We start from the raw sequence: 56,719 nt of genomic DNA on the forward strand, positions 1-56,719 counted from the left end.
AATATATTAGTTTAAAATTTTTTATGGAAGTTTACACGAAATTATTGACAGACTCGTCTATATCAAATATATATTAATACATTTGATACAGACCCTATCAGTAATAAATAATTTACTTAAAATTATTTATTACTGATATTGTTTTCATATTGTTGAACTATTTTTTTTACCATTTGACCACCAACGGATCCATTTTGTCTTGAAGTAAGATTTCCATTATATCCGTCAGTTAAGGGAGTTCCAACCTCTCTTGCTGATTCTAATTTAAATTTATTTAAACCTTCTTTTGCTTCTGGTACTACTAGTCTATTACTACTTCTACTAGCCATTTATATGACCTCCTTTATATTTGATGTTATTATATTGTGCAGAGAAGGAAAATATATGTTAGGGAAACAGCGGATATAAAGGAATTTATGTTATGCTATTCTATTTTTATTGAAAACTAACCTAATTAATGTAATAATATTTTTAATTAACAATAAGGCACATTCAAATAAATAACTAGTCAGTATGCTAGTCTATTTTGAATCCTACTGCGTCAACAGAACCTTTAGATAGCTCACTATCTGCGGAACCTGTTTCCTTGTTGGATTCAAAATATCCGTCGCATCTTTGACCTATTATTTATTTTCATATGCCTAAATAATTTTGTAGGTGAATACTGTGAATAGAATTATATGCTTAGTAGGTGAATCTGGTGCTGGAAAATCAGTTACAGCAGAATGTTTAGAAAGAGAAGGATACAATTATATAAAAAGTTATACTACAAGACCTAAAAGAAGTGAAAATGAAAATGGTCATATATTTGTAGATGAAAATTATTTTAAAAATAAATATGAAGGTACAAACTACTCGGAGGAGCTGATTGCCTATACAGAATTCCATGGGTACCGTTACTGGAGTACCAGGGAACAATATAAGGAAAAAGAGTTTTCGGTTTATGTAGTAGAACCTGTGGGAGCACAAGAATTAAAAAATATTATTAGGGATTGTGAAATCATAATTGTATATCTAAAAGTGGATAGGGATGAGCGTTTTAGAAGGATGTACAAGGATAGAGGAAAAAAACAAGCATTAGAAAGGTTATCCTATGACAGTAAGTCGGGTATATTTGATTTAATTCAATGTGATTATGTAGTAGATGCAAATAGAAATATAGATAATGTAGTTTGTGATGTTAAGAAAATAGTACAAATGAATTAATTATTCCACTTTGAAAGGACTTTATTTATGTTATTGTATATTTTTAATATGTTAACTATGCTCATGGAAAGAGCTATGTGGCTTTTGTTAATTTTATTTATAGTCACTAGAATAAAGAGTTTTAGAAAAATATTTCAAAAGGACAATTATGAAAAAAAAGATATAGCAATTATATGTGCTATATTTTCAGCTTTTGCCATTTTGGAAACTTATTCAGGTATTAGGGTAGATGGATCTTTAGTAAATATAAGAATAATAACTATAGTATCTGCTGGTATATTATTTGGACCTGAGGTTGGAATAATAACTGGGCTAGTTGCAGGAACCCATAGATTTTTAATAGATATTCATGGAGTAACATCTATTCCATGTCTTATAACAAGTATAGTGGCAGGAATATCATCTGGATATGTAAATAAAAGAGTTGAAAGAAAGTATTTATATATAGCAGGAATTTCGCTGGGTATGGTTTGTGAAATATTAACTATGGTACTTATATTAATAATGACAAAGCCATATGAACTTGGATTAAATATAGTTTCCAAAATATCAATTCCAATGATACTAGGAGAAATAAGTGTTGGATTTATTATACTTCTAATGCAGTTTGTAGAGGATGAAAAGGAAATGATAGCAGGACAGCAATCCAAGCTTGCACTGGATATTGCCAATGAAACTCTTCCTTATTTTAGAAGCATAAATAAGGAATCTTTAAGAAAGATATGTATCATTATTAAAGAACATATGCATGCAGATGCAGTATCTATAACTGATAAAGTTAATGTGCTTGCTTATGTTGGCGTTGATGAGGAAATATATAACGTAGAAAATAAAATAGTAAATGAGACAACCAAGACAGCAATTTTAAAAAATCAAATACTTATAAATAATGATAGTTTAAAAAATGGTCATAGTAATTTAAAATCTGCAATAATAATTCCCTTTGAGGATAAGAATGAAGTAAATGGTACCTTAAAAATATATTACAAAGACTCTAATAAAATAACCTATTCCATTAAAGCTCTTGCTATTGGCTTATCACAGATAATATCAACTTTAATGGAAGTATCAAAGGTTGAACAAATAAAGGAAACTGCAAATAGAGCTGAAATAAGAGCACTTCAAAGGCAAATTAATCCCCATTTTTTATTTAATGCATTAAATGCAATAACATCATTTATAAGAATAAATCCTGACAAAGCAAGAGAACTCATAATAAATTTATCAAGTTATTTAAGATATAATCTTGAAATTAATGATGAGTTAATTGATATAAAAAAGGAACTGAAACAGGTTAAGGATTTTGTAGAAATAGAAAAGGCAAGATTTGGGGACAAGCTTAATCTTATATATGATATTGATGATGTAAATATAAAAGTGCCAAGTCTTATTATACAGCCATTAGTAGAAAATGCAATAATTCACGGTATACTTCCGAAGAAGGGCAAAGGAACAATAAAGTTAAGGGTTAAAAATTGTGAAGATGAAAGTATTAAAATAACTGTTGAAGACAGTGGTATAGGCATAAGTGAAGATATCATAAAAAATGTTTATAGCGGAAATATGCCTGAAAATAAAATTGGCCTTTATAACGTTCATTTAAGGCTTAAACTTATTTATGGTGAAGGTATTAAAATTAAAAGATTAGAAAAGGGTACAAGAATGGAATTTTTAATTAGGAGATGATACTGTGAAGTGCATAATAGTTGAGGACGAATTCTTAGCAAGAGAGGAACTAAAGTATTTTATCAAAAATTTCAGTAATATTGAGATAACAGGTGAGTTTGAAGATGGAATAGAAGTTCTAAAATTTTTACAGAATAATAAGGTGGATGTTATATTTTTAGATATTAATATAAGTGGGATAGATGGAGTTGTCATTGCAAAAAATATAAGTAAATTTTCTGAAAAACCATATATAGTATTTATAACAGCCTATAAGGAACATGCAGTAGAAGCTTTTGAAATAGAAGCCTTTGACTATATACTAAAGCCTTATGATGAAACTAGAATTAAATCTATGTTAAAAAAGCTTGAACTTAGCTATAATTCTCAAAAGGGAGAATTACACACAATTTCAAATAGAATAAATCTATTCAAAAACGACAAGATAATAGTTACAAATATAGATGACATATACTATTGTGAGGCGAAAGAGAGAGAAACTTGTGTACTGACTAAAAATGAGGAATACTTTGTAAAAATGTCCATATCAGAATTTTATGATACTCTACCTAAAGAAATGTTTTTTAGATGTCATAGATCCTACATTGTAAATCTTACAAAAATAAAGGAAATAATACCCTGGTTTAATAATACTTATAATTTAAGACTTAAGAATGTTACAAAAGAAATACCTGTTAGCAGAAGCAATGTAAAAAAATTCAAGCAGATTATGAATATATAAATGCATTTTATGTAATTATAATGGCATCTCATTCATGAAAGAACCCTAATCCTTATATAGAGATATATAATAAAGTTAAGGAAAATGAAAGACAGTATTTAAGCTATAACTTTTATATAAGGAGTGGGGGATAATGTCAAAGACTGAAAAGGAATACAAAAGCAAACTTTTAATATTAGCAGGAACTGTGATTGCTCAAGTGGGTCTTGGAACGATTTATACTTGGAGCTTGTTTAATCAGCCTATTGCAGATAAGTTTGGTTGGCAGCTTAGCAAAGTAGCAGTGGCTTTTTCAATTACTAGTTTTGCATTAGCATTTTCAACTTTATTTGCAGGAAAAATTCAAGATAAAATTGGAATAAGAAAACTTGTTACTTTTGCTGGAATAATACTGGGACTTGGGCTTATATTAACTTCTAAGGCAAACTCACTGGGGATGCTTTACTTGACAGCAGGAGTAATTGTGGGGGCAGCAGATGGAATAGCATATATTACTGTACTTTCAAATTGTATAAAATGGTTTCCAGAGAAAAAAGGTGTTATATCAGGAATTTCTGTAGGAGCTTATGGAGCTGGAAGTTTAATCTTTAAGTACATAAATTCCTATGTTATAGGTTCTAAAGGTTTTACATTTGCGTTTCTATGTTGGGGTATTATAGCCTTTATACTGATATCAGGTGGTGCACAGTTGTTAAAGGATGCACCAGATGCAAAGCCAGTATCAGATGCCAAATCTGAAGTTAGGAATTATACACCAGCACAGATGCTGAAGAAAAAAGAAGCATATTTATTGTTCATTATAATGTTTACAGCATGTATGAGTGGGCTCTATCTTATAGGTATTGTTAAAGACATTGGTGTTCAATTAGCAGGACTTAATCCTGCAGTAGCAGCAAATGCTGTTGCTATGGTTGCTATTTTTAATACATCAGGAAGAATTATTTTGGGAGCTCTATCAGATAAAGTTGGAAGACTTAAAGTTGTATTGTTTGGTTTAATAGTAACAGCTGTAAGTATGTTTATTATGGATACGGTGCACATGAATTTTGGAATATTCTTTGCCTGTGTAGCTGCAGTTGCATTTTGTTTTGGTGGAAACATTACGGTATTCCCAGCAATTGTAGGAGATTTTTTCGGACTTAAGAATCACAGCAAGAACTATGGAATAATATACCAAGGCTTTGGTATAGGAGCACTTTCAGGATCCATTATAGCCGGTATTGCAGGAAGTTTTAAAGCAACCTTTGTTGTTATAGGGATAATGTGTTTAATTTCAATTGTTATTGCACTTACTATAAAAATGCCGCAAGAAGAAATAGCAAAAGAAAGAACAAGCAGAATTACAGAGTTTACAGAAAAAACTGTATAAATAAAAAAAGCTGTATCAAATAGTCTTAGAACTAAGTGATACAGCTTTTTCTTTAAATTTTTTGGTGCCGATGGTGGGATTTGAACCCACATGGTTTCCCGCACGATTTTGAGTCGTGTGCGTCTGCCGTTCCGCCACATCGGCAAAGCTGACATGTAATAATATAGCATAGAGTAAAGCTATAGTCAAGTTTCTTTTAAGCATTTTTATAATTGTTTTTTCTATAATTAGCAAATTGTAAGTATAGATATTAAAAATATGAATGAAATTAATCTAATTTTTAAGTTTATTTAGCCTAAAAGAAATAAAACGTGTAAGAAAAATATTTTTATAATTAGAATATTAATATTACAGTTGCTAAAAATGTTACAAATAAAACATATATACAGTAACAGGAACAAATAGAAGATGATATATTAATAAATCATAAAATTTCTACCATAAAGCTATGTTTTTTCAAAAAAATATTGTTACTTTTTAAACAATTTGCTACAATGAAATAGGTTAAAAGTAATTACAAGTACATAGGCCAAATATGGCTATGTATATCCTTTTCATAAATGAAGGGGAAAATGTAAATTATTTGTACAGGAAGGAGATATAAATATGATTTACTCAACAGAAGTATCAAGTATGATGTGTGTTGCTAAAGGACCTAACCACGGACCAGCACCAATACCAGAAGAAGGAAAATGGGTACAAGCTAAAGAAATTAAAGATATATCAGGATTAACACATGGAATAGGTTGGTGTGCTCCACAACAGGGTGCATGTAAACTAACTCTTAATGTTAAAGATGGTATAATCGAAGAAGCATTAGTAGAAACAATTGGATGTTCAGGAATGACTCATTCAGCTGCAATGGCTTCAGAAATACTTCCAGGAAAAACTATACTTGAAGCATTAAACACTGACTTAGTTTGTGATGCTATAAATACTGCAATGAGAGAATTATTCTTACAAATAGTATACGGAAGATCTCAAACTGCTTTCTCAGAAGGTGGACTACCTATCGGAGCAGGTCTTGAAGATTTAGGAAAAGGACTTAGAAGCCAAGTTGGTACTATGTATGGTACTAAAGCTAAAGGTACTAGATACCTAGAAATGGCTGAAGGATATGTTAAACACTTAGCATTAGATGCTAATAACGAAGTTATAGGGTACGAATTCGTAAACCTTGGTAAAGTTATGGATATGATTAAAAAAGGTATGGACGCTAACGAAGCAATGGAAAAAGCTACTTCAAGTTATGGTAGATTTGCAGAAGCTGTAAAAGTTATCGATCCAAGACATGAATAATAGGTAAGGAGGAGAAACGTAATGGCATTATTTGAAAGTTATGAAAGAAGAATTGACCAAATTATACCTGTATTAAAAGAATACGGCATAAACACAATAGAAGAAGCTAAGGCTGTTTGTGATGAAAAGGGAATAAACGTTTATGATATAGTTAAAGGCATTCAACCAATTTGTTTTGAAAATGCGTGTTGGGCTTACACTGTAGGTGCTGCAATCGCTATTAAAAAAGGATGTACTAAGGCTGCTGAAGCTGCTGAAGCAATAGGATTAGGCTTACAAGCTTTCTGTATTCCTGGATCAGTTGCAGATGACAGAAAAGTTGGTTTAGGCCATGGAAACTTAGCAGCAATGCTTTTAAGAGAAGAAACTAAATGCTTTGCTTTCCTTGCTGGACACGAATCATTTGCAGCTGCTGAAGGTGCAATAGGACTCGCTAGATCAGCAAATAAAGTAAGAAAAGAGCCTTTAAAAGTTATACTTAATGGTCTTGGAAAAGACGCTGCATTTATAATCTCAAGAATAAACGGATTTACATATGTGCAGACTAAATTTGATTACTATACTGGAAAATTAGATGTAGTTAAAGAAACAGCTTACTCAGACGGAGAAAGAGCTAAAGTTCGATGTTATGGCGCTGATGACGTAAGAGAAGGTGTTGCTATAATGCACAGTGAAGGCGTTGACGTTTCAATAACAGGAAACTCAACTAACCCAACAAGATTCCAACATCCAGTTGCTGGAACATACAAAAAAGAATGTGTTGATCAAGGAAAGAAATACTTCTCAGTTGCATCAGGTGGTGGTACTGGAAGAACTCTTCACCCAGATAACATGGCAGCAGGTCCTGCTTCATACGGTATGACTGATACTATGGGAAGAATGCATTCAGATGCACAATTCGCAGGTTCATCATCAGTTCCAGCTCACGTTGAAATGATGGGTCTTATCGGAATGGGTAACAACCCAATGGTTGGAGCTACAGTTGCAGTAGCAGTTGCTATTGAAGAAACTTCAAGATAAGAGGGTTTCAATACTTAGTTAATTAAAAATTAGAGAAGACACGTTAATGTATATAAATTACGTTAACGTGTCTTTTTATTTTTTTTGAAAGGTGTTGATATAGGCTAGATGAGAAGAAAAACTAAGATAATTACAGAAGACAACGTGACGTTTAAACAAGGCTTTTTAATGTTTTTAGACAATTGTAAAGCTAAAAATTTAAGACCAGCAACTATAGAACATTATAAGCAAGGTTATAAATCTATTGTTAGATTTTTTGATGAAGATACTTTAATTAAGGACATCACACAAGAAACTGTAGATAATTATGTGATTGCTTGTAAGGATAATTTAAATCTTGCTTCACAGACTCTTCATACTTATGTTAGAGATTTTAAAACTATATTGTACTATTTTATGAAGTTAGAATATATGCAACCATTTAAAATTCAATTACCTAGAGTAGATAAAAAAGCAATAGAGACGTATTCAGATAAAGAATTAGAAATATTGCTTAAAAAACCTAATACCAAAAAGTGCCATTTTGCTGAATATAGAGATTATGTAATTATAAATTTTATTTTATCTACAGCAGTAAGAATTAATAGCTTAATTAATATAAAAGAAAAAGATGTAGACTTTGAAAATAATGTTGTTTATGTAAATACAACAAAGAACAGGAAACCATTGATTATACCTCTTAATAAGACGATTGTTAAAATTTTAAGAGAGTATATAAGAATAAGGGAAGCAGATAGTGAAGATGATTATTTATTTTGTACTGTATACAACAACAAGATGGATAGAAGAACAGTAAATGGAAGTCTTAATATATATAACAGAAAAAGAAATGTTAATAAAATTGGAGTCCATAGGCTGAGACATACAGCAGCTAAAAAATGGATACTGGCAGGAAAGTCACCTAGTATTCTACAACATTTGCTTGGTCATAGTAGCCTAGTTATTACTCAAAATTATATAAATATTTTAGTTTCGGATTTGAAAAAAGAAGTTGATAACTTTGATATTTTAGAAGAATTCAACAGCAGTAATCATATAAAAATGAAATCTAAAAAATAAGCCAATGCCTCGAACGCACTGACTTATCACAACTTAATATTGTTAAATGAAACTTCTATAATCCATTTAAACACCCTATAATACTATTATAAATTCAAAAAAATGGATTGTCAAGAGGCTTAGTTTGTCGCACTCTTTTTTAGAGTATGATTCGGTTATTTTGCACTAGAGTAACTAAAAAAAATATCTAGTGGTGTAGCAAAGCCAATGCATAAAATTTGCTCGGACATATAGTATTATTGCTATTGTGTTATATGCCCGTCAGTTGGCTGTATCTATTCCAACACAAATATTAGATAGGTAGGTTTACTGATCGCAAGATAGCTATAAGTACAAGCCATAGGCGTATACAAGGGCAGTAATTTGTATATTAAAGTATTTATAACAATAGCAATACTTAAAGCAACTTCAACATATACAAAATATTAAACTAAAAAAGAGTTATTATTAATTGATGACTCTTTTTATTTATGCTCTTTCTTAGGGCAAACTACGTTCAATTGCTTAACATGCCAAAATATTAAATAGCTTAGTTCGAAAAGTCAAGTAATTTAATCACAAAAAGTTGACTATTTAAAGGAATTTAATACCATATGTAGAATTAATACATAAGCTAAAGATGTGAGGTGGTATACATGGGATTAGGTAATCATTTAAAAGAGATTAGGATGAAGGAATATATGATGAGTCAAATGGAATTTGCTAAATTAATAGGTGTTAATTATAGACAATATAATAGATGGGAGAATGGAACTGCACCTTCAGGAGAAACGATGCTCAATATAGCAAAAAAGCTTAATAAAAAAGTAGAAGATATATTTTACATAGTTGAATAGAGACTATGTATTTTTTTATAGATTATTTACACTAGGACAAGCAACAAATATACTTATAAGACATATATTGTACTATAAAGTAAATGGTATGGGGGAAAGTACAATGTTAAGTATAGTTTTATATTTATTAGGAATATCAATTATAACAATAGCAACTAATAAATTAGTAAGTATGTTAAGAGGTGTTAGAAAATGAGTACACTAGATTTGCTTATAATAAATACTATTAAAAATTTTTTAACACCATTCATATTTATTCAAGGTTTACCTATAGGAGGTTTTCTAATAGGTGGAGAAATAATAATAGCAGTAATAAAGATCATAGACATTAGAACTGGTCAGAAGGTGAGTAAATGATTACTGAATTTGTTGTCGCAGGGATAACTACTTATGCTTATCAAAAGATTCATTACAATATTAAACATAAAGATGAAAAACAGATTATAAAAAAATGGAATAAGATTATGTTTGCAGCAGGGATTAAAAATAAAGAAGATATTTCAGATACATTTAAAATTATTAATATAAATAAAACTAAATATGGATTTAATTGTAAGGTAAATATTCCTGATGGTTTTGATGCAGATAAATTAGAAGGCTTAAAGACAATAATCCAAGATAATTTTAAATGTTTATGTGAATTCGATAAACAAAGATTTACAAATTATACTACTGTTAAAATAATTACAAATCCATTAAATAACCTAACATTCAAACCAGAAAAAACAAAACCATATGAAATTTTATTAGGATATGACTATACTGGAAAACCAGTTATTTTAAATATGAACCGATTTAGTCACTTACTTATTGCAGGAGTAGTCGGAACTGGAAAATCAAGGCTTGGCTTTACAATACTCACAAATCTTATCCATAATCATTCGGAAAAAGAGATAGAGATATATCTTACTCAATTAAAAAAGAAAGATTATAAACATTTTAAATTTTGTAAACAAGTCAAACAATTTTCTGAAAGATTAGATGAAACAAGAGATATGTTTGCTAGACTAGATAAAATTATTGATAAAAGAACAGAAACTATAGATAAAGCAGATGCGGAAAACATTGAAGAATATAATCAAAAATCTAAAATTAAAATGAAATATATCTATTTATTTGCAGAAGAATTTTCATTCTATATGGAAGATAAATCAGATGATGAAGATACAGAGAAACTAAAAGCTTCTGCACTACAACATCTTAAAAATATTATTGTAGCAGGACGTAGTGTTGGAATAAATGTTATATGTACTGTTCAACGTACTACAGTAGATAATATTCCCAGTACAATAAAATCACAAATGAGTAGGATTACATTCAGACAAATGAGTGTCCTTAATTCTACTAATATAATAGAAAGTTCTGATGCAGTAGGACTAGAAGAAAAAGAATGTATACTATTTACTAATCAATATGTACGCATTAAAACACCGTATATAGATAAAGAGATTATACAGGACAACATAAAGGATAGCCTTTTAAATATACCAGTACAGTCAAAAGTTCAAAACGAAATGCATTACGAAAGGCACAAACCAACTCCAGAAGAGTTTGCAAAAATGAAAGATTGTACTGTGAGGGTAAAGCAAACTATAACCAACACTAAAGTAAATATAAAGGTAAAAAAAAGAAAAAATGGTGTAATTAATCTTGATGAGGTGAAAAAAGATGCTCACAAAGAGGGATAAAGATATATTAATTTACCTGGAAAAGCATAAGGCAATAACTATTATGCAATCTTATAGAATATTTTTTAATGATTGTAAATTTGGATATGATGTTGCAAGAAAAAGACTTAAAAAATTAGAAGATATGGAAGTTTTAAAGTCTTATAAGAATCAATTGACCGATGAAAAAATATATTATACAGAGCAAAAGATATCTGCACATGATTTATATGTATTAGATTTTTACTCATTATTAGTATTTAATAATTGTAAAAATATTGAATTTAAGATACAGCCACGATACCTTAAAGATATGATAAGACCCGATGCATTTTTCAAGTTTGAATTTAATGGTAATCTATACTTTATATTATTAGAAGTAGATTTAACACATTCTAGTATGCCAAAGATGCAAACTTATGAGAGATTATATAGATCACAGGAACTACAGGAGCAATGTTATGGTACTTTCCCATTAATAGTGATTATGGGTACTCATAACATTAAATATGAATCTACTAATTTTGATATTATATACAGTGATTTCAAATTATCCAATTTTACCCACAATGTATTGGGTTTTAATTAATATTATTCTTATATAACTAATCTAATTACTTATTACTAACAAAATCCTTATTACTCATTCCTTATTTATCGTGGTTATAAAACCTAATAATACCAATACCTATAGATATATAAATTGGACTGTACAAAAAACTAAACAGTATATTTAATAGTTGTATTAATAGTATATTTTATAGTCCAATTTATAGTACATATTTTTTAAATATGATGCTAATGAGAGATAAATAAACAAAAGCTAGATTTAGCAACCTTATTGAAAAAATATGAATAAACCTTTAGGAGGAAATGTTATGGAGTACAATTTTACTTTAAGTACACAAATTTATGTGTTAGCAGGATACTTTTTAGCCGTATGTGCAGCAGTCAAACTTTTAGACTTCTACATCAAAGCTAAGATAAGGAACTGGAGACCAAAACCACAAAAAAATAGTTTTGATGAACGACAGGAGCAAGAGTTACAAGATCTACTTAATTACGATGAAGTTAAACCTTATGCAACAAAAGCAAAAAATCTGTTCAATTCAAGTATGAAGTCAGGCACACTTTCAAGAGAACAGATTTTTTACATCATCAGATTTATTAATCGTTGTTTAGGTATATATGCTCAGGATTACAAAAATATTAAGTTTACTAATGAATCTCACGAGATATATACTAAATTATCTAGTACACATTTAAGCATATCCAATCTGGTAGATACTATACATGTGCTAGAAACATTCAGAAAAAATAATGTAATAGAATTGAGAAAAGCTAAATAAATTATTTAATTTACTGGAAGATTTTAATATTATTCTTCCAGTCTTTTTATATGTAAATACCTTTAATTTCTCTAAAAATTGAATTTGCAAAATCCCCTTGAAATTCATCATTATCTTTAAAAAATAGCCATGGAGCAAAATTTATTCTTACACTATTAAAATTAATATGAAAATACACTTCTATATCACTATCACCTTTTTTTAAAAGACCAAAAAAATTATATAATTTATATTGTAATTCGGATGTTATATCATTAATGTAATGTAAATAATTTTCTTCTCTCAATTTTATAATATTTTTATCTGTTATTATTAATGTAATATACATAAGATTGTGTTTATTTACATGTATATGTATTTCTATAATTACACCTGTAAGCTTAGTTTTTACATTAAAAACTAAAGAATCAGAAGTATGGAATGCTAAATCAAAATTAATATCATTTATCATATTTTTTCACCTTTATTTTCATCTTCTACAAAATCTATAATATCAGTTAATTTACATTTAAACAACTTACATAAAGCATTTAAAGTATTAAAACTTATAGATGTAGTATTATTACTATTTAATTTATGTAATGTGGAATAAGATATCCCAGTTTTTGTTGCCACCCAGTTTAAGGATCTTTCTTCTCTATCTAATATATCTTGTAGTTTGATTTTTATCATGTACAGTTTCACCTTCTATTTATTATTTATTATTTATTATAGCATGTAGAGAATATTTTATAAAGTGTATCAAATATTATAATTATAGTGTTGACAATATAATTAATAGAGTGTATTATAATAATTGTACCAAGCAAATTAATCCAAGGGAGGTAATGATTATGAGTATAAGAGTGTTACAAGATTTTATATCAGTAGCAAAAACATTTGGTATAGAAATTAATCCAGACAACCTAAAAAAATATAAAAATTCCATATATAATTAAATTTAATAAAAATTATAAAATAAATGTTGACAAGCTATGTAATTGATGATAGAATAAATTTCGTAGCCAAGATATGGCACTTAAAGAAAATTGCATAAAAATGTTATAAATTAAACCAAGAGGAGTCGGTGATACAAGAAGGTATTTAACAAATGCAGTTAGATTTAAGAATTTAAGTTAATATTTTACATTATTGTTAAGATTTTATTTTATAATAGGATTACATACATTTATAATACTTAATAACTTTAATAGAATAATATTTAATTTACATCTATAAGCTTTTATATTGTATTTATATATATACAATATTGTATAAGGTTTATTTGAGTACAATTAAAATATTTATAAGTATTATTGTATATAGCCAATAATGTTAAATAATATATTGAATTTTTAAACCTAATTAGTATTGTTAGATAATTCTTAATCACAGGCTCTTTTTATTTTGTTTTTAATTAAAATGTTACATAGTAACGAATTAATTAATATAAATATTAAATTTTTAGGAGGAGAAAATGATGAATAAAAGAAGTTTAGATTTTAATAGTATGGTAGAATTTGCAGACATGGAGGAAAAATTAACTGGACAAGATGTTAACTTAACAGTTGATGGTGGAATGAGTTTTATGCAATGCTTAGATGGTTTTGAAGTTGGTATTGTTCATGGAGCAAAAGAAGATTTTATTTCATTAGGTGGAGAAGAATATGAGGATAATTTCATGATAATTCCATTTAGCAAAATAAAATATATATCCAGTGAAACACCAACGCCAATATCTGAATTTGATACTTATTACATTCAATTAACAAATAAAATTGAAATAACATTATTAGTGTAGGGGGATAATAGGATGAATCAATTATTTAGAAGATTAGTATATAAGCTATTTAAGAGAATTATATGTGAAGAATTACAAAAGGAAATGCATAATAAGTTCCAATTAGAACAAATAAAAGTTGCTGAAGAGTATGCGGCAGTCGATTGGGACGAAGTAACACGAGAATATGATAGAGCAAATAGAGAAGAAGATTATACAGAAGAATTAAAAGCACATGGAATAATGCCATAAAATCGTGATTTTATGCAAATACAAATAAAGCATAGAAAATTTAAGCTACACTAATAAAAATAGAGTATGAGTAATTTAATTTTTACAGACAATGGAATATAACGAAAAACAAACCAATATAAAAGTTTTAAAATATTGCTTACGCTAGTATAATGATTATTGGACGGTAAGAAAGGGTCTGACACACCCTTGACTGTTCAATTTATCTTATATCTAAATTTTAACCATTTAATTTATTTTTATTCACCAAAAGGTGACTTGTAATTGAAAACGTAATTTAAGTACTTTTATGATACAACATATTTGATTGCAAGTCAATAGCTTTAAAAAAATTATGTAAGAAAGGAGGTCACGAAATAAATATGAAGATTAAAAAAATATTCAGTAGAAACATAGCATTGAAATTGATGGCAAGTGACAACAAGCTTCTGTATACAGAGCAAAACAGGAATAAGCCTTGGTTAGTAGTATTCTGTTTTGAAGAAACTAATACTTTATTACATGAATTAAGTGCATTAACTCAACATAGTGCTTAATTAAAATCTAAAAAATCTAAAATACCAAAAGGAGGAATTTTTATTAATGAAAGAAGAGAATACATATATTAAAAACTTAGAAGGTGCATATTTATTAAAAGCTGTAAATATTAAAACAAAAAATAAGAAAGATGAGATTAAATTATTTAGTGCAACAATGCCTTATAGTATAGAAATAAAAAGACTAAACGAATACTTTCCAAAAGAAATATATTTAAGAGAAAATAAACAATATACTGATGCATTTATTAATGTAAAGTTTTCGGAAGATTACTTTATAATGCAGAATAATAGAAATGAGGATGCTGTTAAATACATAGTAAATAAAGTTCATAAAAAAGTGATTTTTAAAGTTTCAGATTGTAAAAAGATAAAAAGACTCAAGAAAAAGAAGAACATTATCATGCATAAGAAAAGAATCCGAGACTACATATACATAAATGGTTTTTACATAGGAGAGCAGCATTATAGATTTTATAAGCGTGGATCATCCAAAGCTAAAACTGGAACAGATATATTTTGCAAGGGTGAATTATATGACAAATTAATTAATCGTAGTAGGTTAGGGATTAAATTTAGTGAAAGTACCGATAAAAAAGATAGAGAAGAATGTGATATTACAAGTCTTCATGCATACCAAGCATTAATTATGAGTAGTTTGACTACCACGATAAAATTATATCCTAATGAAATATTAATGTTGGATGATATTTATGGTAAAAAATTTGAATCTATTGCTAGTGTTACAAGATGGAATGAAAAAACTAAAAAATTAGAAACTAAAACTGAAGAACATTTTTGGCAGCAAAATTGTCTTACGGATGGACAAGGGCTTATGGAAGAGTCGGTGTTTCAAGAATATAAAAAATTGCAAAATAAAGGAATGGCTTTATTGAGATCAGATTTCTTTAAATGTTGTGCATTTAATACAAAACTTCATGAGTATTGGAAGAATCAAGAACAAGAAGTTACTGAAATAGTTGAAAAACTAGATGGAGTACCTACAGGTAGGATATTAAAAACTAGCGAAATAAAATTAGTGATTACACCTAATAGCTTAAAATGGCTTAAATTTGCCTATAAGGAACAATTTAATGGTGATAGAATTAAGTGCTATTTACACTGGTTAAATAATATAGATGAAATATTCGGGGTCGTTAAATATGATAAACAGGGCAATTATGGAAATTACAATAGAACCACATACCAGTTATTAAATTCAATGCCTTTATCAAAGCCAGATATAAAGGAACTTATACAACCTGAAATTGATTATGTAATGAATCTTAAAAACAATATAGCTTATCTTAAAAATTACATAAATTATGAAGAAAAAGATAGTATCCAGCTAAGCAATTATGTACAACATAACAGTGTTTTGAAATCTATAGAAGATAAATATTCTACTAAGGATATGCTAAGCAATTTATTACTAATTAATGAGAATATTAGATATACTCAGCAATTTAAGGACTTCAAAAAAGAACAAATTAATTACTATGAAGAGAATTTGCGTCATGGAAAAATTAGATTAAAAGATACCATATATGTAACAATCGTTTCAAATCCATATGAGATGTTACAAGCTACTATAGGAAAATATAAGCAAGGTGAATGTATTGCTGAAGGTAGAGAAATATGGTGCTCATATTATAAAGATAAAGATATACAAGAGTTTTGTTTATCAAGAAATCCTCATATAAATGGTGGTAATGTAATTTTTGCAGTTAGTAAATTTCATGATGAATATGATTGGTTTAATTTAACAGATAATATTATGATATGTAATTTCAACGACAATGACTTTCCACAAAGAGCCCAGGGATGCGATACTGATAGTGATACAATATTAATTTTACCTGCATTAGCATCTAAAGCAAAGGATTGTGAAGAAGATTATCCTACACCAATAAATGAAGTTAATGGTGAGAAAAAAATAAGATACAATACTATGAAGGATTTAGCTAAATTAGATAATGTACTGGCAAATGGATATACGGGTAAGATTGTAAATAAATCACAGATAATGAATTCCTATATGCATAAAGCTATTGCAGAAGGTGCAAGTAGAAAAGTAATAGATAAATTATATGAAGCATCAAGTCTATTATCAAGCTTGTCACAAATTGAATTAGATAAAAGTAAAAAAAGTTTTGATAATATATCTATGTCGAAAGAACTAGCTAAAATAAATCATATTAAAGATGAAAATGACAGGGAAATATTAAAGTTTAAAAAGTACACTGTAGTTAAGTGGAAAAATGGAAAGAGAATAACGAAAAAAAGAAAATTAATGATAGTTCCTAATTTCTTTGATGTAGTTGCAGAAGATAATACATATAGAACTATGCAAAGTTTTGATACCCCAATGGACTATTTGCAAGAAATTTTAGATAAAGAAATACATAAACCTAAACCAATGCCAAAATTAACATTTAAAGATTTACTAGTTAAAAAGGCTAAAAATTTAGGTGGTAAATCTAATTCAGACCAAGTCAATGATCTATGGGAAATTGTTGGTGCAGCCTGTAAGAAATTAAATGGATTAGAGATGAATAAATCTCTTGATGATAAATCAAAAAAGAATATAAGGATTAGTATTAAGAAAAAAGCCATTGAAGAGTTAAGAAAGAAGAAAATTAATAGTAATACTATCCTAGTAATTCTAAAAAAAGCTTTTGGAGTAATCTCAGAAAAAGGTACTAATTACAAAAAATATGGCTTAAAGGTCTTGAACCTTCTATATTATGCAAAACAATTTGAAACATTAGCATGTTTTCTTAATACAGATACATCAAGTGAAGAAGTATTAGTTCCTGATGAAAATGGGGAAATTAACATATTTGGGACAAGATATAGTGGAAAAGTTAGGAAAGAAATCTCAGAATCAGCTTAGTAGGGATAATGTTAATCAAAATAAATAGGGTGTGCCCTGAATGGGGCATACCTTACAATAAGGGAGGTAACAACTATGATTAAAGATTTTAGATACATATACAATATGGAACAGGCAAATTTTTATTTAAAAAATGGATTGGTTCCAGTAGGTTTTGGCACAGGAGTAAAACAAGATGTTTATATAAAATTTAAAGATTGTGAAAGATTACAGGAAATATTTAAGAATTGGATGGATAGAAAAGATAAATAAGATTGTGGAAGGAAGTTTTGATTGATGAAAAAATTAAATTTAAAGTGGGTTACTGATAGCATAGGTGAAGATTATAAAGAATGGGATGAAGGAGATATTATTATCCTTCAAGCACAAACAGGAACAGGAAAAACATATTTCATTAAAAATAAATTAATTAATTACATAAACCCTTACGAAAGATTACTTCTAGTCTGTAATAGAATTAATTTAAAAAGACAATTAAAAATAGATTTATTAAAAAAATATCATTTGGATGTTCCTCATATTAAAGATAAAGATGGTAATGATACTAAAAAAATAGATTTAAAAGCTTTAGATAGAATATATCAAATTGAAAATATAACAATTAAAAGTTATCAAAGTATTGGACAAATGGCAATTAACCATGAGTATGATGGTAAAGAAATGGATTTAACATATGATTATATAGTTATGGATGAAGCACACTATATTCTTGCAGATGGAGGTTTTAATAACAAATGTCGTTTAGCCTACAAATATCTTGTTAAGCAACATATGCCTAATACAGTTAAAATATTTATATCTGCAACAATGGAAGAAGTAGAAGTACCTATAATTCACAAAGTTCAAAATACTAAAACTTTAGGTTATAAACCAAAATTAAAACAATATTATACTGGAACAGATTATAGTTATGTAAATCCAATATATTTTCAAAATAATTTAAGTATAATAATTAATTCAATTAAAAATGATAAATCTGATGAAAAATGGCTTATATTTGTAACATCTAAAGACAATGGTAGAAAGATACAAAAAGAATTAGGTGATGAAATATCTTCATGTATATTTAAAGATACTAAAAATGAAGAATTAGAGAGCATAATACAAGATAGTAAATTTAATAAAAAAGTTCTTATAGCAACAAAAGTAATTGATAATGGAATTAATATAGTAGATGATAAATTAACTAATATAGTTATTATGGCATGGGATAGAATAACATTTATACAGGAATTAGGTAGAAAAAGAATAGACATAGAAAATCCACAACAAATAAATTTGTACATACCAACTAAATTTATGAAAAGTTTTATGATGAAATCAAATGAATGTGAATATCAATTAGGTGAAATAAAGTTATTAGAAGAAGATCCAAATGCTTTTAACAAAAAATATGATAATGATATGGTAGAAATATCAAAAATGAATCATCTATTTTTTCATGAAAATATGAAAACTGGCACTGGTAAATGGATGATAAATCTAATGGGTAAAGCAAGAACTAATATAGATTTAAAGTTCTATAAACAAATGATGATGTTATTTAAAAAAGATAGAAAATTTGCATTTATACATACACAATTAAGTTGGCTTGGATTAGATGATACATTTAATGAAAGCAAATTAGTGGAGGAAGTTGCCTTGGAAGATGAAGTAGAATCATTAGAAGAATATTTAAATAATGCATATAATAATGATATTAGATATGATAAAAAAACATTTATTAATGAAATAGAAAAAATTATTGAACATTGTATTGGTAGTAATTTAGATGAATTACTTAATAAATTAGATGGTGGTAATAATAGAAATAGAGGTCTAAAACAATATAATAAATTATTTAGTTTGTTAGAATTTGATTATATTGTTACAAGTAAAAAATTTAAAATTAATGGAAAATTAAAAACTAAATGGATAATTGTTAAAGAAGATAAATAATTAATAATTGAATAATAGTATAGCAGACAACCCCCCGTACCTTGGGGGTTTTCCGCACCTTTCCCGAAGCTATCTTTCATAATTTCTCGCTATCGCTTCGAAAGTTATTCAAGATGTACATTATTTTTATTTTTAATTAGTAGATAATATATTTAAAGTATCCTAAATTAGTCAGGTATACAAAATTGTGAGTAAATTATAATAATATAATATGGTCACAAAAAAGTATACCTAAAGTTTAGTTTAAATTTAAAATATATTGTAAAATTATTAGAAGTTTATATTTAACAGAAAAATAATCCAAAAAAATATATTATTGACACAAAATCTTAAAAATATTGTGTAGTGCAACGGAACAATTTTTTAAGTTTTGGGCAAAGGCTGATAAATTTGCAAGTGAAACGTAGCAATATTTATTAGACTAACGCCATGTGCACAGGATAATTTATGATATAATTTACATTAATATGTAATATTGAGGAGGAGATTATATGCCACTATTAAAAAATGCATTATTAAAGAAAATGCCAGTTGGTGTTGATGAAAGGATTGATCCTAAAATAAAATTATATGCAACCACTGAAATAGATGAAAGAATAGGAAAATTGTTTTGCTTTGCTTCTATGAAATTATCAGATCAATTAGAATATGAAAAAATGAAAGATGTTCCAACGTGTTGCTGTGTATTTACTGATGGAGAAGAAATAACTTTTACATTAAAAGAAAATCAATTTGGAGCTCATTTGCATTTTTGTTGGTATCCTGTTGAGAAATGGTTAAAAAACGATTATTCTAATACCGAAATAATAAAGTGTATATTAGAAGAATTTTGTCATTTTTATTGGAATATAGAAGATGAAGTAGAAGTGTGCTATAAAGTATTAGAAATTATGAAAAGAATAGATGATAGACTTAAACTTGAAGACTTATATGATGATAACAATATAGAGTACCGAAAACAAATAAAGGAATGAAATTATTGACTTGAATTTATTCAGGTCTTTTTTAATGCTCAAAAAAAAGATGCGGCAATGTGTAAATGAAGGTTAGTTCATATTTTGAAAAAAATAAAAACGGCTGAAAAAGTTTACAACACACTTCAAACGTAGTTATATCAATGATTTTAGGACATGCCTCAATGGAACTATATGGTATAGTATAATAATATATACATATCTAAATTATAGCATATATGATTGCATAAAATCAATATGTTTTTAAAAATAATCTCGGGAAAATCTAAATTATTTTTGGGGTTTGGGTGTTTTCTCTTCAATTAAATGCCCAAATAATTTGCTAGTAGGACAACTTATATACAGATAGGTTGTTTTATTATATATTTTCTTCTTTCTTTTCTTTCATAATATATATATTTATACTGGCTAGGGATTGTCCTCACTTTCACCTGACCAGTATAAATATATATCAAATTTTAAAATGAGTTTACTATTAATATATAGTAGATTGATTCTAAAGTTTGATACGCTTTAGGCATTTTTGAGAAAATATGATAAATTATGGTAAGCGTTATGGTGATTCCGTAGTTCAGTTCGAATCTGACCGCCTCCAAAAATCGTGAGAATCACTCTTGGGAGGTTATTTCCTTAAAAAGAAGTAACCTCAATATTTTATCTTAAAATGAGTTTACTTATAAAGTAGATTGATTCTAAGATAAATATTATATCTTAGAATAAGAATTTATTATTTTTTACGTATAAGTACTCTTAAATGTTTTTTAAACGAAATCCACATTTTAGGCTTTTATTTTTAATTTATTTTTTATATATTTATATATAAAATTTAATATAGTTCCGATGCTTAACGGGGTTAAAAAATGAAAGCAATGAGACTGCTGAAATGTAGTCTCTATTTTTTATTAAAATATCTTAAAATGTTTTATACATTGTTATGGGACTCCACATCCCTTTTTTTGAGTATATATAGAGAGCATCTAGTTATTAGGTGCTTTTTATTATGTATTCAAAGTGGAGTTTGATAAGAGTGTATAAGAGATTTATATACTCAAAAATAAAACGTGGAAAGGATGTGAATGGCATGTTGCTATTTAATAAAGGTATGAGGAAGAGTAGGTGGAGCTGTCAGAGGACACTAAAAGTATAAATATATACAATCTAAGATACGATCAAATAGGAATCAATAAATGCTAAAAAGAAATGGAACAATTAACAACAAAAAAACAAAATAAATTAAATGAGGTAAGTTATGACAATAGACTTGTAAAAAAGGCATACCAAACATGGAGTAATATGATGACTAGATGTTACAATAAAAAATGGCAGGAGAAATTTCCAACTTATATTGGTTGTAGTGTGTGTGACGAATGGCATGATTATCAAGTTTTTGCTAAATGGTTTTATGATAATTATTATATTATCAATGGGCATAGGATGGATCTAGATAAGGATATATTAATTAAAGGTAATAAAATTTATAGTCCTAATACTTGTGTATTTGTACCACATTTCATTAATGCATTATTTATTAAAAAAGATGCTAATAGGGGTGATTTACCTCTAGGCGTTGCAATAACAGAATGTGGATATTATTTAGCACAATGTAGTGTACCAGATGTAGGATTAAAACATTTAGGTAATTATAAAACACCAAAAGAAGCATTTAATGCATATAAGGAATTTAAGGAGCAATTAATCAAAGATATTGCAGATACATATAAGGATAAGATTTCTAAAAGGTTATATGATGCTTTATATTTATATAAAGTAGAAATAACTGATTAAAAATATACATATAAAATTGAAAAATGAGTAGGATTTGTGGGGAACAACCACCACCTACTTTTAAATAAATAATAAATATTTTTATAAAAGAAGGAAATTAAACTAATATTGTAGAATAGAGTGATAAAATACAATATTAGGGAGATGGGATTATGTCAGATGATAAAAATATGTATGTAACAAGTGTAATTAATTTAGATTTATGGAATGCTGCAAAATGGAAAGCAACTTTTGTAGCATCTGATGGTATTAATATACCAATATTAGGATTGGCTTTTGAGAATGAAAAGGCTGGTAAAAAAATATTTGAAGAATGGATAAAACGATTTGGAGATAAAGATATATTCGATGAAATAAGAGTAGCAATTATCGAAGGAGATATACCTGGTGAAGAAGCTGGATATACAGTGCATATAAATACTGCTACTGAGAATATAATAAGAAGGCTTAAGGCAAATAATATTAAACCAGAAGATACATTAATTATGACAATTGGCAGATATAATAGAATGAATCCTGAACCAGATTCAAAAAATTTATCTTTTTTTAAACAAGAATACTTAAAACATAAAAGATATAAACTTATTCCCGCATATATAACAAAAGATTTGCAGATAAAACCATTTTTTAATTTATCAATTGAAAAGCAAGAAGTTATATTTAGAAATACAAAAGATATTGATGAAAATGACTTAGATTATGTAGTATTTAATAAAAACGTTGGAAAGTAGAGTAAAATAATATAATATTCCATAAGAAGGTGAATTATATGGGAGTATTTTTCAGAAAATCTTTTAAAATATCAAAACATACTAGGTTGAATTTATCTAAAAATGGTCTATCTATTTCAACGGGTGTAAAAGGTGCTAGAATGGGAATAAATTCTAAAGGTAAAGTTTATGTTTCTGGTGGAACTAATAATGTTTATTTCAGAAAAGAACTAAATAGCAATACTAAAAATGTAAATAATTCTACTTATAATAAAAAACAGATAAAAGCTAATGATAAGTTATTACGAAAAAGAAACGATGAGATAACAAATAAGGCAGTTTTAAAGTTAATTAAGACTTGTTTAATAGTATTCTTTGTAGCAGCAATAGGTGATGCATTTACATTAAAGAGTACAATATTGCTTTGGATTATAGGAATTGTAGATGTGATTGTATGTTTTGGAACACTATTTAGTATAATTAAAAAGTGGTTACAAGCAAATAAAGAAGGTAAAATAATTGGTGAGGATTTATAGAAATATAAGTCCTTTTTTTATGTCCAAAATTAAAAGGAGAGAAGGAATATTATGAAAAGAAAATTTATGAAGGTTCAAGATATAGAATTAATTAGTGTGAATGTTCAATTTACAAGTAACAAAACTAATGAGTTTATAAAATATGGAATAAGTTATACATATAAAGGAGAGCAACATAATTATAATTTTATAACTGTGAAAAGGGATAATAAATTATATGATTTAGATTATTTAAAGAAATCTATTTATGATAATGTTGTAGAAATCAACGGAAAATTTCTCACTGGATTGGCAGTAGTAGATGAAAAGATTTTGAAGGGAGAAATATAGAGATGAAAGATATGAATATGGTAGTAGAATTAGATAATAAAATAAAGGAAGAAATGAGTAAAAAATTAGATGATTTATTAAAAGAAATGAAAAGACATGAGGTAAAGAGCAGTGAGGACATGTTGGAACGAAATGAAAAAATAATGAGTGTTCTGAACTATGAAACTGAATGCATTAATAAATTAATTGAATTATATGAAGATAAAATGGGGGATAAATAAATTATGGAAACTTTTATTGCAGCTATTATAGGTTGTACTATAGGTACTGTCTTAGGTAATACTATAGGTACATTAGTATTTAAAAAAATAATATTGAAAATGTTTAAAATTCCTGATGAATATAATAAAGGTATAAATAATTAGTGGAGGTAAAAAATACCCCCACCCTATATATTTTTTTGAGTGTACTATATAAATAGTATAGTAAATATGTAAACATGTAAAGTGTTTTTGCTTGACAAATGGAGGTGAAATAAAAATGATAAATGAAAAACAATCTATGGCCATAGACCTTTTGATCGAGGGAATACATAATAAAATAGACATTGCTAAGAGTTGTGGTAAGAGCAGAACATGGTTATATGATAGTGTTATAAATAATGATGAATGCAAGGCTGAGATGAACAATCGACTACAGGAAATTAAAAATGATGGGTTGTGTCGAATAAAGTCTAATTTAGGTAGCTATATTAACAATATAATTATGATAGCAAATAGTGCTGAGTCGGATAAAATAAAACTAGATGCTAATGAATACCTTATTAATCGTGTAATGGGTGGAATTACTACAAAGGTTGAAGATGTTACTGATAACAAAGATAATGATAATATTGATAGTAATAAATTGCAGAATGAGTTTGAAAAATACAAATTAAAGAAAGTTGAGTAATTACATAAAACTTTTCTTTTATTGTGAATAACCACCGATTACACTTGAATTTTATATTGGGAAGTTTTATAATAATAATTGTAGTGAATAACCACCTATAATATGTATTTTAGGTGGAAAACTATAATTTGTTAAAAAAGGTGAGAGTTATGAGCAATAAGAAAATACCAGAATTTTTAACTAAAGAAGAACAAGAACAGTTAATAAATATATTTAATATGAGATATTTTAATAGCCATAGAAATAAAATGATGATACAGTTATTTCTTGCAACAGGATTAAGGTTATCGGAAATGATTAATTTGAAATGGCAAGATATTAATTTACTTACTGGACAATTAAAGGTAGTAGATGGTAAAGGATCAAAAGATAGAATACTATGGCTTGGAGAAAATACCCTACAATTATTACAGGACTGGAAACAAAGACAGGGGGAGCAATTAGGAAAAGTATCCCATGTATTTACAAATAGAACTGGTAGTGTATTAAAGGATAGAGATGTAAGAGAAATGGTTGTTAATTATGCAGGTAAAGCAGGTATTACAAAGACTATATCACCTCATACACTAAGGCATACATTTGCTACCGATTTATTAAGAGATACTAAGAATATAAGGTTAGTACAGAAAGCTTTGGGACATAGTGATTTGAGTACAACGATGATATATACACACATTGTAGATGATGAGTATGAAGATGCATTGAAGAGTTTTAGAAGATAACTAAAGAAATAAATAATAATTATTATTAGTGAGATGTGGTTATTCCATGTCTTATTTTTATTTAACCTAGTATATTAATATATTATACATTACACGATTCGACAAAATAATTTGGGGGTGGCTTTCTTTTTCGCAAAAGCCAAGATAACCCCACATTGAGTCATACAATTTTTTATAATATTTTTTAAACTTGGGATATAAGAAGGGAGGTAATAGATTGATAGATGGTATAAAATTTGATAATGAAGATGAACAAAACAGATATCTACTATATAAATACACGGTTAAACAATTAATATCAAGTGGATTTTCACAAGACCAAGCCGAAACTAAAGCACAAGAAATGATATTGTCCCACTCGAATAACCTATTTGGTGTAAGTTCTTTAGCATCTCAACTTGGAGAAGTATCTATAGAGTTCTTTTGTCTATATTACCTCCAAGATACTTTTCTTCCAAAGTCAAATAATGCAGCTAGAATACTAGCACCAGTACATTTTCATATTTGGGAGCAATTAGAGGATACATTTTTAAAGGATACTATAGATAAATTAGAATTAATAATGCCAAGGGGATGTGCAAAAACAACTGTATGCGATTTTGCTATATCTGTATGGTTACATTGTTATAAAAAATCAATATATACATTGGTTGCAGGTAAAACAGAACAAGATGCTACGGAGTTTATAGCACAAACTAGACAAGCCTTTGAAGAAAATAAATACATAATAAAATCATTTGGTAAATTAATAGAGCCTAAAAAATATACAGTAAATAAATTAGAACTTGAATTATCTAATCATACTAAGATACAGGCTATTTCTTCTACATCTTCTATGAGAGGTAAAAAATATTCAGGAGCAAGACCAAGTTGTATTATTGCTGATGATTATCAATCTAAGAGTGATTGTATAACTGAAGAAGCAAGAGATAAAAAATACAATACATGGATTGAAGACAGTGGTTACGCAGGAGATAAAGCAGTATATAGAGATGGGGAAAAGATAAAACAAGCTACAAAATTTATTGTACTTGGAACTATTTTACATAGAGATTGTTTTATGAGTAGACTTTTAAAGAATAAAGACTACAAACATATAGTAAAACGTGTTGTAGACTTCAATGTTGATGAATATTTTCATTTAGGACTATGGGAAGAATTTAGAAAACTATACTTTAATGATAAATCTAAAGATAGTGTTTCTGAAGCCAAAGAATTTTACTATCAACATGAAAGTGATATGCAGTATGAGACTATATGGCAGGATAAATATGATTGTTTAGATTTAGCTATTGATTATTATAATAATCCTACAGCATTTAAGCAAGAAATGATGAATGATGCTTCTAAGATAGGTGATAAGTGGTTTAAATCTAATAGAACTCAATCTTTAGAAGAAATTAAAAGCCATAACTTTATCAAAAATATACTTGTATGTGATCCTGCAAACTCAATATCCAATAAAGCAGATTTTTCAGCTTTTGCAATAGGCGGATTAGCTGATAATGATTTTATTTATATTAAAAAAGGCGAATTACTTAAAGTAGGTTTTGATGATTTTTGTAATCGTGTAATTAAGTTACTTAAAGATTTTCCAGAGATTACTCATGTATCTATAGAAAAGAATTTATATATGGGTGCTGATGTATTAAAAATAAAAGAATTAATATCTAAAGATATTGATTTGATGAATAGGGATATAACATTTATAAACAAAATGCAGAAGAAAAATAAAGATGAAAAAATTTCTACTATTATAAGTGATGTGAATAATGGAAGAATTATATTTAATCAAGATGATAAAGATTTTATAGAGCAAATAATGGGTTTTTGTGGACAGGAATATTCTGAACACGATGATGCACCAGATTCAGTAGCACAATTGACCCTAGATATTAAAGAAATTCAAATAATTGAAAGAGTTACATTTATGGATATACATAAATTATTTTAAGAGAGGTGATAACGATTAATGTTTGATATAGAAGCAAATAGAGAAATATTAAGTAATATGTTTATACGTTTTCAAAGTGTATGGCATATTTATCAAAAGATTTATTTTTATTATTTAGGTCTAACAGATACTAATAAGATAATGAACTTTTACCAGGACGGAGTTACAGATAATGCAATGTTTGATAACTATGTCGATGGAACTGGTTCAGAAAACTATGCTTATATTAATGATAGATATAATCATAAAATAAATACTAATTATATGAAGAAATTCATTAAGGAAGAAGTATCTTATTCAGTAGGTAATCCTATAACATATACATCTAAGAGTAATAATAGTTCTATACTTAGCGTTATAAATGATAATACTTCCCATTGGGATGAAAAAACTGATGAAAACTTAGCTAAGAATATGCTTATCTATGGAACAGCATATGAATTATATTATATTGATAAAAATGGCGATGTAAATTCAAAAATTATCAGTCCTCGTCATGGCTATGCTTATCTTGATGAATTTGGTGATATGATATATTTTCTACATGTATTCCACAAACAATTTGAAAAAAATAATAAAATGCGTATTGATATATATACAGATAGTGAGATTATTCACTGTGATGAGCAATTCAATGAAATAGCAGAAAGACAAGTACATAGTTTTGGAATAGTTCCAGTTGGAATTGCACAATGTTCGGAGGAAGGTTGGTTTGATACAATCTATCATGATGTAAAGACATTACAGGATGCATATGAGCAAAATTTAAGTGACATATCGCAGGAAATTACTGAATTTAGAAATGCTTATTTAGGATTTCAAAATTGTCAAATAAATGATGAAGATTTACCTGAAATGCGTAAAAAAGGAATTATTAATTTTAAAGGTGACGGTAAAGCTGAATGGATTATAAAGAATATTAATGATATTTTTATACAGAATACTCTTAATACATTGGAGGATAAGATGTATCAAATGGCAGGTCACGTAAACCATAATGTTAAAGAATCTTCTAATACTTCAAGTCTAGCGATGAAAGCTAAGGTAATGGAATTAACAGAAAAATGTAAATTAAATCAAAAGAGTTTGCAAAATTGTATTAAAACTAGACTACAATGTATATTTAATTATTTAAATAGTCTTAAAGGTTCTAATACATATGATGTAAAAGATATAATTATTTCATTTACTGCAAACTTACCACAAGATGACTTGCTTATGGCACAGGTAGTGGCTCAATTAAAAGGTATTTTATCCAATGAAACTGCATTATCATTATTTAGTTTTGTTAGTGATCCAGTTATGGAAATGAAAAAAGCACTTAAAGAAAATGAGTCCAGTACAGTAGGTTCAAATTTATTAGACCAAGCAAGAAATATAAATATAATGAATCAAAATCCAGAAAACACTAAAATTATGTCTGATAAAAAGGATATGATGGGTGGTGATATAAATGGCAATAAATAAAAAATATAGGGAAACTATAGAACAAATCAGACTAGATAGTGAACAATATGCTGACGCACAAATGCAAGGTATATACCAAGACCAAAATAATAAACTTGATGAAGTTCATGCAATGATTGGTTTGATTTATATAAAATATGCTATCAAAGGATTATTAAATTTAAGTGGTAATCAAAAAAATACAATACTTAAAGATGTACAAGCAAAACTAACTAAAATAACTAAAGAGTTAGGTAATGCTGAAGTAGATAAGATAAGTAAAATACTAGGAGATACTTATAAAGATACATATTATAAGAATTCTTTTATATTTGATAAGCTTGGAATAAGTTCTAATTTTAGTATTTTAAAAAAAGAATTTATTGCTGTAGAAATAAATCGTGAATATCTGGATGAAACATTTTCAGATAGGATATGGAATAACAAACAAAGTATGATGGATAAACTTTATAATCTTATTAAAGATGCTTCCACAGGTGGGACAACAATTGACCAAATAGGGAAGCAGATTAAGGACGCTTTTGCAATTCAAGCATATGAATCAAGGCGATTAGTCCGTACTGAAGTTGCTAGAAATGCAGTCGATAGCCAATTACAGGCAGGTAAAAATGCTGGTTGTAAACAGGTTATGTGGTCTGCAACTTTAGATGATAAAACGGCTGAATATGATGCTTCACTCGATGGTAAAGTATGGGGTATTGATGAAGATCATCCACAACCAGTTTATGATACTCACCCAAATTGTAGGTGTGTACTTATAAATATTCCATATGAAGGATGGCAACCTTCAAAAAGATTAGATAATGAAACTAGAGAGTTAATAGATTATAAAACTTATGATGAATGGCTTAAAGATAAAGGAATAAATGATAACGAGGTTACTGATTAATTCAGTAGCTTTTTTTAATTTATAAAATAAAAAATTCAAATGCGTTTCTAGTGCAATAAGTGTTAGAAGGGCGAAAGGAGAGTTTAAACAATGTCAATAGAAAATTTCGATGAGGTAAAAAATTATTTTGAAACAAACAAAGATAGTGAGGATGTAAAAAATTTCTTGGGTGGGTTTAGTTCTTTAGACGTATTTAAGGAAAAAGTTAACAGTGATTCTAATTTTAAGAGTTTTATGGATTCAGAAAAGGATAAACATTCTTCCAAGTCTTTAGAAACATGGAAAACAAATAATCTTCAAAAGCTTATTGATGATGCAGTATCAAAAGCTAATCCACAGGAAACACCTGAGCAAAAACAGGTTAGAGAATTAAAAGCACAGCTAGATAAGATGCAAAAAGATAGTTTACATAAGGAACTAACTAATAGTGCTTATAAATTAGCAAGTGAAAAAAAACTTCCTAACGAACTAGTAGATTATTTTGTTGGACAAGATGCTGATTCAACAACCAATAATATCAATAAATTTGCTGAAATTATGGCTTTACATGATGAAGCAATAAGAAAAGAATTTGCGAAAGACAATTCTTATACACCACCAGCAGATAAAGGTGGAGACTTAAGTGGTTTAGATAAATTAAGAGAACAAATTAGAAACGGATTAAAATAAGAGGTTCGGGCTACTCGTTAAAAAAGCACTAATAATAAAAAAGGTAGGTAATTATAAATGGCAGTAAACACTTTTCAATATGCACAGTTATTTCAACAGGAGTTAGATAGACAAATCGTGGCACAGGCTACAACAGGATGGATGGAAGGAAATACATCTGGTTTAATTTACAATGGTGGTAATACTATAAAAATTCCAAAAATTGATATGGATGGACTAGGAAATTACGATAGAGCAAATGGATTTGCAGCAGGTTCAGCAAATTTAAGTTATGAAACAATGACTTTAACAATGGATAGAAGTAGAACATTTAATCTTGATTCTATGGATGTAAATGAGACAAACTTTGTAGCAAGTGCAAGTAACATAATGGGAGAATTCCAAAGAACTAAGGTTGTCCCAGAAATAGATGCTTACAGATATAGTAAAATCGCTTCTTTAGCTATAGGAGCAGGTAAAGCTAGTGGTGGTTATACTCCAGCAGTAGCAGATATTTATACAAAATTAAAGGCTGATATAGCAACAGTACAAGATGTTATTGGATATGAAACTCCATTATGTATTTGTATGTCTATATCAACTTTAAATACATTACAATCTTCTACAGAGGTTACTAGATTCGTAGAATTAGGAGCAACTGGTGAAGCATTTGATGGCAATGTTAACACTAAGTTTAGAACAATAGATGGTACACCAATAATGCCAGTACCTTCTGCTAGACTTAAAACTGCATATACTTTCAATGATGGTATTACAGCAGGACAAGAAGCAGGTGGATTTGTACCAGCAGGAACAGCAAAGACAATAAACTGGATTATATGTGCTCAAAATGCACCTATAGCGGTTTCAAAAACTGATAATATTAGAATATTCTCACCTCAACAAAATATTAATGCAGATGCATACAAGCTTGATTACAGAAAATATCATGATTTATGGATTCCTGACAATAAGTTAGCATCTGTATTTGTAAACTGCAAGGAAGCATTAGCATAATAATGTTTACTTTACAGCACATAAATGTGGTTAGGATAGTAGCCACTGAAAAAGAAAAATTAGAATTATTACATAAGGGCTTTAAAGAAATTGTTGAGGAAGCTGAAGTAATTGAAAGTAAAGTAGAAAATAAAATAACTAAGGGTAAGACTAAATAGTCTACCCTTTTCTAATCAAGGGGGTAAGACTAATGTCAGTAGATATTTTATCAGACTGTAAAACATTATTAAATATTAATGATACGGATATTTCAAAAAATTCAATTATTAATATTTACATAAGAAGAGCAGTACCACTCATACAAAATTATTTGCAATTAAGGGCTACGGACTTAGTAGTAACTAATTTTGATGGTACAACAACAACTACTCCACCAGTAGATGTTCAAGCAACATATCCTGATGCAATTATAGAATATGTAATTGAACAATATAAGAGACGTGGAAATATAGGAATGAAACAATTTTCAGAGGGTTCAAGGTCTGGAACATATGATAATTCATTGTCGGATGCAGTAAAGGCATTATTACCACAGCCTTATGTTAGATTACAGTCTAGTGGAAGAGAAGGTTATGATTATGGTTATTAATGCAACTTATGGACTATATTCCTATGGTGAAGGTACTAAAAATTCTCATGGTAATTGGATATCAGGCTTAAATTTTATTAAGAATATTGATGTTGATAAACAGCCATATAATCGAGCATTGCTATTAAAAGCTTATGGATATGATGTAGATGTTACAGACAGATTGTTTTATGAATATGACGGTGTGGATACCGATATAAAAATTAATTCTATATTAAAAGATGCTTATGGAAATGAATATGAAGTTAGAAAATTCATTCCATGGGATGATTATATGGAGATATTTGTATATTCAAAACATTAAGAAAGGATGGTGATATTATGTCTATTAATTGGTATGGTGCAGAAGTTAAAGCAGCAATAATGGCAAGTAAAAAAGAAATATGTGATACTTGGGGTTCAACAATTAAAGCAGAATATCAAATGAGAACTCCTGTAGTTTCAGGTAATATGAGAAGTCACGAAGATTATCAGGTACATGAGGATAATAATGGTGTAGATATAGGAACAACTCCAGAAGCAGAATACGCAATTTTCGTAGAAGAAGGAAGCTCTAAGCAGAAAGCACAGCATATACTTCAGAATACAATCAATGATAATAAAGGACAACTAACAGACATAGCGAGTAAAATTATATCATCTAAAATGGGTAGTTAATTGTGCTTAATTTATATGATTATTTAATTGAACAGATAGACCCTATTATTACTTGTTATTCTGATGAATATCCACAAGATAAGGAAGGTGCTGAGAACGGTGCAAAAGTATATCCTTATGCTACTGTTTTAATGTACTGGGGTATCCCTAACAATGAATATTCAAATAATAATTTATGCTACATAGATATATGGTCAAATCAGCATGGCATTGAAGAAGTTGAAACTCTAACAGATGCTATATATAACAAATTAAATAAACTCACAATTATGAAAGACGATATGTTTATACAAATAAGTAGGTATAATCCATGTCGTCTCAATTTAAATGATCCTGATATAAATTTAAAGCGTAGACAATTACGTTTTTTAGTAAAAACGTATGAAATAAATCAATAAAAATAGAAAGGTAGGTAATATATAAATGAATAGTACAGATACGAATTCTTTTACAAGTAATACAGTAAAAAATCTTTCGATTGATGCGGGATGTTTATATATAAATTATGGAACTGAAACTGAAAAAAAATTAGGAGCAACTTCGGGTGGAAGCACATTTACAGTAAAAGCAAATACACGTCAAGCAAAAGTGGACGGTGTAAAAGGTTCAGCAAAAGGTCTTGAATTTGTTACTAATACAGATGTAACTTTAGCTACAAATATATTAGAAATGAGTTCATCAACTATTGCAACTCTTATTAGAGGTGATGTTGATACAGCAACAGATCCAGATTACGATATAATCACGGGTCGTACAACCATTAAAGATAGTGATTATCTTGTAAATATAGCATTGGTCGGAAAAATTTCAGGGGCAGCAAAACCATGTATAATCATTTTAAAGAACGCAATGAGTACAGATGGTTTAAAATATGCACTAAAGGATGATTCAGATAATGTAGTACAAGCTACCTTTACTGGATATATCGATCCTACTACACCAGACGTTCTTCCGTACGAAATTCGATATCCAAAAGCAACAGCATAAAAATTAGCACTCTATTATAGGGTGCTTTTTTAATTCAAAAATTTAAAAACGAAAAGAGGTTTTAATATATGAGAAAACTTAAAACAGCAGATTTATTTAGTTTAACTAGAATAATAAAAAAGATGAATATAAAGAATGAAATAAAGGCTTTAGCTAAAGATGTTACAGGATTAAGTGACGAAGACAAGCTAAAGGCGAAAGATTCTATCAATATAGATTTAATACTTTTATTTGTGGAAAATATAGGCAATGCAGAGAAAGAGATATACAAATTATTATCAGATATGAGTGATAAAACTGTAAAAGAAATTGAAAATCAATCTCCAATAAAAACTGTAGAAATGATTCAAAGTATTTTTGAAGATGAAGAAATAGAAAGTTTTTTAAAACTTGCACTCAAATAATTAGAATTCCTACATTTTGTATGAATTTAGGGTTATACGATTTTGATGAAGTGAGTGCTTTAGACTTGATTTTATCTAGATACAATGACGTGGATTATGTAATGAATTTAAGTCTTTTAGATGGAATCGAATTAATAAAAAAGGCAAATATAAAAATTTCTGAAGATATGTTATTTCAGCAATGGAACATGGAACATATTTTCATGGATGATAAAAATTTTATTACATTTGAAGATTATAAAAATAAAGCATTTAAAAATATAAATGGTAAAAAATTTAATAAAGAAGAAATACATAAAATGGCTGAAAAAGGCTTTAAAGAAGCAGATGAAGTAAGAAAATTGTTTGAGAAGGGAGGTTATGTAAGTGAAACTCTTTAGTATATTTGGTGAATTGCTTTTAAAAGATTCACTAACACCTGGAATAGATAAAGCAGGAGAAAAAGCAAAAGGACTTTCAGGAATATTTAGTTCTTCCTTTGGTTCTATTGCTGGTGCAGCCTTAAAACTAGGTGCTATTCTCGGTGTATCTATGGGATTTTCAAGTTTATTTGCAAAGGCAGAAGCAGGACAAAAGACAATGGCTCAGATGGATGCTGTTCTAAAATCTACTGGTGGAACAGCAGGAATGACAAAAGATGCTTTAGTAAATCTTGCAAATAGTCAAGCAAAAGTAACTACTTTTAGTGCAGGAACAACAAAGGCAGCAGAAAACCTATTGTTAACATTTACTGGGATAAGTAAAAAGACTTTTCCAGATACAATAAAGGCGGCGCAGGATATGAGTACAGCTATGGGTACAGACTTAAATAGTTCTGTAATGACTTTAGGTAAGGCTTTAAATAATCCAGCAGAGGGTATGAGCAGACTTACTAAACAAGGTGTAACTTTTAATGACCAACAAAAGAAACAAATTGAAGCTATGACCAAAGCTGGTGATGTGGCTGGAGCACAAGCAGTAATGCTCAAAGAACTCCAAAAAGAGTTTGGTGGAAGTGCCGAAGCGGCAGGAAAGACTTTTGCAGGACAATTAACTATTCTCCAAAACCAATTAACTGGAGTTGGTGTTGGAATAGTAAGTAAACTATTACCTCCACTTACTGAATTTATGACTTCTATTAATAATCATATGCCACAAATTCAAGCAGTAATAGGTGATGTTGTTAATTTTATTGGACAAGCAATTAATACTTTAACACCTATTGTTAAAAGTATCATATCTGATGTAGTACAAATAGCAACTAATTTATTTCCTAAGATGGGAAGTAGTGGTTCTGATTTAGGTAATCAGCTTTTAGGACTTGCAAAAGGTGGATTAGCTCTTGTAAAAGATGCATTAGATTGGTTCGCTCAACACGGAGAAGCTACAAAAGCTATAATTACTACCATAGGAACAGCTTTTATAGCTTGGAAGGGTATACAAGGTGTAGTGGGAACTATAACTAATGTAAAAAATGCCATTACTACAGTAACTAACACTGTAAAAAATGTAAAGTCGGGGATAGATACAGCTAGAATAGCATTTATGTATCTAAATGATGGTGTTCTAAGTGTAAGTACAAGAATGTCAAATTTTGGATCTAAAATATTAAGTGGTGTCGGAACTGGAATAAGTAAGATTGGAAGTTTAGCTAAAAGTGCTGGGAGTGCAATACTTGATTTTGGTAAAGCAGCAGTACAAGGAGCAGTTAGTTTAGCTAAAATGACATTGGAACTTGGAAAACAAGCAATCGCTTGGGTTGCACAGAAAGCTCAACTTGTAGCTTCTACCGTAGCGGAAGGTGCAGCAACAATAGCACAAACTGCTTTAAACCTAGCCATGTCACTCAACCCTATCACGATTGTTATTATAGCAATCGCTGGTTTAGTAGCAGCTATAGTATTACTTTACAATAAGAATGAGTGGTTTAGAAATGGCGTAAATTCTGTTTTTAGTTTTGTAAAATCTTTTGTGATGGGTGTAATTAATTCTGTTATTGGATTTTTTCATAATTTAGTTAGTGGTGTTGAAAGTGCTGGAAATAGCATAAGAAACGGATTTAATACTGTAGTAAATTGGTTTGCAAGTTTACCTAGTAGATTTGTACAATTTGGATCTAATATGATTAATGGATTAAAAAATGGTATATCTTCAGTTTTAGGAACGATAGGAAGTGTTATATCAAATGGTTTTAATAGTGCCATAAATTTCTTAACATCGTTGCCAGGTAAAGCATTGGCTTGGGGTAGAGATTTCATTGACGGATTAAAAAACGGTATTATGAGTGGTGTGCAAGGAATAGTTAGTGCTGTTAGTGGTATAGCAGATAAAATTAAAAGTTTCTTACATTTTAGTAGACCAGATGAAGGAGCGTTGGCTGACTACGAAACATGGATGCCTGATTTCATGAGTGGATTATCTTCTTCTATAGATAAAAATAAATTTAAAGTTATTGATTCTATAAAAGGTTTATCTTCTGATATGAATGTGGGGATGAAGTTAAATCCTAGTCTTGCTATGGCAGGAACACCAGTAGCAGGAAACATTAATATTAATAGTGCAAACAATAATAAACCTAAACAACCGATTATTTTACAAATACCACTAAATGGTAGAGTTGTTGCAGAACAAACATATGAAGATATAAGTGAATTACAAGAAAATAAGACACTACAAGATGGGAGGAATATAGGAAATGGCAATTCTTGGCGTAACATTTAACAATAAAAATAGTTATACAGATTTTAACTTATATATAGAAGAAAAACATATAAATCCACCTGTGCCAAAGATAATAAAGGATTCTGTTCCATATCAAAATGGACAATATGATTTATCTATGGTTGGAAGTAATGGACATGTCGTATATGATACTAGAACAATTATAATAAAATTTTTATTAGCAAATGATACTATGGAAGATTTATATGAACTATATTCTTCTGTTATAGAATGGCTTTTAAATGTAGGGCAGAGTCAATTAATATTTGATTTTATGCCCGATTATTATTTTTTGGTAAGAGTTCAAGATGTTCCAACATTTGATGAATTTGTTGATAATGGAGATTTACAGGTTACATTTATATGTGATCCATTTAAATATGTAAGAAATAATCAAGTTATTGCAATGGCTACACCTATGACAATATATAATCCTTACATATATAGTAGTCCTAATATTAGGATTTATAGTAATGGTATAGGAAATTTTATCCTTAACGGAAAAACATATGCAATAAACACAACTACATATGTAGATTTAAATTACTTATATTTAGAAAGTGGACAAAATACAATCTCTTTTAATGGGAATATAAGTAAAGTTGAGATAACACCAAATTTTAGAAGATTATAGGAGGCGAATGATTTGAACAATATTCCAGTTATTTTAGATATAAATAATCCTAGTGCAGGTTACATTCCACAATTTTCTCCTACAGTGGGAGATAGTAATTTATGTGCTTTAAACATAACATTAAACAATAATGGTGTTCCATTTGATTTAACTGCTTTAACAGCAAAAATTTCTTTAGGAAGAGTAGATGGAACTTCTACGTTTGCAGATATGACAATTGTAAATGCTACAACAGGACAAATTAGTTATACATTGCAAACAGCAGATATTGCAGTGTCAGGAAATGTTAATGCTGAAGTAGTTATATATTCTAGTAATGGAAGACTTACAAGTGTAACTTTTAGTTTTGCTGTTAAAAAAGGAATTTTAGACGAAAGTAGTGTAGAAAGTAGTAATAATTTTAGTGCCTTAACTACAGCTTTAAATTCTGTTAATCAGTATGATAGTAGACTTAATCAACTAAAAGTCAAACAGAGTTTTACAGCTACAACTAATGGTACAACCACAATTCCTTTAAATGCAGCTAATATAGATTTGGCACAATGTACAATAGATGCATTTCTTGAAGGATGTTTGCTGGATGAACCAGACCATTATACTTTAAATGCTAGTGCTAAGACATTAACTTTAAATGGATGGTCATTAGATAGTGGAGAAAAAATTGAATATAGAATTTATATGTAAAAGGGAAGTGATAATATGAAACCAAAAATATTATCAGATATAGATGATATTAATAATAATATAAATGATACAAATAATAGAATTGCTAATGATGAAGCTAATTATAATGCAAATGATGTATTAGCAAAAATTGAAACAGTAGATGGCAGTGGTTCTGGATTAGATGCAGATTTATTAGATAATAAAGATTCTACATTCTTAGTCCCAACGGGAACAGTGCTTTGGTATGCAGGAACAACACCGCCTAATGGATGGTTATTACAAAATGGTCAAGCAATAAGTAGAACAACATATTCTAATTTATTTTCTATTATTGGTACAACATATGGTAGTGGCGATGGAAGTACGACATTTAATCTACCAGATTTGGTTACAGGAAATAGATTTATACGTGCTAGTGGTGGTAGTTTGAGTGTAGGAACAAAACAAGCACAGGATATTCAATCACATAATCACAATATATCAGTAGGATTAATAGGGCATACTGGTGGTGGTTCAAATAGAATAGGTTATCAAAATAATTCTTACAACGATGGTGGAATTAATACAGATAATTCTACTGGAACAGAGACAAGACCAATAAATATGGCATTTTTGCCGATAATTAAATATTAAATTTTAAGGTATATACGTTTGTTATATATCTTTTTTATTTTTTGAAAAAGGAGGTGCGTAACATTTATAAGGTAAGTATTTGTAACGATAATGTTGAAACAATTATTAATTACCCAAATGAAGAATTAAATCTAAGTCATTTGAAAAAGATGGATTTAGTAGAAAATGCAGGACAAGTTAGTAATTTCAATTTTACTATTACAATCAATAATGAAGGTTATAATCAAATTACTAACATGATAACATTTATTACAGTAGAAGATTTTGAGACTGGTGAAATATTATTTGATGGAAGAATTTATGATGCTGAAGAAAATATGGATACCAATGGTTTATTTTATAAAGATGTAAAATGTGAAAGTGAAATGGCATATTTAAATGATACTTGTGTTAGAGCATGGGATATTGAAAATATGACAGTCCAATTATTTATGCAGCAAATTATAGATAATCATAATAGTCATACAACACCAGATAAACAATTTACTCTAGGTGATATAGAATATAATAATGAAATTACATGTCAGACCAAGTATGAAAACACTTTAAATTGCATCATTTCTAATATAGCCAATTCTATTGGTGAAGGTTATTTAAGGGTAAGAAAAGTTGATGATATTAGATATTTAGATTACATACAACTTTATGATGGTTCTAGTGATGATATTGTTTTAGGTCAAAATATGAAGGATTTAAAATGGAAAAAAGATACATCTAATATAATTACAAGGATAATACCTATTGGAAAAGATAATTTAGATATAACTTCTGTTAATAATGGACTAGATTATTTAGATAATGAAGAAGCTATAGGAGCAATTGGAATTATTGAAGGTAAGTTAGAGTTAAATGATATATCAGATGCCAATACATTAATGACTACAGCACAAGCTAAGTTGCCAGATATGGCTAAACCAGTATATCAATTAGCTTCTAACACATTAGATTTAAGTAAACTTGGTATAAATCCCAACGGATTTTTAATTGGAACGGATATAAATATTATTGCAGATGCTATTAATTTCAATGATAGCTATACTATTATAACAAAAGAAACTGATTTATTAGATCCAGCACATGTAAAAATAACTCTAAATAGTAAATTTGGGACTCTTACTGATAGACAATTAGCTTTACAGAGATATGCACAAATATTACAAAGTTGCCTTACTGCTAACAAAAATATAAACACCTTCTCTCTTGAAGGCATAATAGATACTTTAAAAAATCAAATTTTATCTAGTGGTTCATTTTCACAAGCACAAGTTATAGAAGGTAAAGGAATATTATTAGAGAATACAAATGCAGGAAGTAGTGATTATGGAGCATTATATCTTGGTTGCGGAATATTTGCAATTGCTTCAGATAAAACCAATGGTCAGTGGAATTGGCGTACTTTTGGAACTGGTAAAGGATTTGTTGCAGATGAAATAACGTCAGGAATTATTAATGCAAATTTAATAAAGACGGGTACGATTACAAGTCTTGATGGAAGCTTTTCTATTAGCTTAGATGGAGGACACTGGACTACTTATAGTGATGGTAAAAAGGCTATAGATATATTTAATCAAACTATATCATGGTATGATTTTCTAGATACTGAAAATTTAACTGGACAAATATCTTCAAACCGATTATTAGATGCACAAGGAAATCCAACTGGAAAGCAAGTTTTATCTATACAAGTACCACATGGAGTGATACTTGATTTGGCAAGCATTGATGAAAATGCAAATTCCCCAATATTAAGAATTGATAATTATGCCAGTAATTCTGCAAAGCAATATATGTCCATGTATTCAGATGAATTTGTACTAACTGGTAGAGATCTGACTGGTGGTATTCTTATAAAAGATGGGGAAATGACTCTGTATAATCCTATAGATATGAATGGATGGGGCTTTAAAAATGTAGGTACTGTTAATATGTCTACAGGAGTAGGGACAAGTGCAGATGGTTACAATGGTTGGTATTCAGATGGAACTAAGAAACTTATATTTACAAATGGAATATTAACAGATATACAAGATGTTTAGGAGGTGTGACATGGAAAATTTATTTATGGAAGTAGCGAAGGCATCTCCATTATTAGCACTTATGCTAATTCTTTGGTTTTTTCAAAGACAAGATTATAAAAATTTTGTTGATAAAGTACAGAGTGATAATTTAGAAAGAGAGAAAAAATATCAAGATACAATTACAGAGAATCAAGGCATCATTTTTAAATTATCAGAGAATTTTAATGTTGTAAAAGATATGAAGGATGATATTAAAGATATAAAGGATAAAATCTTTAAATAACACGTAGTAGGCAGTTTAGGGGAAACCTTAGATTGCCTATTTTTTTTCGATTTTACATAAGTAATAATAAAGAAATATTTGATACTTGTACATATTAAGTATTATAATGGAAATATGAATTTTTTATTTAATATGTGAAGGAAGTGTTAATAATGAGTACAAGAAGTAATAGTAGTAATGATGCGGGAAGTGTAATATTTGGAATTATTATATTAATTTTAATTATTTGGGGAGTAGTATCTTTATTTAGAAGCTGTACAAGTAGTACAACAAAAACATTTGGGGATAAAAGTATTTCTGATCAAAAATGGATGTATGGCAGATGGCTCAAGATACAGTAAAAAGTAATTTAAAAGCACCAGATACTGCAAAATTTCCTGCTTATGATGAAAACAATATTAAGGATTTAGGCAATTATGAGTATGAGATATCATCTTATGTTGATGCACAAAATAGTTTTGGAGCAGATTTAAGAAATAATTTTGATGTTAAATTAAAAATTACAAACCCATCGGAAGATTCTGAAGATGGTAGCATTTCTTATAACATTGAAGATTGTCAAATTGATGGTAATTAATCAAAAGCCTAAAGCAACAGTATTAAACCAAAAAGTGTAGAAGGAATATATAAATTAGAAGGTGTATATTATATGAAAAAAATATCAATTATTATAGCCGTAATAGTAACATTTGCAGTTGTTGGTTTATCTTTGATAATTGTAAATAATCATGACAAAAAACAATTATCTAATATTGATACAAATAATAATGAGAATAATTCGTATAATAATATCAACATAAATAATAATGAAAATCAAAGAGTAAATTATTCTCAATATTTACAATTTTCAAATATATCAATTAATCGAAGTAAGGCAATTGAAGGAAATGGTGAAGTAGATGGAGAAGTGACAAACAATTATTCTCAAACTTTAAGTGGATATTTCGATGTTATTTTTTATGATAAAGACGGAAATATAGTAAAAAGTTGGACTTCACATTTACCAGATAATTTAGGTTCTGGAGAAACAAAAACATTTTCGGTACCTATTAATATGTATGATTATTCAACATATAAAATTCAATTAGATAATATAGATGCACAGTAATTTAAAAAAGGAAAGGTAGTTAATAAAAAAACTACCTTTATTTTTTAGAGTATTTAAGATATGAATAAAAAATATCTAAATTAAATATTGTAAAAAGTAAAAGCTTTATATTGCATAATTCAATAAAAAGTTATAATATAATATCATGTGCATTTAACGTGAGTAAAATATTAAATGTATTTTTAATAAACTAAGTATTTATGCGACTCTAGGTGTAAAACTCCAAAACCAGCGTTGAAATGATGGGTCTTATCGGAATGGGTAACAACCCAATGGTTGGAGCTACAGTTGCAGTAGCAGTTGCTATTGAAGAAACTTCAAGATAAGAGGGTTTAGACCACTTAGGTAGTATTTGGATATGAATTAACCAAAGAATTTCAATAAAAAAGCTAGTCACGTCCTATTATTAAAAAATAATAGGACGTGGCTTTCTTTTTTGCGCTCTTTTTTGGGGGTAAAAACATGAGAAAAAAATTAAAGATTCAACTAGAAAATGACAAACCATTTAAGCAGGGATTTGAAGAATTTACTGACAGTTGCAAAGCTAGAAATCTAAGACCGGCAACAATAAATCATTATGAGGAAGGATATAAAGCTATAACTAGATTTTTAAATGTAGGAATTTTTTAAGGGTATAGGCTTAATTGTCTATACCCTATTTTTTTTATTTTAGGCTATAATTTATATAGTAAAGTACATTCTCGCTCTTCCACAAGACCCATAGCATAAAATTTTTCTTCTTTTTCTGTAAATCTACTCTTACTTATTCTTCTATTATAAATTTCTGACTTATCCACTATAATCTCTATTTCCTTATCTTTAAAATTTCTTTTTCTATAGTATGGATCAAATACATATACATAATCATCATCAATAGACGTGAGTAGAACATAATGATATATATTTGGAGCAAAATAAACTTTTACAGCAGCAACTCCATTGTTGTTTAAGCATTCATAAATCTTGCTATCAGCTTTAAAATTTATTTCCTCGCTTTCTAATGTTTCGCATTGGATCTTTAAATTATGTGATTTAGAGAATTCATTTAGCCAATTACTTATTAATTCTACTGCAAAATATGATGTACCATTTCCACCTAATTTTCCGTTTTTGTTATAAGTATCTAAACTATACATATAAATATTTTTTATAACTTCTGGGAAGATTTCATCTCTTTCAAATAGATACTTTAAAGCATTTATAAAAGTTGTTGGAACACAATCATATTCTGTAATTTGATATCCTAATGGTGTTTTCATTTTTACTATAACCTCGAATTATTTAAATTTTTAAACTTACATTATTATATATTATATAAAAATTTTTATCATTGATATAATGATTTATAAAAAAATTATACATTGGTCTAGGTAGTATTTCTAGAATGTAATTTATATATTAAATAAATTTTGTTAAAATAATGCATATTTAATACGATAATATATTTAGGGTGATAATATGATATATTTTAGTAAAATAAAAGATTACATACTGGGTAAAAGAGAGAAGATAGTGTAGATTTTATACAAAAAATAAATAAGCCTTGAGGGGGAACAAAAGGCTTATTTATTAATTAAGTTAAAAATTTTCTAAATATAATTGTATTATTCTATTATATTATTATTCCAAAATACATCTTTTTTCAAAAATATGAATATTAACATTAGTATTGGTAATATAAATGATGCTAAAAGTCCTGATTTAAAGCCATTTAAGGCTATACTATATACAATAGTAATAATAATATCAATAAAGTATATATAAACACCAATAGATTTTTTAGATAAAATTAGTACTAGAGATATAAGTAATATTATTGATAATATCAAATTTACAGCTATCTGCGTAGTATTAGTTGAAGCAAGTGCATTTTTTAATGTCTCATTACTGGAATTGCTTGATAAAAGTATAAATATATAACCTATACTTGCCAAAGCGTATATTACCAAATTGATGATTGTTACAGTAAGTAAAGCTCCACCTAATTTTTTAGGTTCAGTATTCTCCATGATATTCACCTCCCAAATTTTAATTATTGATAAGTAATGTTATAGTTATATAATACACTATGTATAAGCTAAAATCAAGTAAAATATATAAATTATCCTAATAAGTGGTATAAAAATTACGAAGAACATAAGAAGACAATTGAAAGACTTGAGGATTGTGCATAAAACATTCTAAGAGGTATAAAATATAATAAAAAAATGGGAGTGTATTATTATGACAAATGAAAATGTAATTGATAAAGATTATTTAAAAAATAATTTATTAAACATATTAAAATCTAAAAAGGAGAAGTTAAAAAGTTTAAAAGAAGGTAGTGTGGATTATTTGATTTTAAAAGAAGAAATTTCGGAGGTACAATATATCTTATATGATAATTGTAGTGCAAAATCTATAGAACAAGTGAAATATTCAACAACAAGTAACAATATATATAATTTATTAAGTCATATAACAGAGGAATAATAAAATAAATAAAAACAAATAAATTGCTATCACTCAAAATGATAGCAATGTCTCATATAAATTATATATAATATTTCTACACACTATCACCAACAAATAAGTTGCTATATGGATGTTTATAAATAAATTTTTTAGATATATTACTATTTACATTCTAATTTACAAAAATCATTCAGTGCTTTTGTATATTTGTTATCTAATAAGTCTAAAATCACAAAGCCTAAGGATATAAGCATAATATTTATAACAATGATTAATAACATAAAACTCACCTCCAATACATCCATCTCATATTGATTGTAACATAAAACAGTTGTATATTGCAACAGTTAGCATATAAATATTTACCACATGGTGAATGGGGAGGGCTAGTAATATTATAGGCGAAAAGGTTTGGGCTGGTTCAGGTAGGACTTATGAAAGAGCAAAAAATGCAATTGATAAAATAGCATGTAATAATATGTAAATAAGCTTTTGGCTCACTTATGAGAAATTAAAATACATGCCATTATAAGAGGGTTTAGATTGTAATCTACAAATAAACCTTCCACATCCCCAAATAATAAAAAACATACCAAAGCTCATAAAAAAGTTCGGGAAAATATATAGAGTCAAAGCCTAGAGATTAATAATGAACTAATTCTCGGCTTTTAATTTTTGTATTTAGTTTGTTTTGTTTCAACCTATAAGCAAAATACGTCGTAACTAATAACTAATCTTGCTTCATTATTTTTTACTTCAAACAATATAAAGTTACAATATTTAACACCATCATACTTGTATAAAACTCAATGCTTGTTCAGAATTATATTCAATCATACCGTCACCCAGCTATAGCTTTTTTCATTTTAAACATCCTTTCTTTTCTTATAATACATTTATTTACCAATTAATTGGTTTTAATATATAACAATTATACATTGGTTTAAGTAGTATTTCTAGGCTTTATTTTGATGTTTTGGGAATTGTTAATGGTTATGTAGAATAATAATTAATAATAGAATGTAAAAAGTTATTGATATTTTATATGGTGCTTTTTTTATTTTATAAATAAAATTTGGGAATATTACTTAATTAAGAGTATAATTATTTATGAAGCTTAGACTGCAAAGTCATATAGAACTATTTGGGGGAATATGAATGAAAGTTTATAAATTATCTTCAGAACAACTTAATAAATCTATATCTAGAATATTTCTACGAACAATATCCTTATGTATACTAGCTTTAGTTATTGGACTATATATAAGTTTGAGAAACGGTACAGTAAGTATATTAACTTTTGCTATGGTAATTATTTTAATAGCTATAGTATTAACTATATCAATACAAAAAGGATTAAAAAAACAAAAAGAATCTCTACTATCATATGAATTAATAATTTTAGATAATTCAATTGTAAAAAAACAATTAAAATTTCCGACTATAGAAATTGAATACAATAGTATTCTTCGTGTTGAAGAAATACCTAATAAAGGCTTGATTATAAAAGCCAAGGATGAAAATAAGACAATAGGAATACCTTATTATCTGACTGATTACGATGAAGTAAAGAATGTCTTATCAAAGTATGCAGATATTGATATTAAAAAAAGTACTAACACATCTTTAATTAAAGTTTTACAATATGCCTTACCCATATCTGTTGTTTTGGCTGTGATTATTGTAATTACATCTAATAATAAATATTTAATAATGCTCTTAGGAACTGCATATATTTTATTCTTTTTATGGTTTATAATTGAAATCCAGCGAAATAAACAAATAAATTTAAAATTAAAGCGAAGATATCTATTTCTATTATTTCCTCTATTATCAGTTATACTTAAAATGATTGTTGTATTTTTTTATTATTAAATGCATGCTTGTATCCATATCTATCGTTATTATTTTGAATATAATAAATCTGAAAAAGAGAAAAAATACTTATAAATCTTAAAATTCAAATTAGAAAAGAAAAATATTTCTTAAATATAAATTTAAGGAGATTTTTGCATGAGTATTAAAATAAAAAGAAATGAATTATTGAATTGCAATGAATTAAATGAGCTCCTTGCTACAAATGATTGGGATGTACATCCTATTGAGAAATTAGATAAATGTATCAAAACATCATGGGGAAATATATGTGCAAGAAATGATAAGGAAGAATTAATTGGTTACGTGAGAATACTATCTGACGGTATAAGACATGCATATATATGCAGTCTAATTGTTCATCCAAATTATCGTAAAAAAGGTATCAGCTCATCTATAATAAAAGAACTGCTAAATATGCTTAAGGAATATAAACTTTATCCAACTTTAGTTGCTGGTCCTAATAAGAAAGATTATTATAAGAAATTTGGATTTGAAATAGAGAGTAATGGATTTACTGCTATGTGTATTCGTAAGTAATATTAGGAATTTGCTAGTTAATTTTTAATATTAAGCAGAAATTTGCTTGTAATGAGTTAAGTGGATACATAATAAGCCAAGTGTATAAATAAAATGGACATTATAAAATTAAATGTAGAGAAAAATATTATGATATATGAAAAGCAGAGAAACAGTTTCCTGTGATAAATTACAGAAATTATTTTGCATTCTCGTAAAAACCCTGGAATGAGTATACATTTCCAGGGGTTTTATCATTAATATTACTATAAACAAATAAAATTTTAATTACCACTGATGAATAACAGATGGATCACCAAATATTGAATCAAGTTTTTTCATAAAGGGAATAACAGAGCTGAAATCAACGGCTCTATGGTCAAAAGCCAGGCACATTGGCAATATTTTTCTAATACCAATTTCTTTATTCCCATTATCAGCTATAAATACTCCAGGTTTTTCTTGTACTGATCCAAGTCCTAATGCAAAAACTTGTGGTGGTATAACTTCAAGTAAACAAAAAGAACCCTTTTGTTCTCTATATAGTGAACCAACATTTGAGAAGGTGATTGTTCCAAGTTCAAAATCTTTTTCAGTTAGGCGCTGATTTTCCGGTGCCTTATAATATTCTTCCTTTTCTTTACCTTCTAGAACTGTAATCTTTTCTTCACTAAATTTTGACGCTAATTTATTTGCAATTTCATCAATATTGGTATTTTCTATTCTTTTGGATAAATCTACTATATAGTCTGAAATGTCACTTAGTGACATCTTACCAATATTAGGTATATTGGGAGTTATGTGTGCACCACTAGGTAAAATCCATGGAGTTGCAATATTAATTTCATCTAAGATATGCAGAGTACCCTGACATTTTTCATGATCATATTCTATATATGAATTCAAATCATGTGCACTTAATAAACCTTCTGTAATCACTTTGAGCATTAGAGTATTAAATGAAATCTTATTTCCCTTTGCTTCCATTTTTTCAGCTAATACCTTAAATTCTTCATAAAAATTTGTTATATCAGGTTCATATGTATAAGTTACATGGGGTATATGTTTCCAAGATTCTGCAGTTGCATGTGCAACTATTTTCCTCTTTGAATCAAAGGTAGTAGATTTTTTTATTTTAATATTATTATAAATCATAATTTAACTCCTCCTAAGTACATGTAATAATATGCTATATCATATATAGTAGTATTCTTTATTGATTTACGTTTTATTATATATTAATTAAAATAGTATTTCTACTTTTTATAAAAATAAAAAAATATATCTAAGGAATACATATGGATAAAATATTTAAATAGATCATTTTATCTTAAGTAACAATTAAGCGTTTGTTTTTGTTGATTTTACATTATAAATAATATATTATTTACCTATAAAGTAATAAAAAGTAATCATAATCTTATATTGCTTTTGAAATAAAATTTGATGTAAGCAACAGTAAAGTTTTGAAATATGATATCTAAAGAAGGGTATGAAAAAAATGATTATATCAAAGAGTGGAGATAATAAATATATTACAGAAATACATAATGAAAATGGAATGATTTATTCAGATGTTACTGAAGAAAAAGGTGGAAGCGGAAAGTATTTTAGACCTCATGATTTTCTTGAAGTAGCATATGCATCTTGTTTAAATATTACAACAAGGATGATACTAGAGTCCATGAATATTAAATATGAAAAAGTTACTGTTAAAGTGGATTTAAATAGAGAAAAGGAAGATAAAACTAGCTTTAAATATACAATAGATATAGATGCTGACATCAATGAAGATATTAAAAATATAATTATGAGAAAAGTAAGGAACTGTCCTGTTAGAAAGACATTATCGAAGCAAATAGAATTTGAATACTGCAATAGTATTGAGTAAATTGGAGAGAAAAAATGATTAAATTTAAATGTTTTAAAGAACTTTAAAGATAAACAAGCTATATATTTGGAAGCTGAAAAAGATAACATTAAAGGAATAAATTTTTATAAAAAGAATGGATTTAAAATAATTGAAGATAAAGAATATAAACTGAAAGATGATAAATTTAGTACAGTGGTAATGGAAAAAACAGTAGATAACGGATATATAGGTAGTTTAAGAGAGGAGATATAATGAATGCATTTCTTACAGTAATACCAATTATAATTATAAGGTTTGGGCTTCTAAGTATATTAGACAAAGATGCGTTAAAACGTGCGGCCTACTTTCCTCCGCTAATTGGAAGTGAAAAGGTAGCGTTTTGGTTTTATCAAATTGCTAACATTCTTATATTCCTGTATTTATTTCTTCTCAAGATCAGGAATGACTCCTTTTGGTTTTGTGCAGGCCTTATCATATATAGTTTAGGAGTTATTCTTTGTATTGTATCCGTATCAAATTTTGCAAAACCGAAAAAGAATGGAATAAATCTAAAAGGACTATACCAAATCTCCCGTAATCCTATGTACATTGCATATTTTATTTATTTTTTAGGCTGCGTGATGCTCACGCGTTCACTGATATTACTTGCATTACTAGTAGTTTTTCAAATATCAGCTCATTGGATTATCCTTTCAGAAGAAAGATGGTGCATAAATGAGTTTGGAGAAGAGTACATAAAATATATGAATAAGGTGAGACGTTATCTCTAGAGAATTTATAATGTATTTAAAAATTTATGAAGTAGTATAATTTGATTATGAAAGTAAAGCCTTATAAGATATTAGTCAAATATTGTAAAGTGAAAATTTTTATGATAATTGGAAGGATAGAAAAGTGTTGTTAATTGTTATAGTAATTGTAATTTCTATATTGTTGGCATTTATCAATTTATCTCCCCTGTTGTTTTATAAAAAACCTTTAATTAAATTAAAACGAGATAAATTTGATACTATTATCATTTTAGGGTATCCTGCAACAAAAGATGGAAGACCATCACCAATAATGCGTGAAAGAGTTATTAAAGCTGTTGAACTATTTAATAAAGGATATGCAAAATACATTATTTGTTCTGGTGGAAGTGCTCATAATAAATATAGAGAAGCAGATATAATGATTAACCTTGCGGAATCATTGGGAGTTCCTGAGAGTTCGCTAATAAAAGAGGATAAATCAATAAATACCTATGGAAACATAATTAATTCCATTGAAATAATGAAAAAAAGAAAGTGGTCATCAGTAATAGTAGTTACATCACCTTGGCATTTAAAACGTTCTAATTACCTATTATCAAAATTTGATATCACATATGCAATGAAAAAATCAGCTTATCCAAAAAAATTTTCTATTTTATTTATTATGGCAATATATATCTTTGAAAATTATACTATGGCTAAAAATAAAATTATTTTTCATTAGAAGATGATACTTATATAGAAGTGATTTTTAAAAGGCCCGGATTAAGGTGACAAAATAGTTATATAAAAGGAGATGGATGATTATGATACAGATTAAGGAAGGATTTTACAAAAAGTTTGGATTAGAGCTAAGACCATCAGAATATGATGGCTCAGGAATGTTTTTAATGATTAAAGGCGACTAAGTATCGTAGAATCTATTGGTGATTAAAGACTAAATAATTAAGCGAACGAGGATTTATAATGATAAAACTTGATTTAATGGAAAAAGAAGATTTACAAAAAATTGTGGGGTGGAATGTTAATAAGTCTTCTGATTACTTATTGCAATGGGCTGGGCCTATGTATAATTATCCCTTAACACTTACGCAGGTTCAAAATTATTTTTTAACTGATGTTAAAAAAGACAATCCTAATATTTTTGTTTATAAAATACAACTTATTGACACAGATGAAATTATTGGAACTGTTGAATTACGAGAAATAGATAAAAACAATAAAATTGGTAGTGTTTGTAGATTTTTAATTGGAGATGAAAATAATAGAGGTAAGGGAGTTGGAAGAAAGGCATTAAAAGAGGTATTAAGAATTGGATTTGAAGATATGAAATTTGAAAAGATAATCCTTAAAGTATTTGATTTTAATTACAGCGCTATTAAATGTTATGAAAATGCAGGATTTACAAAAGAAAAATTATTAGAAAATATAAGTAAATCATCCACAGGCTATTGGAGTTTATACGAAATGGCTATTTTAAAAGATGAAAATGTCCAGTAAAATGAAAATTATCTATGATGAAGTTGGAGATGAAAATAACATATGTCAAAAGAAGCATTAACAATGAAATTATTAAAAGAAAAATTTGGTGTTTGTAAATTGGATAAAGATGAATTAATCCCTGAATGGATAAAGAATAGTCAATTCTATTCTATAACAAAAACAGCAGATGAATTATCTATTGTATGTTCTCAGGATAGTATTCCTGGGGAAGTAAAATGTGAAAAAGATTGGAGAATTCTAAAAGTTGAAGGGCCATTAGATTTTTCACTAATTGGAATCCTTTCATCAATCACTACAATATTGGCACAAAAGGAAATCAGTATATTTGCCATTTCCACATATGATACAGATTATATACTTGTGAAAAATAAAGATATTGATAATGCTATAAATGCATTATCTGATGAAAAGTACATAATAACATACTAAATATTAATATTAGGCAGAGAGTATTTCAAATAATAATTTATTCAATATGCTACAAATTTTAATTAGGAGAGATAAGAATTGCACGTACACATTTTCCCATGGTATATTATTCAATATTAACTTATATGGTTGGAGGAATTTTAGTATGAAAATTGTAGAAAAGAATCCTAATACACCTGAGGCTCAAGAATTAATGGATGAACTATCTGAGGCTTTAGAAGCTATAACAGGTGATAGTGGAAGAAATTCATTTAATACTAATGATGTTTGTGCTCCACGTGCTATATTTGTAATTGCATATGATGAAGATGGAAGAGCTATTGGTTGTGGGGCCATAAGGCCCATTAACGATAAAATTGCTGAAGTAAAAAGGATATATGCTAAAACAAAGGGTATAGGGATAGGGACTAAAATATTATACTATTTAGAAAAGCAAGCAAGAAAATTGAATTATTCCACTCTTTGGCTTGAAACGCGATTAATAAATCAATCAGCGGTAGCATTCTATGAAAAAAGAGGTTATCATTCTATACGAAACTATGGAAAATATGTTAACAATCCTAAAGCTGTGTGTTTTGAAAAGTATATAATTTAATTAAGAGGGGAAAGCAAATTATGGTAAGCTATAAATATTTATATATTAACAATGATTCTGGTTTATATAAAGAAGTGGTTGAAATGAGATATAGAATCTTCTTTAAGCCATTTAATTGCTCAATGGATATGGTGTTTGATAATTTAGAAGAAGAAAGTATACATTTAGTTTGTTGTGATAATAATATCGTAGCTGGATATGCAAGATTAAATATTATAGATAAAACTGCTCAAATATCACAAGTGGTCGTAAAGGAAGAGTATAGGAAAAAAGGTATAGGTTCTGAATTGATAAGGGAACTTACTGACAAATCAAGAGAGTCAGGAATGAAGAAGATAATATTAAATGCCAAAATAGAAATTGTTGATTTATACCGCAGTCTTGGTTATGAAGCAGTTGGACAAGAGTTTCCTTCAATTAAAACAGGATTGTCACATATAAAAATGGAGAAAACAATATGAATAACTTATTAAAAAATAGAATATTTAAACATTTTATATATTTTATTTTTCTCTGTACATCTATATATGGAATTGATTATTTTTTTAGGCCACAGCATAAGGATTTTATCAGAACTGCATCTATTTCTTTAGGAGTTACAGCAGGGATGTTCATTGTTTCAAGAAAAAAATTGTAATCTGTTTAGAATATGTTTTAGGAGCTTTAAAATGAATAAATAACTTATAATAATTAATGACACTATGGGGGGAGGGATGTAACCTGTAAAGAGTTAAATAAAAACTTTACAATTCAGTATGGCTTGATGGTGATTGGTGTTGGAAGATAAATAGTTTAAATTAGTTTTTTTAGGAGAAAGAATCATATATGAAAATTCGAAATGAGTATACTTGTCCACTAGAACTTACCCATGACATTATTAAGGGAAAATGGAAACCGATAATTTTGTGGAGGCTTCGTCTTGGAAAAATGTCTCTTTCTAAACTTGAAAAAGATATAAATGGAATTACACAAAAGATGTTATTAGAACAATTAAAAGAATTAATTGAATTTGAACTTGTTAATAAAATTACATATGAAGGGTACCCACTTAAAGTTGAATATTTTTTAACTGAGGATAGAGGAAAGAAAATGTTGAGAGCATTAACTATAATGCAGAATATTGGTATTGAATTTATGTTGACAAATGGAAATGAAAATATTTTAAAAGAAAAAGGAATTATAAAATAAGTACAAAGAAGCTGATGTAATTGGATACATACAAAAAAGTGGGTAATTTACTGAAAAAATATATTGTGATATGTTGGAAGTAGTTAATGTATTGTAATAAATATAATAATTGTAATCAAGGAGGTAATAATATGAAAGTAACAAGTTCAGGTATAATAAATGGTATTATTGAAGATAAATATGGAAAAAGAGGGACACAATTTAATAAAGCTAATATACCAACTTATTCATTGCCAATTAAAATTCAAAATTCACCTAAAGGCACAGTATCCTATGCACTTATTTTAGAAGATAAAGATGCCGTTCCTGTTTGTGGTTTTTCTTGGATTCACTGGATAGCTGCAAATATTACAAAAACAGAAATAGAAGAAAATGAAAGTATTTTAGGAAATGACTTTGTTCAAGGGGTAAATAGTTGGTGTGGAGCAATATCCAATGTAGATAAAAAGTTAGCTATAGGATATGGTGGTATGACACCACCTGATAAACCTCATATTTATGAACTGCATGTTTTTGCTTTGAATGATAAATTAGATTTGCAAGAAGGATTTTATATGAATGAACTATATAAAGCTATGAATGGCTATATTTTAGATCAAGCTACATTAAAAGGATGTTATGTAAATTAAAGTGAAATACTTTTAAAGTCTAGAGTTAAGTGTGTATACTATATTAAAGAGTAGTTTAAGTAATTTACAGCATAAAAAAACAGTAAAAAAGGAGAATCTCATATTATAATGGATTCTTCTCGTTTTTTTTATTTTTATAACTATAATATGATAAGCTACTACAGAAAATTAATGAATAAGCAATAGAAAACAAATTTTGTAATTATAAGAACTGTTTTGTTAGTATATAAGTGTAATAATCAATAATATTTATATAGTATTTCAATTGTTAGTTGATAATTTATGTAATGTATTATACTATTTATATATAAATTAATAAAATTTAATGATATAGAATATTAGATTGTTAACTTCTTGCTTCTGCAATTATGGTGGTATCATATATGGATATTTTTACACAAGGCGTGGATATGAGACAGCGGCACTTGGACATTCTTTTAGTGATTGGCTACCAATGATAATATTTATGAAGTAGGTTTATCAACAGCTCTTAGGTTTGTTAATAATATATAGAATGATTATGATTAATATGATATTTAGATATGTATTAAACTAAATTGAAGAGAGGATGTATTATGAAAGAAAGTTTACGAATGAACTATATATCTCTATTAATTTCTATTTTACTCACTTTTTTTATGGGACTTATGTATTTTTTACTTGGTAAATCAATGGATCGTCCAATGAGGATATGCTATGCAGTCATTGCTTTAGCGGTTTTTATACTTATTATTTTCAATATTGTTATGATTATAAGAAAATCGAATATAAAGATTTAATATATATGGAGGTTCTTTATGAATATTGTGGAATATAATGTTCCTAAGAGTAGGATACTTTTTATTGATAACATAAGATTGACTATGATTATTATAGTAGTTTTAGTTCATACAAGTGTAACATATAGTGGAATTGGTGGTTGGTATTATATTGAAAATAAATCAGTTGATACAGTATCAAAAATTATATTTGCAATATTTAATACTTTTTCACAGTCTTATTTTATGGGTTTTTTATTTTTAATAGCAGGTTATTTTATTCCTAAAGCTTATGATAAAAAAGGTGCAGGTAAATTTATTAAAGACAGAATTGTAAGACTTGGGCTACCAGTAATAATTTATATTTTTGTTATTCATCCATTTATTGAATATTTCATTATGGGAATTTTCATTGATAAACCGGTACAAGCATTTAATCAATACTATATTAATTACATTAAACCTTTTGGATTCTTAGGAAATACTGGTCCTCTATGGTTTGCTCTTGCCTTATTAATCTTTACTTTAATTTACGCTCTTGTAAGAAGGAACTTTAAGCAATCTATCAAATTAATAAAATATCCTAATCACCTTTCTATAATTTTAATAATACTATTAATATCTTTTTTGAATTTTGTAGTCAGAATCTTTCAACCTTTTGGAACTTCAATTATGAATATGCAATTATGCTTTTTCTCACAGTATATAATACTTTTCATTATTGGTATTCTAGCTTACAGAAACAATTGGTTTGCAAACTTACCATATGAATTCGGAGTTTTCTGGCTAAAGGTAAGCTTAGGGTTAGGCTTAGTACTTTGGTTATTAATAATGTTGTTTGCAGGTCCATTAGCTGGTAAAGAATATGTAATACTTGGTGGACTTTATTGGCAATCTGCAGTCTATGCATTTTGGGAACAGTTAGTTTGTGTAGGAATGTGTTTGGGCTTAATTGTAATATTTAGAGATAAGTTTAACTATCAAGGTAAAGTGCTAAAATTTCTTTCACAAAATGCTTTTAGCGTATATGTTTTTCATGCTCCAATATTAATAGTTATATCTTTATTATTAAGAAATATTTATTTATACCCGCTAATCAAATTTATTTTTGTAGCTTTAATAGTATTACCAATATCATTTAGTTTTAGTTATCTAATAAGAAGAGTTCCTGTTTTAAAAAAATTATTCTCATAAAAATATTCAGTATAAGTGTAATGCTTTGTGTGATAATGATATTTTTAGAATGAGTTATTAAATATTAATAACTATTTTTTTAAGGTAAAGATGGTAACCAAATGGATTTTGGACTTGTCACTCTAATTATAAATAAGATTAATATTGAAGGAGAATTCAATGCTTGGAAAAATAGGACTGATTATTTTAGCTGTCATACAAATTGTTGCAGCTATAACTATATTCTTTTCATCAAAACAAGATGAAATGTTTGGAATGAAGATGCTGACAAAAGAATTATCAATTTTTAGATATTTATTGTCAAGCTTATGGATTTCAGTAAGTGTAATATATATACTAGGTGCATTAAACACAGCATATTTTATGGGAGCAACCACATTGGGCATAGTGAATATTATTTTAGAGGTAATATCCTATTGGGCTGGATTTAGTAAAAATAGAAATATGATTAAATATTATCCGCCAATTGCAACTATTGTTATGGCAATACCATTGGTTTTGATGATTTTAAATTTTATGATTAAATGAAATTATATGATAGGCAAGCTATAAGGATATTTTAAATTCTAATAGTTATGGAGGAAAATATGTATAAAAAGGGAACTAAATCTTGGAGAATAGTAACAACCAGTGATTTATCATTAAATTTTGCTATTTTTACTGGATGCATATACGGTTTAATAGATGATGTCAATGGAATAAGTAATAATAGACTTTGGCCACCAAAATATTGGATAAATAAATTGGATAGCTCT

Annotated in this window: 74 protein-coding genes, 1 tRNA gene and 1 pseudogene (1 of these 76 cut by a window edge); 69 read left to right on the forward strand and 7 right to left on the reverse strand. The window is 27.8% G+C overall.

Translation table 11 applies throughout. The annotated features are described in order from the left end of the window. Positions 1–122 precede the first annotated feature (122 nt). Positions 123–329 carry a small, acid-soluble spore protein, alpha/beta type gene (locus ABF633_RS01555; RefSeq protein ID WP_415521337.1) on the reverse strand — a complete coding sequence of 69 codons (207 nt, stop codon included), beginning with the start codon at positions 327–329 and terminating at the stop codon, positions 123–125. Positions 330–666: 337 nt separating this feature from the next. On the opposite strand from ABF633_RS01555, the gene ABF633_RS01560 reads away from it, so the two are divergent. The 4 genes from ABF633_RS01560 (at position 667) to ABF633_RS01575 (ending at position 4,982) form a co-directional block, all read left to right on the forward strand. Further along, complete coding sequence (locus ABF633_RS01560; RefSeq protein ID WP_415521339.1) at positions 667–1,206, forward strand: guanylate kinase; 540 nt, start codon at positions 667–669, stop codon at positions 1,204–1,206. 75 nt (positions 1,207–1,281) lie between these two features. Further along, positions 1,282–2,892 carry a LytS/YhcK type 5TM receptor domain-containing protein gene (locus ABF633_RS01565; RefSeq protein WP_415521655.1) on the forward strand — a complete coding sequence of 537 codons (1,611 nt, stop codon included), beginning with the start codon at positions 1,282–1,284 and terminating at the stop codon, positions 2,890–2,892. Positions 2,893–2,896: 4 nt separating this feature from the next. Next, complete coding sequence (locus tag ABF633_RS01570; RefSeq protein WP_415521341.1) at positions 2,897–3,613, forward strand: LytR/AlgR family response regulator transcription factor; 717 nt, start codon at positions 2,897–2,899, stop codon at positions 3,611–3,613. 133 nt (positions 3,614–3,746) lie between these two features. Then, positions 3,747–4,982, forward strand: coding sequence for an OFA family MFS transporter (locus tag ABF633_RS01575; RefSeq protein WP_415521343.1), 1,236 nt, complete (start codon positions 3,747–3,749; stop codon positions 4,980–4,982). 62 nt (positions 4,983–5,044) lie between these two features. Here ABF633_RS01575 and ABF633_RS01580 read toward each other — a convergent pair. Next, positions 5,045–5,126 (reverse strand) — tRNA-Leu (locus tag ABF633_RS01580). Positions 5,127–5,588: 462 nt separating this feature from the next. On the opposite strand from ABF633_RS01580, the gene ABF633_RS01585 reads away from it, so the two are divergent. The 8 genes from ABF633_RS01585 (at position 5,589) to ABF633_RS01620 (ending at position 12,212) form a co-directional block, all read left to right on the forward strand. Continuing rightward, complete coding sequence (locus tag ABF633_RS01585; protein ID WP_415521345.1) at positions 5,589–6,281, forward strand: iron-sulfur cluster assembly scaffold protein; 693 nt, start codon at positions 5,589–5,591, stop codon at positions 6,279–6,281. 21 nt (positions 6,282–6,302) lie between these two features. Beyond that, positions 6,303–7,301 carry a GGGtGRT protein gene (locus ABF633_RS01590; RefSeq protein ID WP_015615078.1) on the forward strand — a complete coding sequence of 333 codons (999 nt, stop codon included), beginning with the start codon at positions 6,303–6,305 and terminating at the stop codon, positions 7,299–7,301. A gap of 108 nt (positions 7,302–7,409) precedes the next feature. Continuing rightward, on the forward strand, positions 7,410–8,360 hold the full coding sequence (locus ABF633_RS01595) for a tyrosine-type recombinase/integrase (protein WP_415521348.1): 951 nt from the start codon (positions 7,410–7,412) through the stop codon (positions 8,358–8,360). A gap of 635 nt (positions 8,361–8,995) precedes the next feature. Beyond that, a complete protein-coding gene (locus ABF633_RS01600; protein WP_415521350.1) occupies positions 8,996–9,196 on the forward strand; it encodes a helix-turn-helix transcriptional regulator in 201 nt (66 codons plus the stop codon). Between the two features lie 192 nt (positions 9,197–9,388). Next, on the forward strand, positions 9,389–9,553 hold the full coding sequence (locus ABF633_RS01605; RefSeq protein WP_415521351.1) for a hypothetical protein: 165 nt from the start codon (positions 9,389–9,391) through the stop codon (positions 9,551–9,553). Next, positions 9,550–10,884: an FtsK/SpoIIIE domain-containing protein gene (locus ABF633_RS01610; RefSeq protein WP_415521353.1), complete on the forward strand. Its 1,335-nt coding sequence runs from the start codon at positions 9,550–9,552 to the stop codon at positions 10,882–10,884. Before ABF633_RS01605 ends, ABF633_RS01610 begins: the two co-directional genes overlap by 4 nt. Then, complete coding sequence (locus tag ABF633_RS01615) at positions 10,865–11,452, forward strand: hypothetical protein (RefSeq protein ID WP_415521355.1); 588 nt, start codon at positions 10,865–10,867, stop codon at positions 11,450–11,452. Before ABF633_RS01610 ends, ABF633_RS01615 begins: the two co-directional genes overlap by 20 nt. Before the next feature lie 289 nt (positions 11,453–11,741). Beyond that, complete coding sequence (locus ABF633_RS01620) at positions 11,742–12,212, forward strand: hypothetical protein (protein ID WP_415521357.1); 471 nt, start codon at positions 11,742–11,744, stop codon at positions 12,210–12,212. 46 nt (positions 12,213–12,258) lie between these two features. Here ABF633_RS01620 and ABF633_RS01625 read toward each other — a convergent pair whose 3' ends face one another. Then, positions 12,259–12,663, reverse strand: coding sequence for a hypothetical protein (locus ABF633_RS01625; RefSeq protein ID WP_415521359.1), 405 nt, complete (start codon positions 12,661–12,663; stop codon positions 12,259–12,261). Next, positions 12,660–12,884, reverse strand: a complete 225-nt coding sequence (locus ABF633_RS01630) for a helix-turn-helix domain-containing protein (protein WP_415521361.1) — start codon at positions 12,882–12,884, stop codon at positions 12,660–12,662. The genes ABF633_RS01625 and ABF633_RS01630 overlap by 4 nt, the downstream gene beginning before the upstream one ends. 787 nt (positions 12,885–13,671) lie before the next feature. Here ABF633_RS01630 and ABF633_RS01635 point away from each other — a divergent pair. The 39 genes and pseudogenes from ABF633_RS01635 (at position 13,672) to ABF633_RS01825 (ending at position 42,825) form a co-directional block, all read left to right on the forward strand. Next, complete coding sequence (locus ABF633_RS01635; protein ID WP_415521363.1) at positions 13,672–13,992, forward strand: hypothetical protein; 321 nt, start codon at positions 13,672–13,674, stop codon at positions 13,990–13,992. Between the two features lie 12 nt (positions 13,993–14,004). Further along, the gene (locus ABF633_RS01640) at positions 14,005–14,223 is read left to right on the forward strand and encodes a hypothetical protein (RefSeq protein WP_415521365.1); all 219 of its coding nucleotides are present in this window, start codon (positions 14,005–14,007) and stop codon (positions 14,221–14,223) included. A gap of 362 nt (positions 14,224–14,585) precedes the next feature. Then, positions 14,586–14,759 (forward strand): hypothetical protein, encoded by a 174-nt coding sequence (locus ABF633_RS01645; protein WP_415521367.1) that lies wholly within the window; start codon positions 14,586–14,588, stop codon positions 14,757–14,759. A 46-nt stretch (positions 14,760–14,805) separates the two neighbouring features. After that, a complete protein-coding gene (locus tag ABF633_RS01650) occupies positions 14,806–17,655 on the forward strand; it encodes a hypothetical protein (protein ID WP_415521369.1) in 2,850 nt (949 codons plus the stop codon). Between the two features lie 75 nt (positions 17,656–17,730). After that, positions 17,731–17,907, forward strand: a complete 177-nt coding sequence (locus ABF633_RS01655) for a hypothetical protein (RefSeq protein WP_415521371.1) — start codon at positions 17,731–17,733, stop codon at positions 17,905–17,907. 24 nt (positions 17,908–17,931) lie between these two features. Beyond that, positions 17,932–19,593: a DEAD/DEAH box helicase family protein gene (locus ABF633_RS01660; RefSeq protein ID WP_415521373.1), complete on the forward strand. Its 1,662-nt coding sequence runs from the start codon at positions 17,932–17,934 to the stop codon at positions 19,591–19,593. Positions 19,594–20,084: 491 nt separating this feature from the next. Further along, positions 20,085–20,567, forward strand: a complete 483-nt coding sequence (locus tag ABF633_RS01665) for a hypothetical protein (protein WP_415521375.1) — start codon at positions 20,085–20,087, stop codon at positions 20,565–20,567. Between the two features lie 1,200 nt (positions 20,568–21,767). Beyond that, positions 21,768–22,352: a hypothetical protein gene (locus tag ABF633_RS01670; protein WP_415521377.1), complete on the forward strand. Its 585-nt coding sequence runs from the start codon at positions 21,768–21,770 to the stop codon at positions 22,350–22,352. A 152-nt stretch (positions 22,353–22,504) separates the two neighbouring features. Further along, entirely contained in the window at positions 22,505–23,083 is a 579-nt protein-coding gene (locus ABF633_RS01675) for a hypothetical protein (RefSeq protein ID WP_415521379.1), read from the forward strand. Between the two features lie 38 nt (positions 23,084–23,121). Further along, positions 23,122–23,598 carry a DUF4236 domain-containing protein gene (locus ABF633_RS01680; protein ID WP_415521381.1) on the forward strand — a complete coding sequence of 159 codons (477 nt, stop codon included), beginning with the start codon at positions 23,122–23,124 and terminating at the stop codon, positions 23,596–23,598. Positions 23,599–23,649: 51 nt separating this feature from the next. After that, complete coding sequence (locus ABF633_RS01685) at positions 23,650–23,928, forward strand: hypothetical protein (RefSeq protein WP_415521383.1); 279 nt, start codon at positions 23,650–23,652, stop codon at positions 23,926–23,928. 2 nt (positions 23,929–23,930) lie between these two features. After that, the gene (locus tag ABF633_RS01690) at positions 23,931–24,149 is read left to right on the forward strand and encodes a hypothetical protein (RefSeq protein WP_415521385.1); all 219 of its coding nucleotides are present in this window, start codon (positions 23,931–23,933) and stop codon (positions 24,147–24,149) included. A gap of 3 nt (positions 24,150–24,152) precedes the next feature. After that, positions 24,153–24,293 (forward strand): hypothetical protein, encoded by a 141-nt coding sequence (locus ABF633_RS01695; protein WP_415521387.1) that lies wholly within the window; start codon positions 24,153–24,155, stop codon positions 24,291–24,293. Positions 24,294–24,384: 91 nt separating this feature from the next. Beyond that, on the forward strand, positions 24,385–24,819 hold the full coding sequence (locus ABF633_RS01700) for a hypothetical protein (RefSeq protein ID WP_415521388.1): 435 nt from the start codon (positions 24,385–24,387) through the stop codon (positions 24,817–24,819). A 149-nt stretch (positions 24,820–24,968) separates the two neighbouring features. Then, positions 24,969–25,541 carry a tyrosine-type recombinase/integrase gene (locus ABF633_RS01705; RefSeq protein WP_415521390.1) on the forward strand — a complete coding sequence of 191 codons (573 nt, stop codon included), beginning with the start codon at positions 24,969–24,971 and terminating at the stop codon, positions 25,539–25,541. Positions 25,542–25,758: 217 nt separating this feature from the next. After that, the gene (locus ABF633_RS01710) at positions 25,759–27,495 is read left to right on the forward strand and encodes a hypothetical protein (RefSeq protein WP_415521392.1); all 1,737 of its coding nucleotides are present in this window, start codon (positions 25,759–25,761) and stop codon (positions 27,493–27,495) included. 18 nt (positions 27,496–27,513) lie between these two features. Then, a complete protein-coding gene (locus tag ABF633_RS01715) occupies positions 27,514–28,962 on the forward strand; it encodes a phage portal protein (protein WP_415521393.1) in 1,449 nt (482 codons plus the stop codon). After that, the gene (locus tag ABF633_RS01720) at positions 28,949–29,851 is read left to right on the forward strand and encodes a minor capsid protein (RefSeq protein WP_415521395.1); all 903 of its coding nucleotides are present in this window, start codon (positions 28,949–28,951) and stop codon (positions 29,849–29,851) included. The genes ABF633_RS01715 and ABF633_RS01720 overlap by 14 nt, the downstream gene beginning before the upstream one ends. A 90-nt stretch (positions 29,852–29,941) precedes the next feature. Next, complete coding sequence (locus ABF633_RS01725; RefSeq protein WP_415521397.1) at positions 29,942–30,520, forward strand: DUF4355 domain-containing protein; 579 nt, start codon at positions 29,942–29,944, stop codon at positions 30,518–30,520. Between the two features lie 57 nt (positions 30,521–30,577). Then, positions 30,578–31,516 (forward strand): hypothetical protein, encoded by a 939-nt coding sequence (locus ABF633_RS01730; protein WP_415521399.1) that lies wholly within the window; start codon positions 30,578–30,580, stop codon positions 31,514–31,516. A gap of 2 nt (positions 31,517–31,518) precedes the next feature. Beyond that, a complete protein-coding gene (locus tag ABF633_RS01735) occupies positions 31,519–31,674 on the forward strand; it encodes a hypothetical protein (RefSeq protein ID WP_415521401.1) in 156 nt (51 codons plus the stop codon). Positions 31,675–31,706: 32 nt separating this feature from the next. Further along, positions 31,707–32,105 (forward strand): phage head-tail connector protein, encoded by a 399-nt coding sequence (locus ABF633_RS01740; protein ID WP_415521403.1) that lies wholly within the window; start codon positions 31,707–31,709, stop codon positions 32,103–32,105. Further along, on the forward strand, positions 32,095–32,409 hold the full coding sequence (locus ABF633_RS01745; protein WP_415521405.1) for a hypothetical protein: 315 nt from the start codon (positions 32,095–32,097) through the stop codon (positions 32,407–32,409). The genes ABF633_RS01740 and ABF633_RS01745 overlap by 11 nt, the downstream gene beginning before the upstream one ends. 17 nt (positions 32,410–32,426) lie before the next feature. Continuing rightward, positions 32,427–32,762 carry an HK97-gp10 family putative phage morphogenesis protein gene (locus tag ABF633_RS01750; RefSeq protein WP_415521407.1) on the forward strand — a complete coding sequence of 112 codons (336 nt, stop codon included), beginning with the start codon at positions 32,427–32,429 and terminating at the stop codon, positions 32,760–32,762. A gap of 2 nt (positions 32,763–32,764) precedes the next feature. Continuing rightward, positions 32,765–33,160: a hypothetical protein gene (locus ABF633_RS01755; protein ID WP_415521409.1), complete on the forward strand. Its 396-nt coding sequence runs from the start codon at positions 32,765–32,767 to the stop codon at positions 33,158–33,160. Positions 33,161–33,185: 25 nt separating this feature from the next. Next, positions 33,186–33,749, forward strand: a complete 564-nt coding sequence (locus ABF633_RS01760; protein WP_415521411.1) for a hypothetical protein — start codon at positions 33,186–33,188, stop codon at positions 33,747–33,749. Between the two features lie 68 nt (positions 33,750–33,817). Then, positions 33,818–34,153 (forward strand): hypothetical protein, encoded by a 336-nt coding sequence (locus ABF633_RS01765; protein ID WP_415521412.1) that lies wholly within the window; start codon positions 33,818–33,820, stop codon positions 34,151–34,153. 20 nt (positions 34,154–34,173) lie between these two features. After that, the gene (locus ABF633_RS01770) at positions 34,174–34,533 is read left to right on the forward strand and encodes a hypothetical protein (protein WP_415521414.1); all 360 of its coding nucleotides are present in this window, start codon (positions 34,174–34,176) and stop codon (positions 34,531–34,533) included. Beyond that, entirely contained in the window at positions 34,520–36,853 is a 2,334-nt protein-coding gene (locus ABF633_RS01775; protein ID WP_415521416.1) for a phage tail length tape measure family protein, read from the forward strand. Before ABF633_RS01770 ends, ABF633_RS01775 begins: the two co-directional genes overlap by 14 nt. Further along, the gene (locus ABF633_RS01780; RefSeq protein WP_415521418.1) at positions 36,828–37,487 is read left to right on the forward strand and encodes a distal tail protein Dit; all 660 of its coding nucleotides are present in this window, start codon (positions 36,828–36,830) and stop codon (positions 37,485–37,487) included. Before ABF633_RS01775 ends, ABF633_RS01780 begins: the two co-directional genes overlap by 26 nt. A gap of 12 nt (positions 37,488–37,499) precedes the next feature. Continuing rightward, positions 37,500–38,171: a BppU family phage baseplate upper protein gene (locus tag ABF633_RS01785; protein ID WP_415521420.1), complete on the forward strand. Its 672-nt coding sequence runs from the start codon at positions 37,500–37,502 to the stop codon at positions 38,169–38,171. Between the two features lie 15 nt (positions 38,172–38,186). Then, positions 38,187–38,786, forward strand: coding sequence for a phage tail protein (locus tag ABF633_RS01790; RefSeq protein ID WP_415521422.1), 600 nt, complete (start codon positions 38,187–38,189; stop codon positions 38,784–38,786). A 149-nt stretch (positions 38,787–38,935) separates the two neighbouring features. Next, on the forward strand, positions 38,936–40,822 hold the full coding sequence (locus tag ABF633_RS01795) for a phage tail spike protein (RefSeq protein WP_415521657.1): 1,887 nt from the start codon (positions 38,936–38,938) through the stop codon (positions 40,820–40,822). A gap of 10 nt (positions 40,823–40,832) precedes the next feature. After that, positions 40,833–41,087, forward strand: a complete 255-nt coding sequence (locus ABF633_RS01800; RefSeq protein WP_415521424.1) for a hypothetical protein — start codon at positions 40,833–40,835, stop codon at positions 41,085–41,087. Positions 41,088–41,239: 152 nt separating this feature from the next. Beyond that, positions 41,240–41,428, forward strand: coding sequence for a hypothetical protein (locus tag ABF633_RS01805; protein WP_415521426.1), 189 nt, complete (start codon positions 41,240–41,242; stop codon positions 41,426–41,428). Then, positions 41,410–41,664 carry a hypothetical protein gene (locus ABF633_RS01810; protein WP_415521428.1) on the forward strand — a complete coding sequence of 85 codons (255 nt, stop codon included), beginning with the start codon at positions 41,410–41,412 and terminating at the stop codon, positions 41,662–41,664. Before ABF633_RS01805 ends, ABF633_RS01810 begins: the two co-directional genes overlap by 19 nt. A gap of 72 nt (positions 41,665–41,736) precedes the next feature. Then, on the forward strand, positions 41,737–42,195 hold the full coding sequence (locus ABF633_RS01815; protein ID WP_415521430.1) for an FxLYD domain-containing protein: 459 nt from the start codon (positions 41,737–41,739) through the stop codon (positions 42,193–42,195). 233 nt (positions 42,196–42,428) lie between these two features. Further along, positions 42,429–42,521 (forward strand): annotated as a pseudogene (locus tag ABF633_RS01820) (GGGtGRT protein); the annotation flags it as partial. A gap of 136 nt (positions 42,522–42,657) precedes the next feature. After that, a complete protein-coding gene (locus ABF633_RS01825) occupies positions 42,658–42,825 on the forward strand; it encodes a hypothetical protein (RefSeq protein ID WP_415521432.1) in 168 nt (55 codons plus the stop codon). 44 nt (positions 42,826–42,869) lie between these two features. Here the strand turns inward: ABF633_RS01825 and ABF633_RS01830 are convergent, their stop codons facing one another. Continuing rightward, positions 42,870–43,454 (reverse strand): hypothetical protein, encoded by a 585-nt coding sequence (locus ABF633_RS01830; protein ID WP_415521434.1) that lies wholly within the window; start codon positions 43,452–43,454, stop codon positions 42,870–42,872. A 345-nt stretch (positions 43,455–43,799) separates the two neighbouring features. After that, positions 43,800–44,204, reverse strand: a complete 405-nt coding sequence (locus tag ABF633_RS01835; protein ID WP_415521436.1) for a hypothetical protein — start codon at positions 44,202–44,204, stop codon at positions 43,800–43,802. A gap of 214 nt (positions 44,205–44,418) precedes the next feature. Between ABF633_RS01835 and ABF633_RS01840 the strand changes: the two genes are divergently transcribed. The 3 genes from ABF633_RS01840 (at position 44,419) to ABF633_RS01850 (ending at position 47,064) form a co-directional block, all read left to right on the forward strand. Beyond that, positions 44,419–44,667, forward strand: coding sequence for a hypothetical protein (locus ABF633_RS01840; RefSeq protein WP_415521438.1), 249 nt, complete (start codon positions 44,419–44,421; stop codon positions 44,665–44,667). 1,140 nt (positions 44,668–45,807) lie between these two features. Further along, positions 45,808–46,524 carry a hypothetical protein gene (locus ABF633_RS01845; RefSeq protein WP_415521440.1) on the forward strand — a complete coding sequence of 239 codons (717 nt, stop codon included), beginning with the start codon at positions 45,808–45,810 and terminating at the stop codon, positions 46,522–46,524. A 138-nt stretch (positions 46,525–46,662) separates the two neighbouring features. Next, positions 46,663–47,064: a GNAT family N-acetyltransferase gene (locus tag ABF633_RS01850; protein ID WP_415521442.1), complete on the forward strand. Its 402-nt coding sequence runs from the start codon at positions 46,663–46,665 to the stop codon at positions 47,062–47,064. Positions 47,065–47,331: 267 nt separating this feature from the next. On the opposite strand, the gene ABF633_RS01855 is transcribed toward ABF633_RS01850, so the two are convergent. Continuing rightward, positions 47,332–48,198: a 2-oxo acid dehydrogenase subunit E2 gene (locus tag ABF633_RS01855; RefSeq protein ID WP_415521444.1), complete on the reverse strand. Its 867-nt coding sequence runs from the start codon at positions 48,196–48,198 to the stop codon at positions 47,332–47,334. 346 nt (positions 48,199–48,544) lie between these two features. Here ABF633_RS01855 and ABF633_RS01860 point away from each other — a divergent pair, with 346 nt between their 5' ends. The 15 genes from ABF633_RS01860 to ABF633_RS01930 form a co-directional block, all read left to right on the forward strand. Next, positions 48,545–48,934 carry an OsmC family protein gene (locus ABF633_RS01860; RefSeq protein ID WP_415521446.1) on the forward strand — a complete coding sequence of 130 codons (390 nt, stop codon included), beginning with the start codon at positions 48,545–48,547 and terminating at the stop codon, positions 48,932–48,934. Between the two features lie 66 nt (positions 48,935–49,000). After that, positions 49,001–49,168 (forward strand): hypothetical protein, encoded by a 168-nt coding sequence (locus ABF633_RS01865; RefSeq protein ID WP_415521448.1) that lies wholly within the window; start codon positions 49,001–49,003, stop codon positions 49,166–49,168. Further along, positions 49,168–49,686 carry a methyltransferase family protein gene (locus tag ABF633_RS01870; RefSeq protein ID WP_415521450.1) on the forward strand — a complete coding sequence of 173 codons (519 nt, stop codon included), beginning with the start codon at positions 49,168–49,170 and terminating at the stop codon, positions 49,684–49,686. The genes ABF633_RS01865 and ABF633_RS01870 overlap by 1 nt, the downstream gene beginning before the upstream one ends. Before the next feature lie 124 nt (positions 49,687–49,810). Then, complete coding sequence (locus tag ABF633_RS01875; RefSeq protein WP_415521452.1) at positions 49,811–50,392, forward strand: YdcF family protein; 582 nt, start codon at positions 49,811–49,813, stop codon at positions 50,390–50,392. Between the two features lie 242 nt (positions 50,393–50,634). After that, the gene (locus ABF633_RS01880; RefSeq protein ID WP_415521454.1) at positions 50,635–51,168 is read left to right on the forward strand and encodes a GNAT family N-acetyltransferase; all 534 of its coding nucleotides are present in this window, start codon (positions 50,635–50,637) and stop codon (positions 51,166–51,168) included. A gap of 42 nt (positions 51,169–51,210) precedes the next feature. After that, positions 51,211–51,600, forward strand: a complete 390-nt coding sequence (locus tag ABF633_RS01885) for an ACT domain-containing protein (protein WP_415521456.1) — start codon at positions 51,211–51,213, stop codon at positions 51,598–51,600. Positions 51,601–51,745: 145 nt separating this feature from the next. After that, positions 51,746–52,195, forward strand: a complete 450-nt coding sequence (locus tag ABF633_RS01890; protein WP_415521458.1) for a GNAT family N-acetyltransferase — start codon at positions 51,746–51,748, stop codon at positions 52,193–52,195. A 20-nt stretch (positions 52,196–52,215) separates the two neighbouring features. Next, positions 52,216–52,656, forward strand: a complete 441-nt coding sequence (locus tag ABF633_RS01895; protein ID WP_415521460.1) for a GNAT family N-acetyltransferase — start codon at positions 52,216–52,218, stop codon at positions 52,654–52,656. Next, positions 52,653–52,832 carry a hypothetical protein gene (locus ABF633_RS01900; RefSeq protein WP_415521462.1) on the forward strand — a complete coding sequence of 60 codons (180 nt, stop codon included), beginning with the start codon at positions 52,653–52,655 and terminating at the stop codon, positions 52,830–52,832. The genes ABF633_RS01895 and ABF633_RS01900 overlap by 4 nt, the downstream gene beginning before the upstream one ends. A 188-nt stretch (positions 52,833–53,020) precedes the next feature. Continuing rightward, the gene (locus tag ABF633_RS01905) at positions 53,021–53,383 is read left to right on the forward strand and encodes a winged helix-turn-helix transcriptional regulator (RefSeq protein WP_415521464.1); all 363 of its coding nucleotides are present in this window, start codon (positions 53,021–53,023) and stop codon (positions 53,381–53,383) included. Positions 53,384–53,514: 131 nt separating this feature from the next. Then, entirely contained in the window at positions 53,515–54,012 is a 498-nt protein-coding gene (locus ABF633_RS01910; RefSeq protein ID WP_415521466.1) for a YbhB/YbcL family Raf kinase inhibitor-like protein, read from the forward strand. 575 nt (positions 54,013–54,587) lie between these two features. Further along, entirely contained in the window at positions 54,588–54,791 is a 204-nt protein-coding gene (locus ABF633_RS01915; protein ID WP_415521468.1) for a hypothetical protein, read from the forward strand. An 18-nt stretch (positions 54,792–54,809) separates the two neighbouring features. Then, positions 54,810–55,964, forward strand: coding sequence for an acyltransferase family protein (locus ABF633_RS01920; RefSeq protein WP_415521470.1), 1,155 nt, complete (start codon positions 54,810–54,812; stop codon positions 55,962–55,964). Positions 55,965–56,123: 159 nt separating this feature from the next. Next, positions 56,124–56,492 (forward strand): hypothetical protein, encoded by a 369-nt coding sequence (locus tag ABF633_RS01925; protein ID WP_415521472.1) that lies wholly within the window; start codon positions 56,124–56,126, stop codon positions 56,490–56,492. Positions 56,493–56,551: 59 nt separating this feature from the next. Further along, positions 56,552–56,719 carry the beginning of a hypothetical protein gene (locus ABF633_RS01930; RefSeq protein ID WP_415521474.1) on the forward strand. It continues 450 nt past the right edge of the window, so the window shows 168 of its 618 coding nt (coding positions 1–168); its start codon is at positions 56,552–56,554; the stop codon falls past the right edge of the window.

Origin of the sequence: Clostridium sp. (genome assembly GCF_047718555.1) — a bacterium.
Classification (GTDB): Bacteria; Bacillota; Clostridia; order Clostridiales; family Clostridiaceae; genus Clostridium_I.

Excerpts from the sequence above, each read along its gene's own strand:
- ABF633_RS01765 (WP_415521412.1), top strand. The coding sequence starts at position 33,818 with ATGAGAAAACTTAAAACAGCAGATTTATTTAGTTTAACTAGAATAATA.
- ABF633_RS01685 (WP_415521383.1), top strand. The coding sequence starts at position 23,650 with ATGAAAAGAAAATTTATGAAGGTTCAAGATATAGAATTAATTAGTGTG.
- ABF633_RS01600 (WP_415521350.1), top strand. The coding sequence starts at position 8,996 with ATGGGATTAGGTAATCATTTAAAAGAGATTAGGATGAAGGAATATATG.
- ABF633_RS01715 (WP_415521393.1), top strand. The coding sequence starts at position 27,514 with ATGTTTGATATAGAAGCAAATAGAGAAATATTAAGTAATATGTTTATA.
- ABF633_RS01595 (WP_415521348.1), top strand. The coding sequence starts at position 7,410 with ATGAGAAGAAAAACTAAGATAATTACAGAAGACAACGTGACGTTTAAA.
- ABF633_RS01585 (WP_415521345.1), top strand. The coding sequence starts at position 5,589 with ATGATTTACTCAACAGAAGTATCAAGTATGATGTGTGTTGCTAAAGGA.
- ABF633_RS01860 (WP_415521446.1), top strand. The coding sequence starts at position 48,545 with ATGATTATATCAAAGAGTGGAGATAATAAATATATTACAGAAATACAT.
- ABF633_RS01615 (WP_415521355.1), top strand. The coding sequence starts at position 10,865 with ATGCTCACAAAGAGGGATAAAGATATATTAATTTACCTGGAAAAGCAT.
- ABF633_RS01925 (WP_415521472.1), top strand. The coding sequence starts at position 56,124 with ATGCTTGGAAAAATAGGACTGATTATTTTAGCTGTCATACAAATTGTT.
- ABF633_RS01695 (WP_415521387.1), top strand. The coding sequence starts at position 24,153 with ATGGAAACTTTTATTGCAGCTATTATAGGTTGTACTATAGGTACTGTC.
- ABF633_RS01760 (WP_415521411.1), top strand. The coding sequence starts at position 33,186 with ATGAATAGTACAGATACGAATTCTTTTACAAGTAATACAGTAAAAAAT.
- ABF633_RS01880 (WP_415521454.1), top strand. The coding sequence starts at position 50,635 with ATGATAAAACTTGATTTAATGGAAAAAGAAGATTTACAAAAAATTGTG.
- ABF633_RS01555 (WP_415521337.1), bottom strand. The coding sequence starts at position 329 with ATGGCTAGTAGAAGTAGTAATAGACTAGTAGTACCAGAAGCAAAAGAA.
- ABF633_RS01840 (WP_415521438.1), top strand. The coding sequence starts at position 44,419 with ATGACAAATGAAAATGTAATTGATAAAGATTATTTAAAAAATAATTTA.
- ABF633_RS01895 (WP_415521460.1), top strand. The coding sequence starts at position 52,216 with ATGGTAAGCTATAAATATTTATATATTAACAATGATTCTGGTTTATAT.
- ABF633_RS01565 (WP_415521655.1), top strand. The coding sequence starts at position 1,282 with ATGTGGCTTTTGTTAATTTTATTTATAGTCACTAGAATAAAGAGTTTT.
- ABF633_RS01745 (WP_415521405.1), top strand. The coding sequence starts at position 32,095 with ATGGTTATTAATGCAACTTATGGACTATATTCCTATGGTGAAGGTACT.
- ABF633_RS01660 (WP_415521373.1), top strand. The coding sequence starts at position 17,932 with ATGAAAAAATTAAATTTAAAGTGGGTTACTGATAGCATAGGTGAAGAT.
- ABF633_RS01655 (WP_415521371.1), top strand. The coding sequence starts at position 17,731 with ATGATTAAAGATTTTAGATACATATACAATATGGAACAGGCAAATTTT.
- ABF633_RS01870 (WP_415521450.1), top strand. The coding sequence starts at position 49,168 with ATGAATGCATTTCTTACAGTAATACCAATTATAATTATAAGGTTTGGG.
- ABF633_RS01690 (WP_415521385.1), top strand. The coding sequence starts at position 23,931 with ATGAAAGATATGAATATGGTAGTAGAATTAGATAATAAAATAAAGGAA.
- ABF633_RS01825 (WP_415521432.1), top strand. The coding sequence starts at position 42,658 with ATGAGAAAAAAATTAAAGATTCAACTAGAAAATGACAAACCATTTAAG.
- ABF633_RS01630 (WP_415521361.1), bottom strand. The coding sequence starts at position 12,884 with ATGATAAAAATCAAACTACAAGATATATTAGATAGAGAAGAAAGATCC.
- ABF633_RS01795 (WP_415521657.1), top strand. The coding sequence starts at position 38,936 with ATGGATTTAGTAGAAAATGCAGGACAAGTTAGTAATTTCAATTTTACT.
- ABF633_RS01575 (WP_415521343.1), top strand. The coding sequence starts at position 3,747 with ATGTCAAAGACTGAAAAGGAATACAAAAGCAAACTTTTAATATTAGCA.
- ABF633_RS01735 (WP_415521401.1), top strand. The coding sequence starts at position 31,519 with ATGTTTACTTTACAGCACATAAATGTGGTTAGGATAGTAGCCACTGAA.
- ABF633_RS01740 (WP_415521403.1), top strand. The coding sequence starts at position 31,707 with ATGTCAGTAGATATTTTATCAGACTGTAAAACATTATTAAATATTAAT.
- ABF633_RS01815 (WP_415521430.1), top strand. The coding sequence starts at position 41,737 with ATGAAAAAAATATCAATTATTATAGCCGTAATAGTAACATTTGCAGTT.
- ABF633_RS01835 (WP_415521436.1), bottom strand. The coding sequence starts at position 44,204 with ATGGAGAATACTGAACCTAAAAAATTAGGTGGAGCTTTACTTACTGTA.
- ABF633_RS01905 (WP_415521464.1), top strand. The coding sequence starts at position 53,021 with ATGAAAATTCGAAATGAGTATACTTGTCCACTAGAACTTACCCATGAC.
- ABF633_RS01670 (WP_415521377.1), top strand. The coding sequence starts at position 21,768 with ATGGAACAATTAACAACAAAAAAACAAAATAAATTAAATGAGGTAAGT.
- ABF633_RS01590 (WP_015615078.1), top strand. The coding sequence starts at position 6,303 with ATGGCATTATTTGAAAGTTATGAAAGAAGAATTGACCAAATTATACCT.
- ABF633_RS01780 (WP_415521418.1), top strand. The coding sequence starts at position 36,828 with ATGGCAATTCTTGGCGTAACATTTAACAATAAAAATAGTTATACAGAT.
- ABF633_RS01635 (WP_415521363.1), top strand. The coding sequence starts at position 13,672 with ATGAATAAAAGAAGTTTAGATTTTAATAGTATGGTAGAATTTGCAGAC.
- ABF633_RS01680 (WP_415521381.1), top strand. The coding sequence starts at position 23,122 with ATGGGAGTATTTTTCAGAAAATCTTTTAAAATATCAAAACATACTAGG.
- ABF633_RS01800 (WP_415521424.1), top strand. The coding sequence starts at position 40,833 with ATGGAAAATTTATTTATGGAAGTAGCGAAGGCATCTCCATTATTAGCA.
- ABF633_RS01705 (WP_415521390.1), top strand. The coding sequence starts at position 24,969 with ATGAGCAATAAGAAAATACCAGAATTTTTAACTAAAGAAGAACAAGAA.
- ABF633_RS01805 (WP_415521426.1), top strand. The coding sequence starts at position 41,240 with ATGAGTACAAGAAGTAATAGTAGTAATGATGCGGGAAGTGTAATATTT.
- ABF633_RS01915 (WP_415521468.1), top strand. The coding sequence starts at position 54,588 with ATGAAAGAAAGTTTACGAATGAACTATATATCTCTATTAATTTCTATT.
- ABF633_RS01605 (WP_415521351.1), top strand. The coding sequence starts at position 9,389 with ATGAGTACACTAGATTTGCTTATAATAAATACTATTAAAAATTTTTTA.
- ABF633_RS01730 (WP_415521399.1), top strand. The coding sequence starts at position 30,578 with ATGGCAGTAAACACTTTTCAATATGCACAGTTATTTCAACAGGAGTTA.
- ABF633_RS01650 (WP_415521369.1), top strand. The coding sequence starts at position 14,806 with ATGAAAGAAGAGAATACATATATTAAAAACTTAGAAGGTGCATATTTA.
- ABF633_RS01810 (WP_415521428.1), top strand. The coding sequence starts at position 41,410 with ATGGCTCAAGATACAGTAAAAAGTAATTTAAAAGCACCAGATACTGCA.
- ABF633_RS01900 (WP_415521462.1), top strand. The coding sequence starts at position 52,653 with ATGAATAACTTATTAAAAAATAGAATATTTAAACATTTTATATATTTT.
- ABF633_RS01830 (WP_415521434.1), bottom strand. The coding sequence starts at position 43,454 with ATGAAAACACCATTAGGATATCAAATTACAGAATATGATTGTGTTCCA.
- ABF633_RS01770 (WP_415521414.1), top strand. The coding sequence starts at position 34,174 with ATGAATTTAGGGTTATACGATTTTGATGAAGTGAGTGCTTTAGACTTG.
- ABF633_RS01910 (WP_415521466.1), top strand. The coding sequence starts at position 53,515 with ATGAAAGTAACAAGTTCAGGTATAATAAATGGTATTATTGAAGATAAA.
- ABF633_RS01890 (WP_415521458.1), top strand. The coding sequence starts at position 51,746 with ATGAAAATTGTAGAAAAGAATCCTAATACACCTGAGGCTCAAGAATTA.
- ABF633_RS01855 (WP_415521444.1), bottom strand. The coding sequence starts at position 48,198 with ATGATTTATAATAATATTAAAATAAAAAAATCTACTACCTTTGATTCA.
- ABF633_RS01620 (WP_415521357.1), top strand. The coding sequence starts at position 11,742 with ATGGAGTACAATTTTACTTTAAGTACACAAATTTATGTGTTAGCAGGA.
- ABF633_RS01750 (WP_415521407.1), top strand. The coding sequence starts at position 32,427 with ATGTCTATTAATTGGTATGGTGCAGAAGTTAAAGCAGCAATAATGGCA.
- ABF633_RS01610 (WP_415521353.1), top strand. The coding sequence starts at position 9,550 with ATGATTACTGAATTTGTTGTCGCAGGGATAACTACTTATGCTTATCAA.
- ABF633_RS01885 (WP_415521456.1), top strand. The coding sequence starts at position 51,211 with ATGTCAAAAGAAGCATTAACAATGAAATTATTAAAAGAAAAATTTGGT.
- ABF633_RS01645 (WP_415521367.1), top strand. The coding sequence starts at position 14,586 with ATGAAGATTAAAAAAATATTCAGTAGAAACATAGCATTGAAATTGATG.
- ABF633_RS01790 (WP_415521422.1), top strand. The coding sequence starts at position 38,187 with ATGAAACCAAAAATATTATCAGATATAGATGATATTAATAATAATATA.
- ABF633_RS01850 (WP_415521442.1), top strand. The coding sequence starts at position 46,663 with ATGAGTATTAAAATAAAAAGAAATGAATTATTGAATTGCAATGAATTA.
- ABF633_RS01675 (WP_415521379.1), top strand. The coding sequence starts at position 22,505 with ATGTCAGATGATAAAAATATGTATGTAACAAGTGTAATTAATTTAGAT.
- ABF633_RS01720 (WP_415521395.1), top strand. The coding sequence starts at position 28,949 with ATGGCAATAAATAAAAAATATAGGGAAACTATAGAACAAATCAGACTA.
- ABF633_RS01665 (WP_415521375.1), top strand. The coding sequence starts at position 20,085 with ATGCCACTATTAAAAAATGCATTATTAAAGAAAATGCCAGTTGGTGTT.
- ABF633_RS01725 (WP_415521397.1), top strand. The coding sequence starts at position 29,942 with ATGTCAATAGAAAATTTCGATGAGGTAAAAAATTATTTTGAAACAAAC.
- ABF633_RS01920 (WP_415521470.1), top strand. The coding sequence starts at position 54,810 with ATGAATATTGTGGAATATAATGTTCCTAAGAGTAGGATACTTTTTATT.
- ABF633_RS01625 (WP_415521359.1), bottom strand. The coding sequence starts at position 12,663 with ATGATAAATGATATTAATTTTGATTTAGCATTCCATACTTCTGATTCT.
- ABF633_RS01845 (WP_415521440.1), top strand. The coding sequence starts at position 45,808 with ATGAAAGTTTATAAATTATCTTCAGAACAACTTAATAAATCTATATCT.
- ABF633_RS01640 (WP_415521365.1), top strand. The coding sequence starts at position 14,005 with ATGAATCAATTATTTAGAAGATTAGTATATAAGCTATTTAAGAGAATT.